Below are 49,913 nucleotides of genomic sequence, written 5' to 3'. Positions count from 1 at the left end.
CCGACCTCGGGCCCGGCCACCCGCCACCACTGACGAGATCCGTTGCACTGACCCCCACACGATTCCGCAACAGCCCGGATCGCGTGGCACAACTGGCCACTCGGCCGCATGCTTACCGGCCGCGCCGACGCAGATACCGCTCGAACTCCGCCGCCAAGGCGTCACCGTCGATCTTGCCCAGCACTTCGTGCATGTCGACCTCGGCGTCGCCGCGTTCCTCCAGCGACTGCACGTACTCGGCGATCTCGTCGTCCTCGGCCGTCATCTCGGTGACCGCCTGCTCCCACTCCTCGGCGGCCGCGGGCAGGTCGGCCAGCGGCACCTCGATGTCGAGCACGTCCTCGACGCGGCGCAGCAACGCCACGGTGGCCTTGGGGTTGGGTGGCTGCGACACGTAGTGCGGCACGGCCGCCCAGAACGTCACCGCCGGGATACCGGCCTGCACACACGCGTCCTGGAACACCCCGGCAATGCCGGTCGGGCCCTCGTAGCGGGTCTCCTCCAGCCCGAAGAACTTGGCCGACTCCGACGAGTACGCGGCACCCGACACCGGCACCGGGCGGGTGTGAGGCGTATCGGCCAGCAACGCACCGAGGATCACCACGGTCTGCACGTTGAGCTTGTCGGCGATGGCCAACAGCTCGGCGCAGAAAGTGCGCCACCGCATGTTCGGCTCGACACCGTGCATGAGCACCACGTCGCGCTCGCTGCCCGGCGGACGGCAGTGCGAGATGCGCATCGACGGCCACACCAGCTCCCGCGTCACGCCGTCGATCTGCCGGATCACGGGTCGGTTCACCTGGTAGTCGTAGTAGGCCTCGTCGTCGATCTCGACGATCGGTTCGGCTTCCCAGATCGCATCGAGGTGGTCCAGCGCGTCGCTGGCCGCGTCACCGGCGTCGTTCCATCCTTCGAACGCCGCAACGACGATGGCGTTCTGCAATTCGGGCAGGTCGGACGGCCTACCTCCGCTCGGATACGACGGTGTCACACTGCCAGCGTAAGCCCTGCGTGGGGGCGATGAGCGCCTTGTCGCCACGGGTCATTTCGCGCCGCTGAGCCGGTCGCGCCAACAAGCGGGTTGCATAGACCAACTACCCTGTTGATGTGAATGCTGGTGACCGTCGCACCTACGCGAAATACGTGCGGCTGCCATCTGGTTAGGCCCGGTGACGACGACGGGTTGGGCGTCCATACGTCTGTCTGGTGACGACGTAGACTCTTCTGGTCGAGAGGCGTTGCAACGGTTCCGGGTTTCAGCCCGTATCCGCCACGCTCGGCAGAGTCAAGGACGCCTTCCGTTATGGAAGGAGAGCATGTGAACGCCTTCGAGCCGAACATCCGCCCGGACTGCACCGACGAACTGGCGGCAACTCTGCGCCGGCGGATCATGGTCATCGATGGCGCGATGGGTACTGCGATCCAGCGCGACCGTCCGGATGAGGCCGGCTACCGCGGCGAGCGGTTCAAGGACTGGCCGAGCCCGGTTCAGGGCAACAACGACCTGCTCAACCTGACGCAGCCGCAGATCATCGAGGGCATCCACCGCGAGTACCTCGAGGCGGGCGCCGACATCCTCGAGACCAACACGTTCAACGCGAACGCCGTCTCGCTCTCCGACTACGACATGCAACAGCTGAGCTACGAGCTCAACTACGCAGGCGCTGCCCTGGCCCGCAAAGCCTGCGACGAGTTCAGCACGCAGGACAAGCCCCGCTACGTCGCCGGGGCGCTGGGGCCGACGACGCGCACCGCGTCGATCTCGCCGGACGTCAATGACCCCGGAGCCCGCAACGTCTCCTACGACCAGCTGGTCGCCGCCTACCTCGAAGCCGCCAACGGCCTGGTCGACGGCGGTGCCGACATTCTCATCGTCGAGACGATCTTCGACACGCTGAACGCCAAGGCCGCGGTGTTCGCCATCGAGACGCTGTTCGAAGACCGCGGCCGTCGCTGGCCGGTGATCCTCTCGGGCACCATCACCGACGCTTCCGGGCGGACGCTGTCCGGTCAGGTCACCGAGGCGTTCTGGAATTCGATCCGGCATGCCAAGCCGCTCGCGGTGGGCCTCAACTGCGCCCTCGGCGCGCCCGAGATGAGGCCCTACATCGCCGAGATGTCGCGGATCGCCGACACCTTCGTCTCCTGCTACCCGAACGCCGGCCTGCCCAACGCCTTCGGCGAGTACGACGAGTCCCCGAAGCGTCAGGCGGGTTATGTCGCCGAATTTGCCGAGGCCGGTTTCGTCAACCTGGTCGGCGGCTGCTGCGGAACGACACCGGCGCACATCGCCGAGATCGCCAAAGTTGTCGAGGGCAAGCCGCCGCGACAGATCCCGGAGATCGAGATCGCCACCCGACTCGCGGGCCTGGAGCCACTCAACATCGATGACAACTCCCTGTTCGTGAACATCGGTGAGCGCACCAACATCACCGGTTCCGCCCGGTTCCGCAACCTCATCAAGGCCGAGGACTACGACACCGCATTGTCGGTGGCCCTGCAGCAGGTCGAGGTCGGTGCGCAGGTCATCGACATCAACATGGACGAGGGCATGATCGACGGCGTCGCCGCGATGGACCGCTTCACCAAGCTGATCGCGGCCGAGCCCGACATCAGCCGCGTGCCGGTGATGATCGACTCCTCCAAGTTCGAGGTCATCGAGGCGGGCCTGAAGAACGTGCAGGGCAAGCCGATCGTCAACTCGATCTCCATGAAGGAGGGCGAGGAGAAGTTCATCCGCGAGGCCCGGCTGTGCCGCAAGTACGGCGCCGCCGTCGTCGTGATGGCCTTCGACGAGCAGGGGCAGGCCGACAACCTGCAGCGCCGCAAAGACATCTGCGGCCGCGCCTACCGGATCCTGACCGAGGAGGTCGGCTTCCCGGCCGAGGACATCATCTTCGATCCCAACTGCTTCGCGCTGGCGACCGGCATCGAGGAGCACGCGACCTACGGGATCGACTTCATCGAGGCCTGCGCCTGGATCAAGGAGAACCTGCCCGGGGTGCACATCTCCGGCGGCATCTCCAACGTGTCGTTCTCGTTCCGCGGCAACAACCCGGTTCGCGAGGCGATCCACTCGGTGTTCCTCTTCCACGCCATCAAGGCCGGCCTGGACATGGGCATCGTCAACGCAGGCGCGCTGGTGCCCTACGACTCGATCGACCCCGAGCTGCGGGACCGCATCGAGGACGTCGTGTTGAACCGTCGCGAAGATGCGGCCGAGCGGCTGCTGGAGATCGCCGAACGGTTCAACAGCAAAGGGAAGTCCGAGGATCCGCAGGCGGCCGAGTGGCGCGGTCTGCCGGTCCGCGAGCGGATCACGCATGCCCTGGTCAAGGGCATCGATGCGCACGTCGACGAGGACACCGAGGAATTGCGGGCCGAGATCGCCGCAGCGGGCGGGCGGCCGATCGAGGTGATCGAGGGTCCGCTGATGGACGGCATGAACGTCGTCGGCGATCTGTTCGGCTCGGGCAAGATGTTCCTGCCGCAGGTGGTGAAGTCGGCCCGCGTGATGAAGAAGGCCGTCGCCTACCTGTTGCCCTACATCGAGGCCGAGAAGCAGCCCGGCGATGCCGAGAACACCAACGGCACCATCGTGATGGCGACCGTGAAGGGCGACGTCCACGACATCGGCAAGAACATCGTCGGAGTCGTGCTGCAGTGCAACAACTACACCGTGATCGACCTCGGTGTGATGGTGCCCGCGCAGAAGATCCTGGACACGGCCAAGGAGCACAATGCCGACATCATCGGGCTGTCCGGACTGATCACCCCGTCCCTGGACGAAATGGTGAACTTCGCCGTCGAGATGGAACGCGAGGGGATGGAGATCCCGCTGCTGATCGGGGGCGCGACCACCTCACGCGCGCACACCGCCGTGAAGATCGCGCCGCGCCGCAGCGGTCCGGTGGTCTGGGTCAAGGACGCCTCACGCTCGGTGCCCGTTGCGGCTGCGCTTCTCGACGACAAGCAACGACCGGCCCTGCTGGAGGCCACCGAGGCCGACTACGCGTCGCTGCGCGAACGGCACGCCCAGAAGCACGAGCGGCCGATGCTGACGCTGGAAAAGGCCCGCGCCAACCGGACGCCCATCGAGTGGGACGGCTACACGCCGCCGGTCCCGGCACAGGGTCTCGGCGTGCGCGACTTCCACGACTACGACCTCGCGGAGCTGCGCGAGTACATCGACTGGCAGCCGTTCTTCAATGCCTGGGAGATGAAGGGTCGCTTCCCCGACATTCTCAACAACCCGGCGACGGGCGAGACTGCCCGCAAACTGTTCGACGACGCCCAGGAGATGCTCGACACCCTGATCAAGGAGAAGTGGCTCACCGCCAACGGGGTGATCGGGTTCTTCCCGGCGAACGCCGTCGGGGACGACATCGAGGTGTACACCGACGAGACCCGTTCCGAGGTGCTCACGACGCTGCGCAACCTGCGCCAGCAGGGCGAGCATCGCGACGGCATCCCGAACCGGTCGCTGGGTGATTTCATCGCCCCCAAAGACACGGGTCTGCGGGACTACGTCGGCGCCTTCGCCGTCACCGCCGGGCTCGGCAGCCAGGACAAGATCATGGAGTTCAAGGCGGCCCTCGACGACTACAGCGCGATCCTGCTGGAGTCGCTCGCCGACCGCCTGGCCGAGGCTTTCGCCGAGCGGATGCACGAACGCGTCCGCAAGGAGTTCTGGGGATACCAGCCCGACGAGCAGCTGGACAACGACGCACTCATCGGCGAGAAGTACGTGGGAATCCGCCCCGCTCCCGGCTACCCGGCCTGCCCCGAGCACACCGAGAAGGAAACCCTCTGGAAGCTGATGGACGTCCGTGAGCGCACCGGCATCGAGCTGACCGAGTCGATGGCGATGTGGCCCGGTGCGGCCGTCAGTGGCTGGTACTTCTCGCACCCGCAGTCGCAGTACTTCGTCGTCGGCCGGCTGGCGCAGGATCAGGTCGCCGACTACGCCAAGCGCAAGGGCTGGACTTTGCCGGAGGCCGAGCGCTGGCTCTCCTCCAACCTCGGCTACAACCCGGAGGACTGAGCCCTACCTCGGCCGGCGGCCGGCTGCCAGTGGAACGTCAACGGCTGTAAGGGTTTCCGCGAGGCCGTGCTCGTATCCACCGAAACTCCGGTGGTGCGAGCCGGTTTGGCGGCCGGTCGCGCGATGTGACTGGCAGGTGGCTGCTGTGCGAGAATCGCCGGGTGAAAGCGGTGCTGTGGGACATGGACGGCACCCTGGTCGACTCCGAAAAACTCTGGGACGTCTCGATGCACGCGCTCTATGCGCGGATGGGTGCCGTGCTCACTCCCGAGGTGAGGGAGTCGACGCTGGGTGGCTCGGCAGAGACGGTGATGCAGATCGTCTACGACGACATGGGACTCGACCCTGATCCGGCCGCGATGGCGGAGTCGGCGGACTGGCTGCACGACTACACAGGTGATCTGTTCGAGCAGGGCCTGCCGTGGCGCCCCGGTGCGCAGGAACTGCTCGATGCCCTGCTCACCGCGGGTGTCCCGATGGCGCTGGTGACCAACACCCGGCGCGACCTCGCCGAGCGGGCTCTGAAAAGCATTGGCCACCATTATTTTTCGGTGACGGTTTGCGGTGACGAGGTGCCGAGCGGCAAGCCGGCTCCCGACCCGTATCTGCGTGCGGCCGAACTGCTCGGGTTGCCCGCGAGCCGTTGTTTGGCCATCGAGGATTCGGTCACCGGCACCGCGTCCGCCGAGGCCGCAGGCTGCCCCGTACTGGTGGTGCCCAACGACATGGCGGTTCCCGAGGGGCCGCGTCGCAAGCACGTCGAATCGCTGAGCCGGCTGGACGTGGCCGATCTTCAGACGATCCACGCCGAGCTGGACAGCGAGCGCGGTCAGCGCAGCGCCTGACGCGTCAATCACCGGCACGGATTTCGCCCCTATCGGCAGGTCGACTGTGCGATTGTGATGTGGCACAGATCACGCGACGCTGCGGGAGGACCTGTCATGACGCACGGGCCGGTAGGCGATTCCACGTCGGGCCTCGACTACGAGGAATCCGAACACAGCGGCAGGGTGGTCCGCATCGCGTCGGTGGCCGCCCTCGGTGGCCTGCTGTTCGGCTATGACAGTGCCGTGATCAACGGCGCGGTCTCGGCGGTTGAAGAACAGTTCGAGATCAGCAAGCTCGTCACCGGTATCGCCGTCGCGGCGGCACTGATCGGTGCTGCGGCCGGCGCGCTCGTCGCAGGACGGCTGGCCGACAAGATCGGCAGGCTCTCGGTGATGAAGATCGCCGCGGTGCTGTTCCTCATCAGCGCCTTCGGCACCGGCCTGGCCGCCAACGTCTGGATGTTCGGGGCATTCCGCGTCATCGGTGGCATCGGCGTCGGCGTGGCATCGGTGATCGCGCCCGCTTACATCGCCGAGACGTCGCCGCCGCGGATCCGCGGGCGGCTGGGCTCATTGCAACAGTTGGCGATCGTTAGCGGCATCTTCGTATCGCTGGCCATCGACGCGCTGTTGGCTCATCTCGCCGGCGGTTCTGACAAGGAACTGTGGCTGGGGATGGAGGCCTGGCGATGGATGTTCGTCATGATGGCCGTGCCCGCCGTCCTTTACGGCGTGCTCGCCTACACGATCCCCGAGTCGCCACGCTATCTCGTTGCGACGTACCGGATTCCAGAAGCCCGCAAAGTGCTCACGATGCTGCTGGGGGAGAAGAACCTCGAGCTGACGATCACCCGCATCCAGGAGTCGATCAAGTCCGAGAAGCCACCGTCATGGGCGGATATGCGCAAGCCGACCGGTGGCCTCTACGGCATCGTCTGGGTGGGCGTGGGCCTGTCGGTCTTCCAGCAGTTCGTCGGCATCAACGTGATCTTCTACTACTCGAACATTCTGTGGCAGGCGGCAGGATTGGACGAGAGCCAGGCATTCAAGATCACGGTGATCACGTCGGTCACCAACATCGCGACCACGCTCGTCGCGATCGCACTGATCGACAGGATCGGACGCAAGCCGCTGCTGTTGGTCGGATCGGCCGGTATGGCGGTCACCCTCGGCACGATGGCGGTGATCTTCGGCACCGCTCCGGTGGTCGATGGTGCGCCTCATCCGACCGGAGCCCCGCTGTGGATCGCACTCGTGGCGGCGAACCTGTTCGTGGTGGCGTTCGGCATGTCGTGGGGACCGGTGGTCTGGGTGCTGCTCGGCGAGATGTTCCCGAACCGCATCCGCGCCGCGGCCCTCGGGCTGGCCGCTGCCGCGCAGTGGATCGCCAACTGCCTGATCACGGCGTCGTTCCCCGCGCTCGGCGCCTTCTCGCTCGGTGTCGCATACGGCTTCTACGCGGTATGCGCGGTGCTTTCGTTCGTGTTCGTGTCGCGCTGGGTGCAGGAGACCAAGGGCAAACATCTTGAGGACATGCAGAGCGAAATCCCGCATCACGAGCACAACCCCGCGGTGAACTCCTAACGCGTGTCGTCGACGAAGTCCGTCCACCCGACGCTGATCGCGACGTCCATCGCGGGCTCCACCAGGGTGGCCGGGTCCATGCCGGTGTGACTCATACGGACCTCGCAACCGGTCGCCACGACCCACACGGCCGCCGGGTCTTTCTGGACCAACGCGTAGGTACCGGGGTCCCGGCAGGGCACCTCGTAGGCGATGTCGCCCGCCGTGGACCGCAACAGCGCGACCTCTTCGGCAAAGTCGTCGACGGGATGGACAGAGATCGTCACCGTCGCCGCTGCGGAGGTGTCCGGGCCCCAAGCCGCCATCAAGGACGGGTACGGCGCGAGCGGGTTGGCCACCGGGTTCTTCCGCACCAGGCCGTCGAGCGGCAGGTGCTTCGCCAGGATCGCGCTGATCGCTGCCACCCGTGCGGTGTACGTCGGCAGAGGACGGTCGGCTGGATCGCTCACCCCTCTATTGCACCCCAGGTTCGGCGTCCTACCGTGCACAAAAGTGGTCTGTTTTCGATGCCCGGCCGTGCACCATTCGGGTGACCAGGGCCAACGCAGGATTACCGGCGGGCCATGAAACAATCCATGCCCGTGAAGACTTTCGACGGCCTGTTCGCTGAGCTCAGCGAGAAGGCCCGCACCCGGCCCGCAGGCAGTGGCACCGTCGCGGCATTGGACACCGGGGTGCACGGGCTCGGCAAGAAGATCTTGGAGGAAGCCGGCGAGGTGTGGCTGGCCGCCGAGCATGAGAGCGACGAGGCGCTGGCCGAGGAGGTCAGCCAGTTGCTGTACTGGACGCAGGTGCTGATGCTCGCCCGCGGCCTGACCCTCGACGACGTCTACCGGAAGCTGTGAGCATGCTGCGCGTCGCTGTTCCCAACAAAGGTGCCCTGAGCGAGTCGGCCGCCGAGATCCTGTCCGAGGCTGGTTACCGTCGACGGCGCGATCCCAAGGACCTGACGGTCGTCGACCCCAACAACAACGTCGAGTTCTTCTTCCTGCGACCGAAGGACATCGCCGTCTATGTCGGGTCCGGTCAGCTCGATCTCGGCATCACCGGGCGTGACCTGGCCGCGGATTCCGATGCCCCGGTGCGTGAGCGGTTGTCGCTCGGTTTCGGCAATTCCACCTTTCGCTACGCCGCGCCTGCGGGCCGGGAGTGGACGACGGCGGACCTGGCGGGCAAGCGCATCGCCACGTCGTTTCCCAACCTGGTGCGCAAAGACCTGACGGCACAGGGAATCGATGCCACCGTGATCCGGCTCGACGGCGCGGTCGAGATCTCGATCCAGCTCGGCGTCGCCGACGTCATCGCCGACGTGGTGGGCTCGGGCCGCACCCTGGGGCTGCACGATCTGGTGGCCTTCGGTGCGCCGCTGTGTGATTCGGAGGCGGTGCTGATCGAACGCGACGGTGCCTCGGCCGAGAACGCGGCCGCGCGGGATCAGCTGACTGCCCGAGTGCAGGGCGTGGTCTTCGGCCAGCAGTATCTGATGCTCGACTACGACTGCCCGCGTGCGGTTTTGGACGACGCCATGGCGGTCACCCCTGGTCTGGAATCGCCGACCATTGCGCCGCTGGCCGATCCGGAATGGGCGGCCGTGCGAGCCCTGGTCCCGCGCCGCGACGTCAACGCCATCATGGACGAGCTCGCGGCTATCGGCGCCAAGGCGATTCTCGCGTCTGACATAAGGTTCTGCCGCTTCTGATCACCCGGTGCCCGGACGCTGTGCGTGTTAGCGTCCGGGCATGACCCATTACCTCGTTCTGCTGCTGGCGCTGCTCATCGGGGTGGTGGCCGGATTGCGGGCGTTGACCCCGCCCGCTGTGCTGGCGTGGGCGGCCTTCCTGCGCTGGATCAATCTGGACGGGACCTGGGCGCAGTGGCTGGCGCATCCGATCACAGTCACGGTATTGACCATTCTCCTTGTGGTCGAGCTCATTACCGATCAGCTCCCCAAGACGCCGAGTCGTAAGACCCCGGTCCAGTTCCTCGCGAGGCTGATCGTCGGAGCGTTCGCCGGCGCGGTGATCGGTACGGCCTGGGGGCACACGTTCGGTGGGCTCGGGGCGGGCATGATCGGTGCGGTGCTGGGAACGCTGGGCGGCTACGAGGCCCGCACCCGCCTGGTCGCCGCTACCGGCGGTCGCGATCTGCCGGTCGCCCTCGTGGAGGATGTCGTCGCGGTGGCGGGTGGCTTCGCAGTCGCGGCGCTCACCGCGGTGGTATAGCCATGGCCGAGCCAGAGCGGTTCGACGCCATCATCGTTGGTGCCGGGCAGGCCGGCCCGTCGCTGGCCGGGCGACTCACCGCCGCAGGCAGCACCGTCGCCGTGATCGAGCGCAAGCTCGTGGGCGGTACGTGTGTGAACACGGGTTGTATCCCCACCAAGACCTTGGTGGCCAGTGCCCATGCCGCGCACATCGCCCGCCGGGGCGCCGAATATGGTGTCAGCACAGGCGAAGTGGCCGTCGACATGGTCAAGGTGAAGGCCCGCAAGGACGGCATCATCGAGGACGACCGGCACGGCGTGGAGGCCTGGTTGCAGGACATGGACGGGGCGTCGCTCATCCGGGGCCACGCGCGGTTCGTCGATCAACACACCATGGAGGTCGAAGGCCGGCTGCTGCGTGCGGATCGGATCTTCCTCAATGTGGGCGGCCGCGCCGTGGCTCCCGACTTTCCGGGCCTGGCCGGCATCGACTATCTGACCAATGTCGGGATCCTGGAACTGGATTCGGTGCCCGAGCACCTCGTCATCATCGGCGGCAGCTACATCGCTCTCGAGTTCGCCCAGATGTACCGGCGCTTCGGGGCCAGGGTTACCATCGTCGAGCGCGGGCCGCGGCTGACTTCCCGTGAGGACGAGGATGTCTCGGCCGCGATCAAGGACATCCTCCACGCCGAGGGCATCGACATCGTGCTCAATGCCACCGGCATCCGGTTTACCAAGCGGGACAACGGCTTCGAGGTGGTACCGGCCGACGGAGCCGCGGCGATTGCGGGAACGCACCTACTGGTGGCAGTCGGCCGGGTGCCCAACACCGACGATCTCGGCCTGGAGAACGCCGGTGTGCAGACCGACAAGCGCGGCTACATCGTGGTGGACGACCAGCTGCGCACCAGCGCCGAGCACATCTGGGCGATGGGGGATTGCAACGGCAAGGGGGCCTTCACCCATACCTCGTACAACGACTACGAGATCGTGGCGGCCAATCTGCTCGACCACGATCCGCGCCGGGTCAGCGATCGCGTCCCCACCTATGCGCTGTTCATCGATCCGCCGCTGGGCCGGGCCGGCCTGACCGTCGACCAGGTGCGGGCATCGGGACGAAAAGCGTTGGTGGCCAAACGCCCGATGACCCGGGTGGGTCGCGCGGTGGAAAAAGGGGAGACGCAGGGCTTCATGAAAGTGGTGGTCGACGCCGAGACCGAGGAGATCCTCGGTGCCGCCATCCTCGGGGTCGGCGGCGATGAGGTCATCCACAGCATCCTCGACATCATGACCGCCAAACTGCCCTACACCGCCATATCGCGCACCATGCACATCCACCCGACGGTCAGTGAGCTGGTGCCGACGCTCCTGCAGGACTTGCAGCCGCTGGACTGAGGCTGCGGCCGATGTTCAATTGACGGGTCACCTGTGCGACGCGCGCGCCGAGATGACGGCAGGTCTGCGCATCGGAGGGATGCACCTGGTCGGAGTTGGCGTCCACGTTGGTCTGAGCGCCTGCGCCCAAGAAGAAGCCGAGCCGATTGAGATCGGCTTCGCTGCTGAACGAGGTATTCCAGCCGGGGCCCAAACCCAGGTTCACCCAATGCATGTGGTGCTGGGCGGCGAAGACCGCCAGGGAACTGAGTGTGTTCAGCTTGTCGCCGCTCTTGCCTCCGGAGTTGGTGAACCCGGCCGCGACCTTGTCGCGCCAGGCGCCGTCGACGCACCGCCGTCCGGTCTTCTCGGCGAACGCCTGGAACCCGGCCGACACGTTGCCCATGTAGGTGGGGGTACCGAAGATCATGGCGTCGACATTGTCGAGGAGGTCCCACTGGGCCTCGGTGATGGTGCCGACCGCGACGAGGCTGACGTCGCCTCCGGCTTCGGCCGCACCGGCCGCCACCGCGCGGGCGAGGGTTTCGGTGTGCCCGAAACCCGAGTGGTATACGACCGCCACTGTGGGCGCCGCGACATCGGAACCGTTGTGAGACATGACTATTTCCCTTCCCATTTGTGCCCTAGCGTGGCTGCCACTTCCTGATACCGCCGCCCCCAGTCGGGGAGTTCGTTGCCTGCCAGGTGAGCTTCCAGCCGATCCAAATAGGCGTGGGTACCGGGATGGAAACCGTGGCCGTCGCGGACGGTGAGCCCACGGTGGCTGAACCGCAGCAGTGTGCCGTCGCCGTCCGGGCTGAGTTCGTACCGCACGACGCCGGCTTCGGGGGCCGACAGCACGGCCTGATTCCACTCGTGCTCGAAAATCCTTGGCGGATCCCACACCCGGATCCGGCCGGTCATCTTCTTCTGCTGCGGCGGGATCGGTGGCGAGTGCGGGATCATCTCGATCGTGCCGCCTTCCCTGGCGTCGATCGTCGTTTCTCCCATCCATTGGTTGCGCTGCTCCGGTTCGGTGATCGCGGCCCACACTGTCTCGACCGGATAGGGCAGGCGCCGTTCGAAGTTCAGCGCGGCCCGGTCGCCCTCGATCGTGAGTTTTCCTTCACGGGCGGTCATTTGGTCTCCTTGTGGGTCTTTTTGAGGTGGGCTTCGAGGGAATCGAGATGGTTGGTCCAGTAGCGGCGGTACCGCTCGATCCACGCGTCGATCTGCACCAGGCCGTCGGCGCGCAACGCGTAGATACGCCGCTGCGCATCGGGCCGGACCTCGACCAGGCCGACCTCACGCAGCACCCTGAGGTGTCGCGACACGGTCGGCTGGGTCAGCCCGGGCAGTGTGGCGACCAGCTCACCGGCAGTGCGCTCACCGTCGGTGAGCGCGTCGAGTAGGGCGCGCCTGCTGGGTTCGGCGACGGCCTCGAAGACGTCCATGCGTCGAGTATTGCACTGCATCTATATAGATGCAAGGGAATATAGTGGGTACAGGGTGGTCCCAATGGCAGTGCGGGCGCCTGCAACCGAGATAGCTGACGTTTCGTGGGTGCCGACGACGCTAGGGCTGCGGAGTCTGAGCTGTGGGCTGGTCGTTCCAGCCGTTGTGGGCCGCGACGTCGAAGAACGACGGGACGGGTCCGTTGAGCAGCTCGGCGACGTGGCCGGGAAAGGTGAAGGGCGGCCCCTTGCTCGGAGTGGTGGCGATGTCGGCGGCGATCAGGTCGGCCATCGCGTAGGGCAGGTCGTGGCGTGGCCAGGCGGCGTGCACCCGGTCGGCGAAACCGTCTGCCAGGAAGTCTTTTTCGCGGCCGTCGACATCGACGGAGATGCCCCAGTGGGTGATGGCTTGGTCGGCCCCGAACCGGTGAGCCAGCCCGAGGCTGGTGTGCAAGGCGATCGATTGCCACACGGTGGTGATGTCCGACTCGGGCAGGGCGTGGTCGCGCAGGAACCGCGCGGCGGCGTCGGCGCCGTCGACTTCGAAGCGCTGGGTGCCTTTGCCGTAGTCGGTGACGCCGAGGTCGTGCAGGATGCAGGCCAGAAAGACCAGTTCGTCGTCATAGTCGGCGCCGGCGCGCAGGCCTTTAGCCGCGGCCAGTTCTCGGGCGAAGACGTAGCTGCGTTGGTTGTGGTTGGCGATGAACTCCGGAGAGATCTGCAGCATGAGTGTCAGTGCGGCGGTGCTGATCTCGGAGTCAGGGAAGCTCCATGTTGCCGCTGAGGGTGCGTCGTCGGTCATCGAGTCGGGTTCCTGCGTGTCATGGGATCACCCTGCACAACGGCGGGTCGGTGACGCTAGAGCGCAGATGGCCACGGTGTGTCAACATCTGGTCGCCGGAGTTTTCAGGGCTGCGGGGCGCCGAGGAGGAACTGGTCTGCGGTGCTGCCACGGTTGGCGTCGGCGCTGGCGGCGGCCTGGTCATGCGGTGCGCCCAGGTGCGGGGCGCTGACCGCCGAGAGGTGCGCGAACTGGGCGTCGTCGAGGGTGACGTGCAGGCCGCCGAGGTAGTCGTCGAGCTGAGCGGGGGTGCGCGGGCCGATGATGGGCACGACGGCGGTGGCGGCTCGGCGGGCATGTTCGAGTTCCCAGGCCATGGCCACCTGGGCCGGTGAGCACCCGAGGTCGGTGGCCAGGGCAACGACGGCATCGACCACCGCGCTCTTCTGGTCGCTGTCTTCGCGCTGGATCACCGAGCCCAGCGTGCTCAAGCGTCCTTCGCTGCTGTGGCGGTATTTGCCGGTGAGGAGTCCTCCACCCAACGGTGAGTAGAGAGCAACCCCCAGGTGCAGAGCGTCGGCCATGGGCAGCAGTTCGCGGTCGGCGCTGCGTTCGGCGAGGCTGTACTCGGTTTGGATGGCGATGATGTCGGCGCTGCGGGCACTGAGGGCGACCGCGTGGGCGACGCGCCAGGCGGGGAAGTTGCAGAATCCCGCGTGCAGGATCTTGCCGGTCGTGATGAGCAGACTGAGGGTCTCGATGATCTCGTCGATCGGGGTCACGAAGTCGGGCCAGTGCACCCAGTAGAGGTCCAGGCGATCGGTGCGCAGTCGGCGCAGGGAGGCTTCCACGGCGCTGATGATGGTCTTGCGGCTGTTGCCGGTGCGCAGCACTCCAGGATTGGGGCGGTCTCCCTGGGTGAATTTGCTTGCCAGCACGAAGTTGTCGCGTTCGTCGCCGAGTAGGTCGGCGAGGTAGGTTTCGGCCTGCCCGAACTGGTAGACATCGGCGGTGTCGATGAAGATGCCGCCGGCTTCGGCATAGATGGTGAAAATGGTCTTGGCGTCCGCAAAGCTGGCCCCGGTGGGCCACGAGGTGCCGAAATTGGCGGTCCCGAGCGCGAGTTCAGAGACGCGTAGACCGGTACGCGCGCCGAAGGTGGTGTATCGCATGAGTGCACTTTCCGTTGACTGTCGAGGTGATGACGGCGGCGAACATTGCTGGGCCGCAACCGATCCGACGCTCAGTGCCATGCACCGGAGTCGCGTGCACCAGTCTCCAGGTGGACGCGCCGCGCTAACGTCTGGCCGTTTTCACCAGACCGTGTGGGCGGGGACGGCTTGTCGCCATGGCGATAGTGGTGTGGAGCGACCCCGACGATGCGGGTGAAGTGGTAGCGCATCGAGGCGTATGAGCCGAACCCGCATTGCTCGGCGATGCGGTCCACCGGGAGGCTGGTTGTTTCCAGGAGGGTCTTGGCGTGGTCGACGCGCATCTGCGCCAGCACCGCCAGTGGTGTGGTGTTCAGGTGCTGTCGGAACTGACGGTTGAGGGTGCGGCGACTCACCGCGGCGTGTTTGGCGATGGCCTGCAGGTCCAGTGGGTCTGCGGCGTGTTGGCGCATCCAGTCGAGGGTGGGCTGCAGCGGGTACGCGGTGGGTGCAGGATCGCCGCCGGTGGGCGTGTGCGGTGAGGGACGCTGATCGGTTTCCGGGGATGACTGGACGGAGGCGGGCGTGCTGGTCGGTCTCGTGCTCGGCGCCGTGGCGATTGGGGTACCGGCGCGCAGGCGCAACGCTCGTGCGGCGTGCCGGTCACGCCATTCGGTGGGGGACTGGCCGAACGCGTCGCGAAACGCGCGACTGAAGCTCGACATGTTGGTGAAACCGTGCCGGGCTGCGATCGCGGCGATGCTGTGGGTGTGCATGGTCAGGTCGCGCCGGCAAGCTTCCAGGCGATGGGTGCGGATCCAGTCGTTGAGGCTGACATTCGCCTCGGCGAGCACCTTGTAGAGCTGGCGGCGGGAGATGAAGTGGGCAGCCGCGATCTGATCGGCGGAGAGGTCGGGGTCACTGTGGTGGGCGCCGGCGTAGTCGAGCACGCGCAGCGCCAGGGTCGTGACCAGAGGGCCCGCGGCCAGCTGGTCGGCGCGGTGGTGGGTGGCGATGACCGCGCGGACGAGCTCGATGCTGGGATGGGCGATGAGATCGGCGTTGGGGGCGCTGAACAGTGCCGGGTCGGCAGCCACCCGGCGCAGGTAATCGTAGGTGAGCGTGGTCAGAGGATCGCCGGGACTCAACGACACCGCGCAGGATTGTCGAATCATATTGTGCGGCAGAGCGAGTGCCGTATGAGGAATGCGGAAGAACTCGCCGGTCATACCCGTTTCGTTGAGCAGTGTGTAGGGAGCGGTCGAGTCATAGATCGCCAGGGCGCCTGGCTCGAGCACGACTTCCCTGCCGTCTTGGACCACCATGCTGGTCCCGCTGATCTGAACGTTGACGAAGATGCTGGGTTCCATATCGTCGCGCGCCAGCGCGGTGGTCCGCTCGACCCGGAACGCCGTGGTGTTGCCGCAGCACACGGTCAGATCACCCAGATCGGTGATGATGCCGTGTGCGCTGGCTTCGGCGGGCTCGTTGATCCAGTGCAGTTCGATGGGGACCATCGTCGCGCCCAGCGCCTCATGGACGAACTCGGCACGATCACCTTTGTCGACCTGCTGGGTGTCGAGGATGAAAGACATCACCGTGGCCTTTGCCCGTCGCGCGCTGCCCGTGCACAGCGCCTATGGCGGCAATCATAGAACTGATCAGTCAAGAATGTACGCCGACTCGGGGACTGCCGAGGCTCCCGCGTCGTGGCAGATCGGCGGGCGTGGCCGGCGCGACGCTGGGCGGCGATCCCGGTGCAACTCTGCACTGCGCGCACACAACCGTGCACTGATCGCACATTCGACCCTGCGTGGTTGGGTCACGATGCATAACCGGAAACGGTTGGCGCTCAACAACCTCAACCGAACGTGATCTGTCCCACTGTCACCTTGGTTTTGGAATGACTGGTACTGAACCGGTGCTGCCCTGTCTTGACGGGGCCGTGCGAAGGCATCTCGCACGTCGCCGCGGTGTTGGCCCGAGAGAAAGAGCAATCCATGTCCAGTGACGATTTGATCCTCATCACCGGCGCCACCGGCAACACCGGCGCCCCCGCGGTCAAGCTCCTACGGGAGGCAGGCCGGCGGGTCCGCGCATTGGTGCACAGCCGTGACGGACGATCAGACGCGCTCGAAGCCCTCGGCGCCGAGATCGTGGAAGGTGACCTGCTGGATTTCCAATCGGTCGGCTCGGCACTGTCGGGGGTGGGTGCGGCATACTTCTGCTACCCGGTGTTCCCCGGCACCCTGCTGCCGGCGACGGTCATCTTCGGCCAGGCCGCCAGCGAGGCCGGCGTCAAATCCGTCGTCAACATGTCTCAGATCTCGGCGCGACGCGAAGCGACAAGCCATGCCGCTCAGCAGCATTGGCTGGCTGAGAGGCTACTGGACCGGCACGCCTTCACCACCACGCACCTGCGTCCCACCTTTTTCGCCGAATGGATGAAGTGGACCTGGCTGCGCAATCCCGACAACGGTGTCCTGCAGCTGCCGTTCGGTACCGGTCGCCACGCCCCGATCGCGGGGTCTGATCAGGCTGCTGTCATCGCCGCGATCCTGCAGAACCCGCGGCCGCACGATGGACAGATCTACCCGCTCTACGGCGCCGAGGAACTCGATCACTACGGCATCGCCGAGCAGATCTCAGCCGAACTGGACATCCCGGTGCGCTACGAAGAAATCGACATCGACGCCTACGACGCAGCCCAGCTCGCCAAGGGCCGCACCGAGTTCTTCGTCCAGCACGTCAGCAACGTCGCCCGTGACTATCAGAACGGCATCTTCGCCGGCGAGAACAACCTGGTCGAGGTGATCAGCGGCCACAAACCGCTCACCGTCCGGCAGTACGTGGCGGCCAACCGTGCCGACTTCGAGCACGATGGCCCGTTCGCCCTGCGCAACGAGCTCCCGCAGAAGTCGTGAGCACCAGCACTTCCCAGCACAGCACCCCCGAGCCGGCCGGCCAGCCGGGGCCTGGCCTTGAGCGGTACGCCGCCGGCAACCTGTCATATCTGGGGTGCGGGCCCACCGACGGCCCGCTGGTCGTGCTGGTGCACGGGTGGCCGGCCACGGCCGCGACCTGGGAACCGCAACTGCGGGCCCTGGCGAGTGCGGGCTACCGGGTCATTGCCCCGGACATGCGCGGCTACGGCCGGTCCTGGGCGCCCCACGATACGCAGGCCTACGCGCTGCGCCACCTCGTCGCCGACCTGACCGCCTTGCTGGAGTCTCTGAATCGCGCCTCGGCAGTGTGGGTCGGCCACGACTGGGGCGCAGCGGTGGTGTGGGCGTTGGCCGCCCATCATCCCGATCGCTGCGACGCGGTGGCCGCGCTGGTGGTTCCGTACCGAACCCTGGACCGGGGTCTGGACACCATGCTGCGCTACGTCAACCGCGATGTATACCCCGAAGATCGTTACCCGTACGCACAATTCGACTACATGGCCTTCTACAAGGAGGCCTTCGACGCGGTCACGGCCCAGTTCGATGCCGCCCCTGACCGCGTGGTCCGGGCCCTGTACCGGCCGGGAAACCCGGCCATCCTCACCGAGCGATCACCCCGGTCCACGGTTACCCATGACCGCGGCTGGTTCGGCGGGGGACCGGTACCCGACGTCGACCGCGACACCAGCATCCTCACCGACGCCATCTATGCCGACTTGGTGTCGACGCTGTGGGCCAACGGTTTCTTCGGGCCGAACAGTTACTACTTGCACCACACCGCCAACCTGCGCTACAGCGAGGACGCGGTCAACGGCGGCTTCTTGGCGATGCCGGTGCTGTTCGTGGAATCCCGATACGACCCGACCGCGGACACCATCCGCTCAGCGCTGGCCGAACCGATGCGCCAGTACTGCCGCGAGCTCACCGAGGTCAGTTTGCCGGCCGGGCACTGGGTCGGGCTGGAGAAGGCCGCCGAAACCAATGCTGCACTTACCGATTGGTTACGTGCGATTGGCAGGGCGCCATGATGATTATCCGCAACCCATGAGACAGTGAAGGATTCACCGATGGTTGAGATTGCAGGCAAGAACATCGTCGTGACCGGCGGCGCCCGCGGCCTGGGCGCCGCGCTGGTGCAGGAGATCATCGACCGCGGCGCCAACACCGTCTACTCGACCGCGCGCACCGCGTTTTCCGATGGCCGCCCTGCGGTGGTTCCGCGCGAACTCGACGTGCGCTCAACAGAGTCGGTCAACGCCCTGGCGGCGTCGGCCTCTGATACCCAGATCGTATTCAACAACGCCGGCGTCTTCGTCTTCGAACCACTGCTGGGCGGATCTCTGGACACCACCATCGACACCTTCGATACCAATGTCGTGGGCCCGCTGCGCGTGGCGCGGGCCTTCGCGCCGGTCCTGGCGGCCAACGGCGGCGGCGCGATCGTCAACATGCTCTCTGTGGTGTCCTGGCTGGCAGGCGCGGGCGCGTACGGTGCCTCCAAAGCCGCGGCGTGGTCGCTGACCAACTCCCTGCGCATCGAACTAGCCGCGCAGCACACCCACGTGCTCGGCGTACACGCCGGATTCATCGACACCGATATGGCCGCGGCACTTCCGGTGCCCAAACTCAGCCCCGCCGAGGTCGCGCGCCGCATCGTGGACGCCCTGGAAGCCGGAGCCGATGAACTGCTCGTGGACGAGTTGAGCACCCAGGCCAAGGCGGCGCTGTCGGGCCCGGTCGAAGGACTGACCCTGTCGGTCGGATAGCACCGCACTCCACACTCCCATCGCCGGGGCTTGCAGGCCCGACGTCAGGCGGCCCGGGTGGTGATGGGAAGCACGGCCACGAGCTGGTCGGCCGCGGCCGACAGGGTCGCCGGAGCGGCGCCAAGTTTGCGCATCGCCTCCAACCCCCTCAGCGTGGCCAGGATCAGGGCGGCGAGAGCGTCGGGGTCGGCGGTCTCGGCCAGGTCCCCGTCACGTTGCGCGGTGATAATCGCGGCGGTCACTTCGCGCCGGTAAGCGTCGAAGGTCTTTTTCACCAGTTTGGCGACATCGGTGTCCTGCGGCGCTTTCTCGGCCGCGCTCTTGGCCATGAAGCAGCCGCGCCTGCGGGTGTCCGCGACCCCGCGCCGGCTATCGTTGCGGATGTGGTTGACCAAGCCGTCCAACGCCGATGCGACACCGTCGCCGCGCAGCTCGGTGATCACCCGTGCCAACGCTCCCTGGCAGTAGGACTCCAGCGCCCGCACGAACAACGTGTGCTTGTCCTCGAAGGTGGCATATAAACTGCCCCGGCCCATCCCGGTCGCGCGGGTCAGATCATCCAGTGAGGTACCGGCGTAGCCATCGCGCCAGAACTGATCGCGCGCGGCCGCGAGGGCGTCGTTTTCGTTGAACTCCCGCGGTCTGGCCATAGCACCATGCTAGACACTGGTACCGATTCTGGACTGAATGATCAGAAATGCGCACCGTATCGCGCGCAGGCCCAGCCGATCTGACGCACGGTAGTGCGGATTCTCCAGTGCCAGGGCCACACCGTGCTCCGAGCCGATGCGCACACTCCACCATGCCATCGCGGGCCGATTCACGGTCGGCGTCGAAACATGCCCGCTGTCAACGAACCTCGCGTGGGCGCTGTCCGTGCCGCCACTCAGATCAGGTTCACGGAGCCCAGGAAGTCGGTGGCCACCGTGGTGTCCCCGGTGACCGTGGTGACTGGTGACCAGGGCACTCGCTTGGTGGACCAGGCCAGAAAGTTCTCCGTGGGGGATGTGATGGTCGCCGCCACGTCGCTCAGGTCCTGCGGGTCGTGCTTGACCACCAACCCCGAGGTACTGCCCTGCAGCACCAGGGTGCGGGCCGCCGGACCGGTCAACTGCAACGCGATCGGCGCCCGCACATGTGCAGCCAGTCCTGGCTGCATCTGTGCCAGCCCGCCGATCAGCCAGGACACCGCCGGTGTCAGGCGCACCTCGTCCAGCGGGCCCAGGTGCGAGGGGATCGGTCCGCGCGGGGCCAGGACGTCCCACCGCAAGTGCGTGATCATGTCGAAGGTGAACATGTCGGCGATGGTGTGCAGGGGATAGCTACCCAGATCAAGCATCGGCGCCGGCGTGGAGGCCAGCGGTTCCTGCTGCAGCGCAGTGAAGGCCGGAACCGCCGAATTCAATTGGGCTGCAAGGAAGTCCATGGTCTGCTTCGTTGTCCAGCCGCGGTGGGCTGCGACCACCGCATCGTTGAGCGCTTCGACACCGACCGGCGGAGCCTCGGCTCCGGCGACCGCGGCCTGCAACAGCTCCAGCAGTGTCCCGACATGGATGAACACGTCCTTGACCGACCACCCGGCGGCAGCCGTGTCGGTGTCCCACTGCGCCGGTGTCAGCGTGGCCGCTACCGCGACGAGGTCAGCGGCGGCAGCGCACATGCCCTCAATTCCTGCCAGGCTCATGGAATCTCCTCATGCAAGGCCGGAACCCGATGATCGCGGGCACGGCCCAGATGGTGGACGTGCCGGTACCGAACAGTCTGCCCGACAGTGTGATTCGCCGTCTACGCCTGGCGGTGGTCGCACTGTGCGACCCGTGCCTGGTTTGTGTGCCCACAGTGCACATCCGATTGCACTCGTCGCAGCCTTGGGGCAGATTCGGGCAGCGTGTGTCAGGGCTTGCCTGTAAGCACATCCTGGCCGATCTTGAAGAATGCGCGGTGAAGGTCCTGACTGCGGCGATGTTCGAGAACAGCGAGGCAGGTTTCGAAGGGGTCGGCGTCGACCACCGGGATCGACGTTAGCCCGGGCCGCTCGACCAGCTTGGCCGCCGTCAACGGCAGCAGAGCGATGCAATCACCGGCGATGATCCACTCGGCCTTTTCTTCGGTGATGCACTCGTTTCGATTGTCGGAGTTGAGAATCCTCTCACCGTCGACGTCGGTTGTGCGCAGCTTCCGTCGGCGCGCGAGGCGGTGATCATTCGGCAGCACGGCCGCCAAGGGCTCAGAGGAGATGGGGACGACATGCAGACCTTCGTCGTCGAAGGGCCGGCGCAGGTATCCGATGTCAGCGCGGCCGTCGCGCAATGGTGTCGACTGGTCCCACCAGTTGACCTGGAAAAGGTCGATCACCACGTCGGGGTATTTCTTGGCAAAGGCACGCACGGCAATCGATACCCGAAGTCCAGGTGCGAACGCGAAGGCAAGTCGACCGATTCCGCGGTCTGCTGCACGGACTCGGTGCAACGCAGCGTCGAAGGATGCCAGGAGCGCAGGAGCGTCGGCGAGCAGTTGCCGGCCGGCGTCGGTCAGTTGTACGCGGCGCGTGCTGCGTTCCAGCAGGAAGCAGCCCAAAGCTCTCTCCAGCGACTGGATCTGGCGACTGAGTACTGGCTGGGTGACGAATAGCGATTGAGCGGCACGTCCGAAGTGCTCGGTTTGGGCAACTGCGACGAAGTAGCGAAGCTTGCGCAGGTCGACATCCATGTCCAAACCGTATCAATGCGCGCGGATAGGTATTGGACGTCGCGACTCCCTCGGCAACACCATGGGCTCATGGACATCACCAACTCCGTCATGCTGATCACGGGTGCGTCGTCGGGTATCGGCGCGGCCACCGCACGCGCAGCGGCCGAAGCCGGCGCACGTGTGGTTGTCGTCGCTCGCCGCGAGGACAGGTTGCGCACCGTTGCCGAGCAGTCCGGTGGTGCGTTGGCGATACCGTGTGACGTGACCGATGCTGCCGCCGTGGCCCGGGCGGCTGGTCGCACCGTCGATGAGTTCGGTCGCATCGATATCGTGGTCAACTGCGCGGGCCAGGGCTTGCAGGCCGGTATCGAGGAGCTCGACATCGCCGATCTTCGAGCTGTTTTCGAACTCAACGTCATCGCGCCGCTCGTTGTGATGCAGGCCGTCCTACCGACGATGCGGGCGCAGAGATCCGGGGCCATTGTCAACGTCAGTTCCGGTATCGTCTGGTCGGATCTGCCAGGGTCGGCAGGCTACAGTGCGTCCAAGGCGGCGCTGGAGAAGCTCACCCGCATCGCGCGTGTAGAACTCGCAGACGCCGGTATCGCCGTATCCGTGATGTTCCCGTCGATCACCGAAACGGAGTTCGTGAGTTCGGTCCGCGGTGACGTCGCCGCCGCCCTCGCGCTGGAAGCCGGCAGCGGTCTGAAGCCTGACACTGCAGATCACGTCGCCGCGGCCATCCTCGACCTCGTTCGCAGTGGTGCCGAGCAAGCCGACCTCGTCCCTATCGAGGTGGGTGGATCGCTGAGGTCATGAGGTGGACGCCTGCGCAGCCTCGTTACCAGGCCCGACCTCAGCGCCGCAAAACCAGCAGCGTTTGTGCCGACGTGCCGATAAACCCTTGCCGGTCAAAGATTTCCGCGGTGGTCACGCCGACACCGTCGGGTCCGATAGAGCCGCGTGCGCGTAGTGCGAAGTCAGATCCGATCGGCAGCCGGTGCAGGTGCACCGCGGTGTCGGTGTTCATGAAGACGAACTTGTCGGGGTCCAGGGCGGCGCCTGCACCGTTCGCGGAATCCACCACGAGAGCCAACCGCTGAACCGCCGTCGTCTCTTCGTCGTCGACGACCGGGGTCAGCGCACGCAACCAGACCACCGAAGCCCCGGCGTCGGTACCGCGCTGGCGTCGCCAACTCACGGTCTCCAGGTAGCCGGCCGCGCCCTCCCAGCCATGTGCCACATCGGTCTGCTCACCTTCGACCAGTGGGGCGAAGCGATCCGTGGCCACATCGCTGGTGTCACCGGTGGCCAGCAGCCACGCGCTCACCCGGGCCACCGCGCGCCACTGGCCGTCGGGCCGCTGCGCCGACATCTCGGCGATGGCCAGCGATATCCGCGCGCCCGGCCGGTCGACCCAGGCCCGGACCCGAAGCGGCGCAACAGGTATGGCGCCGAGGATGTCCAGTGTCAACCGCCCGATGCGCAGACCCGTCGGGGCCATCAACTCCTCGATGGCCTTGGTCAGTAAGGCCAGCGGAGGCGAGCCGTGCTGGATGGCCGGGTCCCAGTTGCTGCGGGTGTCGGCGGTGGACTCGAACAGCTGGTACTCACCGTCGGCAGGGAGCCGACGGTAGTGGTAGCCGATCATGCCGCAGGCTCTGTCGGGGCCGGTAGCTGCTCGGGCCAGCCCGGGTATGGCGGCGGTGTGCCGCCGAACGCGGGGCACAGGGCCTGATGCGCACACCACGAGCACAGTCGCGACGGGTTCGGCCGGAAATCGCCTGTGGCGCCTGCGGTTTGGATAGCACGCCAGATCGCCATCAGGGTGCGCTCAAACCGGAGCAATTCGTCGGCGTCGGGCGAATAGTCGAGTACCTGACCGTCGGCGAGGTACACCAGGCGCAGCCGGGCCGGCATGACGTTGCGCGACCGCAACAGCGCGACCGCGTAGAACTTCATCTGGAACATCGCCTTGAACTCGGCCATGGTGCGCGCCGCGGGTGGCGCCTTGCCGGTCTTGTAGTCCACCACGCGCAGCTCACCGGTGGGTGCGACGTCGATGCGGTCGACGAACCCGCGCAGTAACGTGCCGTCGGTCAGCTCGACGTCGATCCGCAGCTCGCAGCTGTCCGGATCGAACCGCGTCGGGTCTTCCAACCGGTAGTAGCCCGACAGAAGCGCCCGCGCCTCATCGAAGATGGCGGGGGATACGGTCTCCGCCAGCTCGGGCTCAGCGGCCACCACCTGGGCCCAGGCGGGCTCGACGAGTGCCAGCGCGGTGTCGTGTACCCGCTCGGCCGCCGGGAGGCCGTACAGCTGCTCCAGGGCCGCGTGCACCAGCGATCCACGCAGCTGCGCCGGTGACCGCGGCTCGGGCAGCCGGTCGATGGCCCGGAAGCGATACAGCAGCGGGCACTGCTTGAAATCGCTGGCCCGCGACGGCGAGAGTGCCGGCCTGCGCGCCGGCCCAGCCGGCTCGGCAAGCGTGGTTGCCGCCGTCACCTCACTCATACCGGCAGCCTATGACCGGCCGCCGACAAATTTGCGGCAACCCGCGCACCCGGCGCGGCGGGGCTACTGGCAGGCTGGTTGACCGTGCCAAGGACCGGACCGTTCGCCGTGGGTGACCGCGTGCAGCTCACCGACGCCAAGGGCAGGCACTACACGATGGTGCTGACGCCGGGCGGGGAATTCCACACTCACCGCGGGATCATCTCCCTCGACGGCGTGATCGGCCTGCCGGAGGGCAGCGTCGTCAAGTCCACGAACGGTGACCAGTTCCTGGTGCTGCGCCCGTTGCTGGTCGACTACGTGATGTCGATGCCGCGCGGTGCGCAGGTGATCTACCCCAAGGACGCCGCCCAGATCGTGCACGAGGGCGACATCTTTCCCGGCGCGCGCGTTTTGGAGGCCGGCGCCGGATCAGGTGCGCTGACGTGTTCGCTGCTGCGGGCCGTCGGGCCGGGCGGCACCGTGATCTCCTACGAGCTCCGCGACGACCACGCCGTACATGCCGAACGCAACGTCGTCACCTTCTTCGGTGAGCGGCCGGAGAACTGGGACCTCGTCATCGCCGACCTCTCGGACTACAGCGGTCCTGAGGTGGACCGGGTGGTGCTCGACATGCTGGCGCCGTGGGAGGTGCTGCCCACGGTCGCGCAGGCGCTCGTTGCCGGCGGTGTGCTGATGGTCTACGTCGCGACCGTCACCCAGCTGTCGCGCGTGGTGGAGGCGCTGCGCGAGCAGCAGTGCTGGACCGAGCCGCGGGCGTGGGAGAGCATGCAGCGAGGCTGGCACGTGGTGGGGCTTGCGGTGCGTCCGCAGCACACCATGCGCGGGCACACCGCCTTTCTGGTCAGCGTGCGCAAATTGGCCCCGGGCGCCGTGGCGCCGATGCCCCTGCGGCGCAAGCGTCAGCTCGGCGGCAGCGTCTAGGCGAGCACATCAGTCGTCGCTGCGACTCAGGCCGCGCCGGGTGGACAGCAGGTCCACCTCCGGGCGGGCCGCCACGAGCCGCTCGGCGGCGTCGAGGACGTCGACGACGTGCGCGTGGTCGCCTGCGACGACCGCGATACCGATGGCGGCGCGACGGTGCAGTTCATGGGCACCGGTCTCTGCGGCCGACACCGAGAACCTGCGATGCAATTCGGCGATGATCGGCCGGATCATCGACCGCTTCTGCTTGAGCGACCGGACATCGCCGAGCAGGAGATCGAATTCCAGCCAGCCGATCCACATCGGAGGACTCAGGGGGTCGGCGTCGGCGGAACCGGGGCGGGGGCCGGCGCAGGACTGGCGGTGCGGCCCAGTTCCAGCAGCATGTCGGCGGTATGCCGGGTCAGCTGCCAGTCGGTGCCGTGCGGCGTGAACTCCATCGGGAAACTGAACTGCTTGCCCGGACCGTTGGAGGCCGGCGTGGTGACCGTGATGGTGGCGACCACGTTGCCCGTGCTCGATTGCGACCAGGCCAGGTCCTTGGCCTCGAAGTCCAGCGGGGTGAAGCCGTAGTCGGCCAGCGCCCGGCCGAACTTGTCGAGTGCAGCGGCATCGTCGGAGGTCGAGTGCTCCACGAGGCCGACCTTGTTGGCGCCAGGGACGTTGACATCGGCCAGCCGGTACAGCACGCCGGTCAGGGCGTCCGGCGCGGGCAGCGGCGCCGCCGGTGGGGGTGCCGGCGTGATGGGCGAGCTGATGACCGGGGTGGCCGGCGCGGCCGCCGGCTGTTCATCGTGACTGCACCCTGACAGCCCAAGTGCCGCCACACATGTGGCGGCACTCAGGACTGCGATGCGGATCAATTAACCGTCAGTTGACCGACGACAGCAGGTTCATGGCCGAGGCCTTGGAGATCTGCCAGCCGGTGGGGCTGGGGCCTGCCACGAACTGGATGTTCTGGGTGGCGGTTCCGCCGAGGTTCGACGTCGCGGTGACGTCGGCGGTGGCAACGCCGCCTTCGTTGTCGATGTTGGCAACGCTGAACGTCAGCGGGAACTTGCCTTCGGCTGCGGCGCGGCTGTAAGCGCGGTCCGCGGCGATGCTCTCGATCCGGCCGATGCCGCCCTGGATGTAGGCGGCCTTGCCGCTGAACGAACCACCGGTGGCCAGCGCCTGCAGGGTCTGGGTCAGGGCAGTCTGCAGCTCGGGCGCGGGGGCCTGCGGCAGCGGCGCGTCGAACACGACGGGCTGCACAGCCGGAGCGGACGAGAGAGTGCTGGATGCAATGGACGTCACACCTGCCGCGGCACCGCCCACGACAGCGGCCGCTCCTGCGGCTGCGACAAAGCCGGTAACGAGGGATTTCAGGGTCACGACATTCCTTTCGATCGGACCAACTCAGACAAGAGGCTAACAGTGGCGCTGGTGTGTCGAGTTCCTACACCACACACAAAGGCTGAATCGCCGGTAGCGTTGAAGTTGTTACTGCACCAACTTCCGGTGCGGGAGGGAGCGCAAGATGAGCGAGTCAGAGCGTTCGGACGGTTTCGCCGAGGGTTTCCCGGGTAGTCACTCGGCGCCGGGACCCAGCGAAGAAGCCGCCGAGCTGGAATCGTTGCGCCGCGAGGCCGCAATCCTGCGCGAGCAACTGGAAAACGCAGTAGGTCCGCAGAGCGGTTTGCGCAGTGCTCGCGACGTGCATCAGCTTGAGGCACGGATCGATTCGCTGGCCGCGCGCAACGCCAAGCTGATGGACACCCTCAAGGAGGCCCGTCAGCAGCTGCTTGCCCTGCGCGAGGAGGTCGACCGGCTGGGCCAGCCGCCGAGCGGTTACGGCGTGCTGCTCTCGACGCACGACGACGACACGGTCGACGTGTTCACCTCTGGCCGCAAGATGCGGTTGACGTGCTCACCGAACATTGAGACAGCCACCCTCAAGCAAGGTCAGACGGTGCGGCTCAACGAGGCCCTCACCGTCGTCGAGGCGGGCAGCTTCGAGGCGGTCGGTGAGATCAGCACGCTGCGCGAGATCCTGGACGACGGACACCGCGCCCTGGTGGTCGGTCACGCCGACGAGGAGCGCATCGTGTGGCTGGCCGAGCCCTTGGTGGCCGCCAGCGAGCTGCCCGACGATTCGGGTCTGCTGCCCGATGACGGCCGGCCGCGCAAGCTGCGTCCGGGCGACTCGCTGCTGGTCGACACCAAGGCCGGCTACGCGTTCGAACGGATCCCCAAGGCCGAGGTCGAGGACCTGGTGCTGGAGGAGGTGCCCGACGTCAGCTACCTCGACATCGGTGGCCTGAGCCGGCAGATCGAGCAGATCCGCGACGCGGTCGAGCTGCCGTTCCTGCACAAGGAGCTCTACCGCGAGTACTCGCTGCGTCCGCCCAAGGGTGTGCTCCTGTACGGCCCTCCCGGCTGCGGTAAGACTCTGATCGCCAAGGCCGTGGCCAACTCGCTGGCCAAGAAGATGGCGGAGGTGCGTGGCGACGACGCGCGCGACGCGAAAAGCTACTTCCTCAACATCAAAGGCCCTGAGCTGCTCAACAAGTTCGTCGGTGAGACCGAGCGGCACATCCGGCTGATCTTCCAGCGGGCCCGGGAGAAGGCCTCCGAGGGCACCCCGGTGATCGTGTTCTTCGACGAGATGGACTCGATCTTCCGCACCCGCGGCACGGGCGTCAGCTCAGATGTCGAGACCACCGTTGTGCCTCAGTTACTTTCGGAGATCGACGGTGTCGAGGGCCTGGAGAACGTCATCGTCATCGGTGCATCCAACCGTGAAGACATGATCGATCCGGCGATCCTGCGGCCCGGCCGTCTGGACGTCAAGATCAAGATCGAGCGGCCGGACGCCGAGTCGGCGCAGGACATCTTCAGCAAGTACCTCACCGAGGACCTGCCGGTCCATGCCGACGACCTGACCGAGTTCGGTGGCGACCGTGCTGCCTGCATCAAGGCGATGATCGAGAAGGTCGTCGACCGGATGTACGCCGAGATCGACGACAACCGGTTCCTTGAGGTCACCTACGCCAACGGTGACAAGGAAGTCATGTACTTCAAGGACTTCAACTCCGGCGCGATGATCCAGAACGTGGTGGACCGGGCGAAGAAGAACGCGATCAAGGCCGTGCTCGAGACCGGTCAGCCGGGTCTGCGGATCCAGCATCTGCTCGACTCGATCGTCGACGAGTTCGCCGAGAACGAGGACCTGCCCAACACCACCAATCCCGATGACTGGGCCCGGATCTCGGGCAAGAAGGGCGAGCGGATCGTGTACATCCGCACGCTGGTCACCGGGAAGAGTTCGAGTGCGTCTCGGGCGATCGATACCGAGTCGAACCTGGGTCAGTACCTGTAACGGATGTCGCCCCGCCCGCCAGGGCCCGGTAGCTGGTGTTCCACAGCCACTCCACCGGGCCCCGGCGGAACCGGCGCAACCACAGGTGCGCAAACGTCACGATCACCACCACCACCGTGAGATAGATCGCGATGGTGGCGGGCACCCGGTGCTGCGGCGCAGTGGCCGCGGCAAGGCCCAGCCCCCAGCCGTAGCACAGTGTCGAGGCGACGAGGTTCTGTAACACGTAGCTGGACAACGCCATTCGGCCGACCTCCGCCAGCCGCCTGCCTATCCACCCGGGTGTGGGTCTGCCGATGTAGAACTCGGCCACCGCGGACAAGATCGCCAGGGAGACGAACGGTGCGACGCCGTAGCGTGCGAGCAGCAGACCAACGCCACCCGCGCCGACCTCCAGTGCGACGTCGACGGGCGCGGCGACCGCGAAACCCAGCCACATCAACCGGCGGCGCAGTACCGCACCCCGTGCATCGAGGATGCCGGCGTGAAACAGCCTGGCGCCCAGCACGAACAGTGCGATCGACATCGGGAAGATCAGCACCGTCTCGAGCCGGAACAGCACGACGTGATCGAGCCGGAACGCCACCAGGTCCCAGAACGAACCGTCGGCGTACGGGTTGGGATCCAGCCGCCGTGGCGGTCCGTCGGTGTGCGGCAGGCTCAGCAGCCCGACGGTGAGCGTGATCAGCAAGGCGACGTGCACGGTGGCCGCGGCCGCGATGATGCGGCGTTGCGTGCGTGGCGATGTCACCAGCAGGTAGGACACGATCCACCCGGTGATGGCGTAGCCGGTGAGCACGTCGAACTCTGTCAGCAGGACGAAGTGCACGGCGCCGTCGAGCAGCAGCAGCGCCGCACGCCACGGATAACTCCCCGGCCAGCGCAGTCCGGCGCGCAGTGCCGAACCTTGCTGCAGGGCAAGCCCGATGCCGAACATGACAGTCAGCAGGCCGAGGAACTTGCCCTGCGCGAGGAGCTGCAGCACCACTTCGAGGTGATGCCACGGACCTGGCGTGCCACCGCCCAGATAGCCGACCATGCCCTCGGGGTTGGTGAAGATCCAGATGTTGGTGCCCAGCGTGCCCAGGATCGCGATACCGCGCAGAACATCGAGGGACTGCAGACGTGACGGGGACATGTGTGCGGACGCTACCATACGAACGTATGGGTTCGGTTATCATCGCCGTGTGAGCGAGCCGTATGAGCGGATGACCGAAGCGGTGCTGGCGGTTCTGGTCGCCGACGGCTTCGAGGGCGTGTCGGTGCGGAAAGTGGCTGCGCGGGCCGATGTTTCGATCGGCGCGGTACAACACCATTTCCCCACCAAGGACGCGATGCTGGCGGCGGCGATGGATCGGGCCGGTGAACGCTTCGTGGCGCGGCTCGATGAGCAGATGCGGCCTGACATGGCCGCTGCCGAGCGCTTGGAGGCGCTGGCCGTTGCCCTGGTGTGCCCGGATCCGCGGGACCGGGACATCAGCGTGGCGTGGGTGCTACGGCTGGCCCGGGCGGCCGTGCACGAACCGACCGCGGCACGGCACCGTGCGGACTGGGCCCGGGTGGCGGAGTGGTTGCGGGCGCTGATCGCCGAGGCGGCCCCTGCGGTCGACGCCGCGACGGCTGCCGTCGAATTGCTCGCGCTGCTCGACGGTTTGGCGTGTTCGGTGGCGGTCGAGCCGGAGCGGGTCGCCCCCGACCTGGCCGAGCGGATCGCGCGCGGTCACGTCAGGCGGCTGTTGAGCTGATCGTTGCTGCGACGGCGCAGAGTTCCTCGAGCACCGCAGCGACCGCGGGCCGCGCAGCGGCGCCGGAGCGGGTGATGGCCTCGATGCGGCGAGCGACCGTGATGTCGCTGACCGGCAACCGGACGAGCGGCCGGGTCAGCAGGACATACCGCGGCATCAGCGCGACGCCGAGCCCGGCGTGAACGAGTTCCTCTGCGACCCGGAAGTCGTTGACCCGCTGGGTGATCCGTGGCCGCACTCCGGTCAGCAGCGCGATCGAGTTGAGGACGTCGTCGACCATGAGACCGCCCTCGACGCCGATCCACTGTTCGTCTGCCAACTCGGCCAGCCGGACGTGATTGTGGCGAGCCAGCCGGTGATCGGCCGACATCACCACATCGAGTGGTTCACGCAACAGCTCGGTCGCGGTGAAACGTCGCTCCCAGTCCGAGGCGTCGCGACCGTCGCGGTGGACCACGACGATGTCGAACTCGCCGAGCTGTTGCGGAGCCCGGGAGGCCGGGACGTCGACGTCGCGGCCGAGCACCTCGACACCACGGTCGCGGGCGCGGATGATCAACGGGGCCAACAGCATTGCCGCGCCTGACGGAAAGAACGACACACTGACCGTACCCCGGGGCGACGTCCGGTAGGCGTCCATCTCGGCGCGGGCGCGCTGGAGTGCGGCTAGCACGGCGTCCGCATGGCCCACCAGCACCCGCCCTGCATCGGTCAGCCGCACCCTGCGGCCGGCGGGTTCGATCAGTGCCACGCCCGCTTCCCGCTGGAGGATCTTGAGCTGTTGGGACACCGCCGACGGCGTCATCGACAGCACGTCGGCCACGGCCGCGACGGTGCCGTGATCGGCGAGTTCGCGCAGCATGCGCAGACGACCGGCATCCATGAAGGAATTCTACATGTTATGCGAAGAATCATTAGCTTGACTGAAGATTGAGTGGTCCAACAGGCTGTACCCATGCCCACCAGGACCGCCGACCTCGCGCTGCTCGGCGTCGCAGTCGTGTGGGGCTCCAGCTACCTGGCGACCAAAGAGCTGGCCACGGGCGACACCGTATTCGGTGTGCTGGCAATGCGGTTCGTCTTGGCCGCGGCGGCACTCGCCGTGCTGATCGGGCCCCGGTTGCGACGTGTCACCGCACCCGAACTGACGTCCGGGATGCTGTGCGGCACCGTGCTGTGGGCCGTGTACGCGTGCGAGACCTACGGTGTCACCCGAACGTCGGCGTGCAACGCGGGTCTGTTGATGGCGTTGACGATCGTCGTCACCCCACTGCTGCACGGCGCACGCGGCGTCCCGGCCCGGTTCTATGCCGCCGGTTCGACGGCGGTGGCCGGGTGTGTATTGCTCACGCAGGCACAGGGTTTCGGGCCGCCGGGCATCGGTGACGCGGTGATCGGGGCAGCGGCAGTGCTGCGGGCCGGCCATGTGACCCTGCTGGGCCGGGTGACGGCGGGCCGGGAGCTCGACATCACCCGGATGGCCCTGGTGCAGCTGGCGACAGTCGCGATCCTCTCGGTCGGCTTGGCCACGGTCACCGGCGAATCGGTGAACGCCCTCGCGGGCGGCATGAGTCCCGGCGACTGGCTCCTGTTGCTGTATCTGGCGCTGGCGTGCACGGTCTTCGCGTTCGTCGTGCAGGTGCGTGCGGTGCAGCGAAGCACGCCGGCGCGGGTGAGTCTGCTGCTGGGGACCGAACCGCTGTGGGCCGCCGTGCTCGGTGCCGCCCTGGCGTCCGACCCGGTCACCGCGGCGGGTGTCTGCGGGGCGGCGTTGGTGGTCTGCGGCACGGTATGGGGTCAGAGGCTGCTTGCGCCGGACGGTCGGGCCGACATTCGGTGCCAGGGCGGAGTCCGGAAAAGCCGTCGAAATCCGGCGGGTGGAATTGGCCGAAATGTGAATTATTGACGCGTCATAAAAGTGGTCTATTTCGCTGCGGAAATGGTGCTGATAGGCCGGTTCTCTTCCGAATTTTCCGGGTCGACCGGTGCCCGTGCGCGGGGCTCCGCGACGGCCTCCGAGCGATTATAACGATTTGATAACGGTGCTGAAGTTCACCCGATGGTCACTCGCTGCGGGATAACCGCTGTTCAGCGTCGGTGTAGGGAAGGCTCCCAGAGGTGCCCGGGCGGGTCGGTCGGCTTGATCAACCACCCCCGGTGTGCTTACGGTCGGGGCACCGATGACTTGAACTGATGACTATTGATGACTGTTCGGTGGTGACTTCTAACTCGATATGCCCGTTTACAACAACGCCCCGCCGCGCCTGCGCGCAGAGCCGGGACGAGATGCGTCGGGTCCAGATGCCCGCAGCGAATTACTGCGTAGACCATGTGCTGACGACGCGATGGCAATCCGCGACCTGGCCGCGCAAACTCAGGTGCTCGACTTGAACTCGACTTACGCCTACCTGCTGCTGGCGACCGATTTCGCGGCCACCTCGATCGTGGCCGAACGTGATGGCGATCTGCGGGGGTTCATCACCGGCTACCACCCGCCGCCACGCCCGGACGTGCTGTTCGTCTGGCAGGTCGCCGTGGCTCCCTCGGAGCAGGGCAGCGGTTTGGCCAGCGCGATGATCGATGCGCTGGTGCACCGGGTCCGGGCTGACCGGCACGGACATCCGGTCACCGTCGAAGCGACTGTCTCACCGGACAATTCGGCATCGCGGGCATTTTTCGGAGCCTTCGCGCGCCGCAACGGCGTCGCACTGGTGGAGGAGCCGTACTTCGGCGGCGAACTGCTGTCCGCGGACCTCAGCCACGAGGACGAGCCGATCCTGCGGATCGGCCCGATCGCCGCCCCGCTGTCCAACTGATTTTTCACCGGGCAGCCGTGGCCGCCGAATCTGTACGGCCAAGGTGCCCAACCGAATTCCCATTTGAATCATTGAACCGATCGGAAGGATTTTCCCTTGCTGCTCGCCGAAACCGCGCCCCTGACCGAGGATCGTCTGCCCGATGTGTTCTCCTCGGTGGAGTCCGAGGTTCGCAGCTATTGGCGTGGCTGGCCGACCGTCATGCAGAGCGCCAGCGACTCCTGGGTGACCGACACCGAAGGGCGCCGCTACATCGATTTCTTCGCAGGCGCAGGCGCGCTGAACTACGGCCACAACAACCCGTTGCTCAAGGCTCCGTTGCTGGACTACCTGGCCTCTGACGGGATCGTGCACTCGCTCGACATCGCGACCGAAGCCAAACAGCGCTTCCTGGAGACCTTTGCGCGGGTGATCCTGGAGCCGCGCGGCCTGGACTTCAAAGTGCAGTTCCCCGGACCGACGGGAGCCAATTCCGTCGAATCGGCTCTCAAACTGGCCCGCAAGGTCACGGGCCGTGAGTCAATTGTCAGCTTCACCAACGCCTTTCACGGCATGACCCTCGGTGCCCTTTCGGTGACCGGCAACTCGATGAAGCGTGCAGGCGCAGGCATTCCGCTGGTCCACGCCACCCCCATGCCGTACGACAACTACTTCGGTGGGGTCACCGAGGACTTCCACTGGTTCGAGCGGGTTCTCGACGATTCGGGCAGCGGTCTCAACCGTCCCGCGGCGGTGATCGTGGAAACCGTGCAAGGAGAAGGCGGTTTGAACGTCGCCCGCATCGAGTGGCTGCAGGCACTGGCGGACCTGTGCCGCACCCGGGACATCCTGCTCATCGTCGACGACGTCCAGATGGGCTGCGGCCGTACCGGTCCGTTCTTCAGCTTCGAAGCCGCGGGCATCGTCCCCGACATCGTCACCCTGTCGAAGTCCATCAGCGGCTACGGCCTGCCGATGGCGCTGACCCTGTTCCGCAGGGATCTGGATGTCTGGGCGCCGGGGGAGCACAACGGCACCTTCCGCGGTCACAACCCGGCGTTCATCACCGCCACCAAGGCTCTCGAAACCTATTGGCAAACACCGGATTTCTCGCAGGAGACCATCCGCAAGGGCGAGCTGGTGCGGGCCCGTCTCGATGAGATCGAGCAGCGCCACAGCGGCGTCACCGCTCGGGGACGAGGCATGGCGCAGGGGCTGAAGTTCGACGATGCCGACCAAGCCGCGAAAGTGTGCCGTACCGCGTTCGACCTCGGCGTGCTGATGGAGACCAGCGGTCCGTCCGACGAAGTCGTCAAGCTGCTGCCACCACTGACCACGTCGGAACCCGACCTGCAAAAGGGTCTGGACATTCTCGACGAATCCGTTTCCGCAATCCTGAACTGAGGAGCAAGACACCCAAATGATCGTGCGTACCACCGCCGAGATCACCGGCACCGACCGCGACGTCGCCGATGCCAACTGGCGGTCCAAGAGGATCATCCTGGCCGGCGACGGCGTCGGATTCTCGTTCCACGAGACGACCATCAATGCGTCGTCGGTCAGCGAATTCCACTACCAGCACCATGTCGAGGCGGTGTGGGTGGTCGAGGGCACCGGAACGTTGACCAACCTGGAGACCGGCGAGAACCATCCGCTCGGGCCGGGCACCATGTATCTGCTCAACGGCCATGAGCGCCACCGGGTTAGCTGTGACACGCAGATGCGCATGCTGTGCGTGTTCAACCCGCCGGTGACCGGGCAGGAAGTGCACGACGAGACCGGCGCGTACCCGGCGCCGCAGTCGGTCGCATGACCGATCCGTATCCCACCCGGCTCGATCACGCCATCGCGCCGATCCCGCGTCACGAGCCTGCGGTGTGGGGCACCGAATCCGACGGGCCGCTCGTCCAACAGCAGTTGGACTGGTTCGCAGCGCAGGGCTATCTGGTGCGGCCGGACACCGTCTCCGACGACCGGCTGCCGGCCCTGCGTCACGAATTGGACCGCATCGCAGCCGATCTGGACGCCGACGACCCGCGGGTGATCAGGGAGCCAGGTGGAACCATCCGGTCGATCTTCGAGCCGCATCTGCTCAGTGATCTTGTCGCGCAGGTGGTTCGACTCGACACCGTGCTGCCGGTGGCGCGTCAGCTGCTGGGCAGCGACGTCTACATCCACCAGGCCAGGATCAACCTGATGCCCGGCTTCAAAGGCACCGGTTTCTACTGGCATTCCGATTTCGAGACCTGGCACGCCGAGGACGGCATGCCCTCGATCCGGGCGGTCTCGTGTTCGATCGCACTGACGCACAACTATCCGTTCAACGGATCGCTGATGGTCGTGCCCGGATCGCACCACACGTTCTATCCGTGTGTGGGTGCGACGCCGGACAACAATCACGACACGTCACTGGTCGCCCAGAACGTCGGCGTCCCCGACGAGACGACGCTCACCAAGGCCGTCGACCACGACGGGATCGACCAGTTCACCGGTCCGCCGGGGACGGCACTGTGGTTCGACGCGAACCTGCTGCACGGGTCGGGTTCGAACATCACACCGTTGCCGCGGTCGAACATCTTCCTGGTGTTCAACTCGGTGGAGAACCAATTGGGGGAGCCGTTCGCCGCGCCCCGGCGAAGGCCGGAATACCTGGCGGCCCGGCGCGCAGACCGCGTCACCTAGGCTGGGCATATGCAACGGATTATCGGAACTGAGGTCGAGTACGGCATATCCTCGCCCTCCGATCCGACCGCCAATCCGATCTTGACGTCGACGCAGGCGGTTCTGGCGTACGCGGCAGCCGCCGGTATCCAGCGGGCCAAGCGCACGCGGTGGGACTACGAGGTCGAATCACCGCTGCGCGACGCCCGCGGGTTCGACCTATCCCGCGCGTCGGGGCCGCCGCCGATCGTCGACGCCGACGAGGTCGGCGCGGCCAACATGATTCTCACCAACGGCGCCCGGCTCTACGTCGACCACGCACACCCGGAGTACTCCGCGCCGGAGTGCACCGATCCGATGGACGCGGTGATCTGGGACAAGGCCGGCGAACGGGTCATGGAGGCCGCGGCCCGCCACGTCGCCAGTGTCCCCGGCGCCATCAAGCTGCAGCTCTACAAAAACAACGTCGACGGCAAGGGCGCGTCGTACGGCTCGCACGAGAACTACCTGATGAGCCGGCAGACGCCGTTCACCTCCGTGATCGCAGGATTCACGCCGTTCCTGGTGTCGCGGCAGGTGGTGACCGGTTCCGGCCGGGTGGGGATCGGGCCGTCGGGCGACGATCCGGGGTTCCAGCTGTCGCAGCGGGCCGACTACATCGAGGTCGAGGTCGGCCTGGAGACCACGCTCAAACGCGGCATCATCAACACGCGCGACGAGCCGCACGCCGACGCCGACAAATACCGGCGGCTGCACGTCATCATCGGCGACGCCAACCTGGCCGAGACCTCCACCTACCTCAAGCTCGGCACCAGTTCGCTGGTGCTGGACCTGATCGAGGAGGGCATCGACCTCTCCGACCTGGCGCTGGCCCGGCCGGTCCATGCAGTGCATGTGATCAGCCGCGATCCGTCGCTGCGGGCCACCGTGGCGCTGGCCGACGGCCGCGAGGTGACCGCGCTGGCGCTACAGCGCATGTACCTGGACCGGGTGGCCAAGCTGGTGGACACCCGCGATCCCGATCCACGGGCCAGCCACGTCGTCGAGACCTGGGCCGAGGTGCTCGACCTGCTCGAGCGCGACCCCATGGAATGTGCCGAGATCCTCGACTGGCCTGCCAAGCTGCGCCTGCTGGAAGGTTTCCGGCGGCGCGAGAACCTGGCGTGGTCGGCACCGCGGCTGCACCTCGTGGACCTGCAGTATTCCGACGTCCGGCTGGACAAAGGCCTGTACAACCGGCTGGTGGCGCGCGGTTCGATGAAGCGGCTTGTCACCGAGCAGCAGGTCCTCGACGCGGTCGACAACCCGCCGACCGACACCCGCGCGTACTTCCGCGGTGAGTGCCTGCGTCGGTTCGGCGCCGACATCGCGGCGGCGAGCTGGGATTCGGTGATATTCGATCTGGGCGGCGATTCGCTCGTGCGGATTCCAACCCTGGAACCGCTGCGGGGCAGCAAAGCGCACGTGGGAGCGTTGCTGGACTCGGTGGACAGCGCCGTCGAGTTGGTCGAACAGCTCACAACCTGACGGGTTGTGATCCCGGGCAATTCGGGTAATGACCGGTACTGTGGAAGGACCGGCATGGCGCCCGCGCCAGCCGATGACTAGCAGGAGGCAGCGATGGCTCAAGAGCAGACCAAGCGTGGTGGCGGCGGCGGTGACGACGACGACGTCCCCGGCGCATCGGCCGCAGGCCAGGAGCGTCGCGAAAAGCTGACCGAGGAAACCGACGACCTGCTGGACGAGATCGACGACGTGCTTGAGGAGAACGCCGAAGACTTCGTGCGCGCGTACGTCCAAAAGGGCGGCCAGTGACCTGGCACGAAAACCTGTCCTCATCTCTCTCCGGAACACCAGCGATAACTGCAGATTTGTCGTCTTTCTCGGACCTGCTCCGTCGTCAGGCCCCTGATCTGCTGCCGGTCCACCGGGTGGCCGACGGCGCGGCGCCGCACGGCGCCTCGCCCGAATTCGCGCCGCACGGAACGACAATCGTGGCGATCAAGTATCCCGGCGGTGTCGTCATCGCCGGTGACCGGCGGGCCACGCAGGGCAATATGATCGCCAGCCGCGATGTGGAGAAGGTGCACATCGCCGACGATTACACCGCCACCGGCATCGCCGGTACCGCCGCCATCGCGGTCGAGTTCGCGCGGCTCTACGCCGTGGAACTCGAGCACTACGAAAAGGTCGAGGGCGTGCCGCTGACCTTTCGCGGCAAGGTGAACCGGTTGGCGACCATGGTGCGCGGCAATCTCGGCGCGGCTCTTCAGGGTTTCGTGGCGCTGCCGCTGCTGGTGGGCTATGACCTCAACGACGCCGACCCGGCCAACGCGGGCCGCATCGTCTCGTTCGACGCCGCAGGCGGCTGGAACATCGAGGAAGAGGGCTACCAGTCGGTGGGCTCGGGTTCGTTGTTCGCCCGGTCGTCGATCAAGAAGCTGTATCCGACGGTCACCGACGCCGAATCAGCGCTCAAGGTGGCCATCGAGGCGCTCTACGACGCCGCCGACGATGATTCCGCCACGGGCGGGCCGGATCTGGTGCGTGGCATCTACCCGACCGCGGTGACCATCGGGGCCGAGGGCGCCGAGGAGATCACCGAGGCGCGGATCGCCGAGCTGGCCCGTGAGGTGATCGCAAGCCGCACCGCGACGAAAGGTGACGGCTGATGAGCTTCCCGTACTTCATCTCGCCTGAGCAGGCGATGCGTGAGCGGTCCGAGCTGGCCCGCAAGGGCATTGCCCGGGGCCGCAGCGTGGTGGTGCTGGCCTACGACAGCGGTGTGTTGTTCGTGGCCGAGAATCCGTCCCGATCGCTGCAGAAGGTCAGTGAGCTCTACGACCGGGTCGGTTTCGCCGCGGTGGGCAGGTTCAGCGAGTTCGACAAGTTGCGGGTCGGCGGCATTCAGTACGCCGACACCCGCGGCTACGCGTACGACCGTCGTGATGTCACCGGTCGCCAGCTGGCCAACGTGTACGCGCAGACGCTGGGCACCATCTTCACCGAACAACCGAAGCCTTTCGAGGTCGAGCTGTGTGTGGCCGAGGTTGCGCACTACGGCGAGACGAAAGCCCCTGAGCTCTACCGGATCACCTACGACGGATCGATCGCCGACGAACCGCACTACGTGGTGATGGGCGGAACGACCGAACCCATCGTCGCCAAGCTGGGCGAGTCGTACACCGAGAACGCCGATCTGGGCGCTGCCGTGAAGATCGCCGTCGAGGCGCTCAGCGCTGGTGCCGAAGGTTCCGAGCCACGCAAACTCGGCCCCTCGACGCTCGAGGTTGCCGTTCTCGATGCCAAGCGGCCGCGGCGTTGTTTCCGACGGATCACCGGATCCGCTCTGGAAACGCTGCTGCCCGAACCGGATCCGGACAAGGCACCGGCCGAGTAGCCGACGTGGACGACGGGGGAGCTCCGCCGGTCGCGCCGCGCGGCTACCGGCCGAGCCGGGCGCAGTGGTCGCTGGCGGGGCTCATCCTCGCGTTCGTCGTCGGAGTCGTGCTGTTCAAGGTCATCAAGGGCTTCGGCCTCGGACAGAGCGCCGCGTTCTACATCGGGATCCCCACCGTGCTCGCGTTGATCCTCACGCTCACCGCAAACCCGGATCGGCTGATCTCCATGACGCTCAAGGCGATCACCATCTTGCTGCTGCTCGCAATTCCGGTGGCGGGCGAGGGTTTCGTGTGCGTGATCATCTCCGCGCCGTTGTTCTACGCGGTCGGCATCATCGTGGCGCTGATCGTGGGGGCGGTGCGCAAGTCCGATCGCCCGCCCGGCGCTCGCATCGTGGTGCTGCCCGCCGTGGCGCTGGTGCTCTCGCTCGAAGGTGTCGTGCCCGCCCTCACCCTGCCGGGCGACAGCACCGTCACGGCGACGCGCACGGTCGCAGCCACCCCCGCGCAGGTTGCGGCTGCGCTGGCCCGTCCGCTGCGGTTCGGCGACGTGAAGCCGGCCGGTGTTCTCGCGCTCGGCTTTCCGCAGCCACTGATGGACCACGGCAGCGGTTTGACGGTGGGGGACCGCAGAGTGGTGATGTTCGCCGGCGCCCACCACCGGCCGGGGTTCATCGCGCAGCACCATTGGGGTGAGGCGCAGTCCGCGCTGGAACTCCAGATCGCCGCGAGGACAGAGGATTCGGTGCGTCTGCTGCCGATCGCGGACAACACCCCGCTGGCAACGTGGTTGACCTGGCGTTCGTCGGACGTGAGCTGGCGTGCCGTAGATGCCGGCCACACCGAGATCACCTGGTCGCTGAGCTACACGCGGCGGTTGGCCCCGGCATGGTATTTCGGGCCCATCGAGCACGTGGTCACCCAGCGCGCCGCGGGCTATCTGCTGGACGCCATCGACCTCCGGCCGTGACCACCGGGCTGGACGTCGCGACGCTGCGCAACGGCGCCGTGCTGGTTCCGGCGGTGCTGGCAGGGGCACTGTGGGTGGCCGCACCCGGAGAACGGGTCGGCGCGGCGCTCGCGACATTGTGGAACGTGGTGTGGCTCGCAGCGCTCAACGCCGTCGCGGTCGCGGCGGGCTGGTGGAGCTTCGGCACCGCCGGGCTGATGTGGTCGGGTGTGCCTCTCGACGTGATGCTCGGCTGGGCGCTGCTGTGGGGCGCGGTGCCGGTGCTGCTGATGCGGTGGGTGAATCCCCTTGTCACGGTTGCCGTTCTGGTGGCCGCGGACATCGTGGCGATGGGCAGTTTGGCACCGCTGGTGTGGTTGCGGGCCGGCTGGTGGGCCGGCGAGCTGATCGGCGTGCTGCTCTGCCTGCTGCCCGCGGTGCTGCTGGGCTGGGCGACTGCCACCGGGCGCTCAGTGTGGCTGCGGGCCGGCCTGCAGGTGGTGCTGTTCGGTGCGCTGCTGCTGTTCGTCATACCCGCGGCGACGTTCGCTCTGACCGACACGTCCTGGGCGCAGGCGTGGCACCGGATCGGCGGCCCCGTGGATTGGGCGCTGCTGCAGATCGCGGCGGTGCTGGTGCTGATCGCGTTGCGCGCGGTGGCCGACTTCGCTCGCCACGGCGGCACGCCGTTTCCCTGGGATCCACCACCTGCCCTGGTGACCTGCGGGCCATACGCCTACCTCGCCAACCCCATGCAGGTCTGCGCGGCGCTGCTGCTGGTGATCGAGGCGGCCGTACTCGGCGCTCCGGGGCTGGTGCTGGCCGCCGGCGTCGGCGTGGTGTTCAGCGCAGGCATTGCCGGCTGGCACGAACGCGATCAGCTGGCCGCGCGCTTCGGCGCGCCCTGGCTGGAGTATCGCCGTGCGGTGCACGACTGGGTGCCACGCCTGCGGCCCTATCCGCACCGCTCGCCGGCCCGGTTGTACGCAGCGGTGACGTGTGATCCGTGCAGCGAGGTCGCGGGCTGGCTACAGCGTCGGCATCCCGTCGCGCTGACGCTCGAACCCGCTGAAGACCACCCGGAGGATCTGCGCCGGGTCCGCTACGAGTCCGATTCGGTTGTGCTGCAGGGCACCCGAGCCATCGGTGCGGCGCTCGAGCACATCAGCGTCGGGTGGGCGGTGGTGGGCTGGGTGATGCGGGCACCTCTGCTCGGGTGGTTGGTGCAACTGCTCGCCGACGCGGTCGGTGCGGGGCCGCGCTCGGTCAGCCGATGACGTCGCGGATCAGCCCGGCGAACTCCTCGGGGCATTCCAGTGGGGTGAAATGTCCTGCGCCGTCGGCGGTGTGCAACCGGACGTCGACGAAGTAATCGTCCAGGCGGTCGGCCCACGCGGTCGGGAACAGCGGGTCGTGCTGGGGCCACAGCACATCGGTGCGGGCGTTGATCTTGACGGCCCGGTCGGGTGGCAGCTCGGTCAGCGACTGCGCGACGGTGCCTGCTCCCGCGCGGTACCAGGCCAGCGAGGCGGCGAACGCCCCGGGCAGCGCATAGTCGGAGACGAGCCGGTCCAGGTCGTCCTCGGTGACGGTGAAGGCCGGCCCCGACCAGTGATTCCAGAAGTGCCGCAGATACTCCCGCACGATTTCGGGGTTCCCGTCGATCAGCCGGTCGGCGATCGGCAGTTGGTGAAACGCCTGATACCAGAACTCGTGCTGGGCATGCGGGCTGAGCACGCGGTCGCCGGCGCCCGGCAGCGGCGGCGAGAGCACGAGCGCCTTCGCCAGATGGGGGTGCATGCGGGCCACGCTCTGCGCCACCCGGCTGCCGACGTCGTACCCGGCCAGGACCACCTCGTGCACACCCAGTTCGTGGATCAGTCCCACGATGCTGGCCGCCTGTGCCGTCGCACTGTAGAAATGCTGCACAGCGACCGCGTGCTTGTCGGAGCCGCCGAATCCGCGCAGGTCGGGCACGATCACGTCGGCCACGTCGGTGAGCAGCGGAACCACCTTGCGGTAGTCCCGCCGGGTGCCCGGCCAGCCGTGCAACAGCACGACAGGCGGCCCGCCCGCGATGCCGAGCCGATCGAAGGCCAATCGGAATCCGTCCACCGGAGCGCTGCGCGAGGACATCGGTCAATTCTCATCCGCCGCCACGGCCTTGTGGGCCAGGTTGGGAAAGGTCGGCGGGATCAGGACGTGGCGGTTTCGCGACGCCAGCCGACGTAGGTCAACCACAGGCCCATCGCCGTGAGCATGAGGAAGAAAATCCGCGCCGCGAGCACCAGGCCGGGGCTGCCCAGCGTGGTGTCGGCACCGGTCCGGATCGCCGACGGAAACGCCATCATCGCCACGCCACGCAACGCCACGAACCACCCGAACAGCGAGATCAGCACGGCCGTCACGCTGTACCAGTACTGGTGAAACGCGATCACGATCAAGCCCATCATCAACATCGCCGCCCCCAGGATCCAAGGCAGCGTGCCGCTGGTGAACAGGTCGGCCAGCAGATCGCCGAGCTGTGACAACCGGATCGCGATGATGAGCGTGGCAACGGCGACGAAGGGTCCGAGGACCCTGGCGAAAACACGTGTGCGGTGCCTTGCTTCGACGGTGGGCGTGGGCATCTGACCTCCTGCAGTTCATAAACCGACTGACGGTCTATTAATAAGCTAGGCTCGAGGCACCACGACGTCAACGGAGGCCCATGGCACGCCAGGTGAAACCCGAGGAACACGCCGCGCGGCGCGGCGAGATCCTCGACGCCGCCCTGCACCTCATGCACGACAAGGGCTACGCGGCGATGACCATCGAGGATCTGTTGAGCACCCTGCAGATCTCCAAAGGTGCGCTGTACCACTACTTTCGGTCCAAACAAGCGCTGCTGGACGGCATCGTCGAGCAGATGGGCGAAAGCGCCACCGCCGGTCTTCACCGCATCGTCGACGCTCCCGACACGTCGGCGCTGGACAAGCTGCATGCGTACTTCGCAGCGTCGTACGCGTGGAAGTCGGAGAACGCAACCGCGGTCGCCACCCTGATCCGGCTGTGGCATGACGAGAACAACGCGCTGTTGCGGCAGAAGATGACACAGGGCTCGATGCGCACCACGGCGCCCTTCCTGGAGTCGATCATCAGGCAGGGCTGCGAGGAAGGCGTCTTCCACACCGACTTCCCGCACGAGGCGGCCGGCATCATCACCGCGATGGGACTGCATCTGGCCGACGCGTTCATCGAGGCCATCAAGGCCGACGGTGCGGTCGGTATCGACATCTCCGGGCCGCACGCCCGCAAGGCCGTCGCGGCCTACCAACAAGCGTTCGAACGCATCCTCGGACTGCCCGACGGCTCGCTCGCCGGCAAACTCTGAATCGCCCACCGGCGGTCACCCCGACGACTACGCCTGCCGACGCGACCGCTCGATGCCAACCGATAGTGAGTGCGACCCCGTAAGCTCGATAGTGTGCAGCGACGAATCATGGGCATCGAGACAGAATTCGGTGTGACCTGCACGTTCCATGGCCATCGCCGGCTCAGTCCCGACGAGGTTGCCCGCTATCTGTTCCGGCGGGTCGTGTCGTGGGGCCGCAGCTCAAACGTCTTCCTCCGCAACGGCGCCCGTTTGTATCTGGATGTGGGTAGTCACCCCGAGTACGCCACAGCCGAATGCGACAACCTCGTGCAGTTGGTCACCCACGACCGGGCCGGCGAGCGCGTACTGGAGGACCTCCTGATCGACGCCGAGCAGCGGCTCGCCGACGAGGGCATCGGCGGTGACATCTATCTGTTCAAGAACAACACCGACTCGGCGGGCAACTCCTACGGCTGCCATGAGAACTACCTGATCGTGCGGGCCGGTGAGTTCTCGCGGATCTCTGACGTGCTGTTGCCGTTCCTGGTGACCCGGCAGCTGATCTGCGGTGCGGGCAAAGTCTTGCAAACCCCGAAGGCCGCGACGTTCTGCCTCTCGCAGCGAGCCGAGCACATCTGGGAGGGCGTCTCGAGCGCCACCACGCGGTCGCGGCCGATCATCAACACGCGCGACGAGCCGCACGCCGACGCGGAGAAATACCGGCGGCTGCACGTCATCGTCGGCGACTCCAACATGTGCGAGGCCACCACCATGCTGAAGGTGGGCACGGCCTCGCTGGTGCTGGAGATGATCGAGGCCGGCGTACCGTTCCGCGACTTCTCGCTCGACAACCCCATCCGGGCCATCCGGGAGGTCAGTCACGACCTCACCGGCCGACGTCCGGTGCGACTGGCAGGAGGCAGGCAGGCCAGCGCGCTGGACATCCAGCGTGAGTACTACAGCCGTGCGGTCGAGTACCTGCAGACCCGCGAAACCAACACCCAGATCGAACAGGTGGTGGATCTGTGGGGCCGCCAGCTCGACGCGGTCGAAAGTCAGGACTTCGCCAAGGTCGACACCGAGATCGACTGGGTGATCAAGCGCAAGCTGTTCCAGCGCTACCAGGATCGCTACAACCTGGAGCTGTCCGATCCGAAGATCAGCCAGCTCGACCTGGCCTACCACGACATCAAGCGCGGCCGTGGCGTGTTCGACCTGCTGCAGCGCAAGGGGCTGGCCGCGCGGATCGCCACCGACGAGGAGATCGACGCCGCGGTCAACACGCCGCCGCAGACCACGCGGGCCAAGCTGCGCGGTGAATTCATCACTGCCGCGCAGGAAGCCGGCCGCGACTTCACCGTCGACTGGGTACACCTCAAGCTCAACGATCAGGCGCAGCGCACCGTGCTGTGCAAGGACCCGTTCCGGTCGGTCGACGAGCGGGTCAAGCGGCTCATCGCCAGCATGTGAGCGACGCGGGGCGTCGGTGCCGACGCCCCGCTCGACCGCTGCCCGGATCCCGCCGGGTTGCCCCCTAAACTCCTTGCTGTGGCGACATCCAAAGTGGAGCGGTTGATGAACCTCGTCATCGCGCTGCTGTCCACGCGAACGTTCCTGCCCGCGGAGAAGATTCGCGCGAGCGTGGCCGGATACGCCGACAGCCCCAGCGACGAGGCGTTCTCGCGGATGTTCGAGCGCGACAAGAACGAGCTGCGTGATCTCGGCATCCCGTTGGAGACGGGCCGGGTGTCGAAATTCGATCCGACCGAGGGCTACCGGATCAACCGCGACGCGTATGCACTTCCGCCCGTGCAGTTGACCGGGGACGAGGCCACTGCCGTCGCAGTGGCGACCCAGCTGTGGCAGTCGCCGGAACTGGTCACCGCAACCCAGGGCGCCCTGCTCAAACTGCGGGCGGCCGGGGTGGAGGTCGAGGCCGATGCCGCGGGTGCCGCGATCACCTCGACCGCGGTGCTGCCCGGTCTGCGCGGGTCCGAGGAAGTTCTGCGAATCCTGTTGTCCGCCATCGATTCGGGTCACGCTGTGCAATTCGACCACCGGCCGTCGCGCACCGCCGGCTACACCACCCGCACGGTCGAGCCGTGGGGTGTGGTCACCCACCGCGGCCGCTGGTATCTCGTCGGGCACGACCGCGACCGCGACGACACCCGCACATTTCGGCTGTCCCGCATCGGATCCGGCGTCACGCTCATCGGCGAGGCCGGTGCGGTGCGCAAGCCCGATGGCGTCAACGTGCGCGAGATCGTGCGACGCGTCGTCGCCGACGTGCCGACCGGGGAACGGGCCCGGGTGTGGGTGGCCGGTGGCCGGGCCACGGCGCTGCGCAGGCAGGCCGTCACGACTACGCCGCGCAGCCTGGGTGGGCGCGCGGGGGAGGAGATCACCGTCGAACTCGGTATGTACGACCGGCTGGCGCGCGAGATCGCGAGCTACGGTGCCGACGCGGTGGCCCTGGAACCACAGGCGTTGCGCGACGATGTGTTGGACAGGTTGCGGGCGCAGGCGGAGCTGTCGTGAGTCAGGTCTCGGCCCGGCTGGTCCGGTTGCTCAACATGGTCCCGTACTTCCAGGCCAATCCGAAGGTCACCCGTGCGGAGGCCGCCGACGCCCTCGGCGTCAGCCGCAAACAGCTCGACGCGGACCTCGAGCAGCTATGGATGTGCGGGTTGCCCGGCTACAGCCCAGGTGACCTCATCGACTTCGACTTCACCGACGACACCATCGAGGTGACGTTCTCGGCAGGTGTGGACCAGCCGCTGCGGCTGACCTCGACCGAGGCCACGGTGATCCTGGTGGCGCTACGGGCGCTGGTCGACGTGCCGGGCATGGTCGATCCGGAGGCCGCGCGCAGCGCGATCGCCAAGATCGAGTCGGCTGCCGGCGCACAGCTGGCCGCCGTCGACGATCCGGCGCCGAGCGAGAGCGAGGCCGCCGCGACAGTGCGCGCGGCCGTGCGCGACGGCCGCGCGGTGACGCTGGAGTACTACTCGGCGTCGCGGGATTCGTTGACCACCCGCATCGTCGACCCGATCCGGGTGGCCCTTGTCGGGGACAACAGCTATCTGGAGGCGTGGTGCCGCAGCGCCGAGGCGGTGCGGCTGTTCCGGCTCGATCGCATAGTCGAGGCGCAGCTGCTCGAGGAGGCTTCGGCCCCGCCGCCGCCTGCCGTGCAGGCAGGCCCTGACACTTCGCTGTTCGACGCCGATCCCGCGCTGCCGGCGGCCACTCTGCTCATCGCGCCCTCGGCGTCGTGGATGTTCGACTACTACCCGTTGCGGGTGCTGACCGAACTCCCTGACGGTTCGGTCGAGGCGGCCATGACGTTTGCCTCCGAGGACTGGATGGCCCGGTTTGTGCTGGGCTTCGGCTCGGCGGTGCGGGTGCTGGAGCCGGCGTCGTTGGCGCAGCAGGTGCGGGCCGCGGCGACGGCGGCACTGCACGCCTACGGCGCGGTCGAGGTTGACGGGTAGACTCGGCGAAGACGTCTGGAGGTAACCAAATTGGGCGGACTACAACCCTGGCACTGGATCATCGTCATCGCGGTGTTCGTGCTGCTGTTCGGTGCGAAGAAGCTTCCCGACGCGGCGCGGTCGCTGGGTAAGTCGATGCGGATCTTCAAGTCGGAGATCAAGGAGATGCAGTCCGAGTCCAGGTCGGAGGAGACTCCGCCGGCGAAGCCGATTGCATCCGAACGCGCCGACGTGGCGGCTCCCCGGCCCGACGTCGCGGCTCCGGCACCCGAACAGTCCCCGGACCGGCACACGGCCTGACGCGGCCCGACCCTGACCGCGGTTTCCGGCCGCGTCGGTAGGTTGCGTCTTCAACCCCTCACTTCACATACGTGCAGACCTCCGGCATCTTCAGAAAACTCGATCCCCGTCGGCGCCGTTCACGGGTCAATCCCGACGGCACCATGTCGCTGGTCGACCACCTCACCGAGCTTCGGTCGCGGCTGCTGATCGCGGTTGCAGCGGTCATCGTCGCGATGATCTTCGGGTTCTTCTGGTACACCCATGGCATTTTCGGGCTGCACAGCCTGGGCGAATGGCTGCGCGGTCCGTACTGTGCCCTGCCCGCCTCGTCGCGTGCGGCCATCGCGCCCGACGGCGAGTGCCGGCTGCTGGCCACCGCGCCCTTCGACCAGTTCATGCTGCGGCTGAAGGTCGCGCTCGCTGCCGGTGTGGTGATGGCGTGCCCGGTGTGGCTCTATCAGATGTGGGCGTTCATCACGCCGGGGCTGTACAAGAAGGAACGCCGATTCGCGATGGCCTTCGTCGGCTTCGGCGCGCTGCTGTTCGTGACCGGCGCGGTGCTGGCGTATGTGGTGCTGGCGAAGGCGTTGGGCTTCCTGCTGACCGTCGGCAGCGACGTTCAGGTCACCGCGCTGTCCGGCGAGCAGTACTTCGGCTTCCTGATCAACCTGCTGCTGGTGTTCGGCATCAGCTTCGAGTTCCCGCTGCTGATCATCATGCTCAACCTTGTCGGCGTGCTCAGCTACCAGAAGCTCAAGGCGTGGCGGCGTGGGTTGATCTTCGGCCTGTTCGTGTTCGCGGCCTTCGCCACACCGGGCTCCGACCCGTTCACGATGCTGGCGTTGTCATGCGCGCTGTCGCTGTTGCTGGAGTTCGCGATCCAGTTCGCCCGGGTGCACGACCGGCGCAAGGCACGCTTGGCTGAGGCCCAGGTGGACGACGACGAGGCCGCGCCAATCGGCACCGTCGAACCGATCGAGGCGCCTGCCCCGGTGTCGACGCCGACTGCTGCGGCCCCCGATACGCCACCGGCGTCGCGACCCACCAGATTCAGCATCGATGACGACGCCACCTGAGCCGGGCGGCGAGACTCCCGGCGAGCTGGCCGTATTCACCGCACAGCTGCCGTTCACCCTCGACGACTTCCAGGTCCGCGCCTGCCGTGCGCTCGAACGCGGCCACGGCGTCCTGGTCTGCGCGCCGACCGGCGCAGGCAAGACAGTGGTCGGCGAATTCGCCGTGCACCTGGCACTGGCGTCCGGCGGCAAGTGCTTCTACACCACCCCGATCAAGGCGCTGAGCAACCAGAAACACAACGACTTGGTGGCCCGCTACGGTGCCGAGAAGATCGGGCTGCTCACCGGTGACCAGTCCATCAACGGCGACGCCGACGTGGTAGTGATGACCACCGAAGTGCTGCGCAACATGCTGTACGCGAATTCGTCTGCGCTGCATGGGCTTTCGTATGTGGTGATGGACGAGGTGCACTTCCTGGCCGACCGCATGCGCGGCGCGGTGTGGGAGGAGGTGATCCTGCACCTGCCGGAGGAGGTGCGGCTGGTCAGCCTCTCGGCCACGGTGAGCAACGCCGAGGAGTTCGGCGGCTGGATCCAGACGGTCCGCGGCGACACCACCGTCGTCGTCGACGAGCACCGGCCTGTGCCGCTGTCGCAGCACATGATGGTGGGCAAGCGGCTGTTCGACCTGTTCGACGGCTCCGACCGGACCCTGGTGGACCCGGATCTGGTGCGGCACATCGCCCACCGCCGCGAGGCCGACCGGCTCGCGGACTGGCAGCCCCGGGGACGCGGGCGCGGCCGGCCGCCGCAGTTGTACCGGCCGCCGAGCCGGCCCGACGTGATCGACGTCCTCGACTCCGCGGGCCTGTTGCCCGCGATCACCTTCGTGTTTTCCCGCGCCGGGTGCGATGCGGCGGTCAAGCAGTGTCTGCGGTCGCGGCTGCGGCTCACCACCGACGAGGAACGTGCCCGCATCGCGGAGGTGATCGACCGGCGCTGCGCCGATCTGGCCGAGTCCGATCTGATCGTGCTGGACTACCACGAATGGCGCGAAGGCCTGTTGCGCGGCCTGGCCGCCCACCACGCAGGCATGTTGCCGACGTTCCGCCACACCGTCGAAGAGCTGTTCACCGCCGGTCTGGTGAAGGCCGTGTTCGCCACGGAGACACTCGCTTTGGGGATCAACATGCCGGCCCGCACGGTGGTGCTGGAGCGGCTGGTGAAATACAACGGCGAGCAGCATCTGCCCTTGACGCCGGGGGAGTACACCCAGCTGACCGGGCGGGCGGGCCGGCGCGGCATCGACGTCGAGGGCCACGCCGTGGTGCTGTGGCGGCCCGACGACAGCACCGCCGATCCCGCCGAGGTCGCAGGCCTGGCGTCCACCCGAACCTTCCCGTTGCGCAGTTCCTTTGCGCCGTCGTACAACATGACCATCAACCTGGTCCAGCACATGGGGCCGGAGCAGGCGCACAAGCTGCTGGAGCGGTCCTTCGCGCAGTACCAGGCCGACCGCTCGGTGGTCGGCCTGGTCCGCGGCGTCGCGCGCGGCGAACGGATGCTCAAAGAGCTGGCCGCCGAACTGGACGGACA

General features: G+C 66.9%; 52 protein-coding genes (1 of these 52 only partly in view). 32 read left to right on the top strand and 20 right to left on the bottom strand.

The window, feature by feature from the left end; genetic code table 11:
* Window positions 1-112: 112 nt before the first annotated feature.
* Window positions 113-991: a PAC2 family protein gene (locus BST13_RS14140; protein ID WP_029372971.1), complete on the bottom strand. Its 879-nt coding sequence runs from the start codon at window positions 989-991 to the stop codon at window positions 113-115.
* Window positions 992-1,303: 312 nt separating this feature from the next.
* Between BST13_RS14140 and metH the strand changes: the two genes are divergently transcribed.
* The 3 genes from metH to BST13_RS14125 all read left to right on the top strand — a co-directional run bounded on the left by metH (window position 1,304) and on the right by BST13_RS14125 (window position 7,455).
* Window positions 1,304-5,044 (top strand): methionine synthase, encoded by a 3,741-nt coding sequence (gene metH / locus BST13_RS14135; RefSeq protein WP_083164647.1) that lies wholly within the window; start codon window positions 1,304-1,306, stop codon window positions 5,042-5,044.
* A 161-nt stretch (window positions 5,045-5,205) separates the two neighbouring features.
* A complete protein-coding gene (locus BST13_RS14130) occupies window positions 5,206-5,889 on the top strand; it encodes an HAD family hydrolase (RefSeq protein WP_083164664.1) in 684 nt (227 codons plus the stop codon).
* Window positions 5,890-5,985: 96 nt separating this feature from the next.
* Window positions 5,986-7,455 carry a sugar porter family MFS transporter gene (locus BST13_RS14125; RefSeq protein WP_083164646.1) on the top strand — a complete coding sequence of 490 codons (1,470 nt, stop codon included), beginning with the start codon at window positions 5,986-5,988 and terminating at the stop codon, window positions 7,453-7,455.
* Here the strand turns inward: BST13_RS14125 and BST13_RS14120 are convergent.
* Window positions 7,452-7,904, bottom strand: a complete 453-nt coding sequence (locus BST13_RS14120; protein WP_083164645.1) for a hypothetical protein — start codon at window positions 7,902-7,904, stop codon at window positions 7,452-7,454. The two genes, BST13_RS14125 and BST13_RS14120, sit on opposite strands and share 4 nt — an antisense overlap.
* Window positions 7,905-8,018: 114 nt before the next feature.
* Between BST13_RS14120 and BST13_RS14115 the strand changes: the two genes are divergently transcribed.
* Genes BST13_RS14115 through BST13_RS14100 form a run of 4 tightly spaced genes read left to right on the top strand, consistent with a single transcriptional unit; the run spans window position 8,019 to window position 11,056 of the window.
* The gene (locus tag BST13_RS14115) at window positions 8,019-8,300 is read left to right on the top strand and encodes a phosphoribosyl-ATP diphosphatase (protein ID WP_029372976.1); all 282 of its coding nucleotides are present in this window, start codon (window positions 8,019-8,021) and stop codon (window positions 8,298-8,300) included.
* Between the two features lie 2 nt (window positions 8,301-8,302).
* Window positions 8,303-9,154 carry an ATP phosphoribosyltransferase gene (gene hisG / locus BST13_RS14110; protein ID WP_083164644.1) on the top strand — a complete coding sequence of 284 codons (852 nt, stop codon included), beginning with the start codon at window positions 8,303-8,305 and terminating at the stop codon, window positions 9,152-9,154.
* Between the two features lie 40 nt (window positions 9,155-9,194).
* Window positions 9,195-9,677: a DUF4126 family protein gene (locus BST13_RS14105; protein ID WP_083164643.1), complete on the top strand. Its 483-nt coding sequence runs from the start codon at window positions 9,195-9,197 to the stop codon at window positions 9,675-9,677.
* Window positions 9,678-9,679: 2 nt separating this feature from the next.
* Complete coding sequence (locus BST13_RS14100; protein WP_083164642.1) at window positions 9,680-11,056, top strand: FAD-containing oxidoreductase; 1,377 nt, start codon at window positions 9,680-9,682, stop codon at window positions 11,054-11,056.
* Here BST13_RS14100 and BST13_RS14095 read toward each other — a convergent pair.
* The 6 genes from BST13_RS14095 to BST13_RS14070 all read right to left on the bottom strand — a co-directional run bounded on the left by BST13_RS14095 (window position 11,007) and on the right by BST13_RS14070 (window position 16,016).
* Complete coding sequence (locus BST13_RS14095) at window positions 11,007-11,654, bottom strand: flavodoxin family protein (protein ID WP_083164641.1); 648 nt, start codon at window positions 11,652-11,654, stop codon at window positions 11,007-11,009. The genes BST13_RS14100 and BST13_RS14095 overlap by 50 nt on opposite strands.
* A 2-nt stretch (window positions 11,655-11,656) precedes the next feature.
* Window positions 11,657-12,175, bottom strand: a complete 519-nt coding sequence (locus tag BST13_RS14090) for an SRPBCC family protein (protein ID WP_083164640.1) — start codon at window positions 12,173-12,175, stop codon at window positions 11,657-11,659.
* On the bottom strand, window positions 12,172-12,489 hold the full coding sequence (locus tag BST13_RS14085; protein ID WP_083164639.1) for an ArsR/SmtB family transcription factor: 318 nt from the start codon (window positions 12,487-12,489) through the stop codon (window positions 12,172-12,174). The genes BST13_RS14090 and BST13_RS14085 overlap by 4 nt, the downstream gene beginning before the upstream one ends.
* Window positions 12,490-12,610: 121 nt before the next feature.
* On the bottom strand, window positions 12,611-13,291 hold the full coding sequence (locus BST13_RS14080; protein WP_083164638.1) for an HD domain-containing protein: 681 nt from the start codon (window positions 13,289-13,291) through the stop codon (window positions 12,611-12,613).
* Window positions 13,292-13,395: 104 nt separating this feature from the next.
* Window positions 13,396-14,442, bottom strand: a complete 1,047-nt coding sequence (locus BST13_RS14075) for an aldo/keto reductase (RefSeq protein ID WP_083164637.1) — start codon at window positions 14,440-14,442, stop codon at window positions 13,396-13,398.
* A gap of 71 nt (window positions 14,443-14,513) precedes the next feature.
* Window positions 14,514-16,016, bottom strand: a complete 1,503-nt coding sequence (locus tag BST13_RS14070; RefSeq protein WP_083164636.1) for a helix-turn-helix domain-containing protein — start codon at window positions 16,014-16,016, stop codon at window positions 14,514-14,516.
* 405 nt (window positions 16,017-16,421) lie between these two features.
* Between BST13_RS14070 and BST13_RS14060 the strand changes: the two genes are divergently transcribed.
* From BST13_RS14060 to BST13_RS14050, 3 genes are read left to right on the top strand one after another with little or no spacing between them, the layout of a single operon-like run.
* On the top strand, window positions 16,422-17,345 hold the full coding sequence (locus tag BST13_RS14060; RefSeq protein ID WP_083164634.1) for an NmrA family NAD(P)-binding protein: 924 nt from the start codon (window positions 16,422-16,424) through the stop codon (window positions 17,343-17,345).
* A complete protein-coding gene (locus BST13_RS14055) occupies window positions 17,342-18,394 on the top strand; it encodes an alpha/beta hydrolase (protein WP_083164633.1) in 1,053 nt (350 codons plus the stop codon). Before BST13_RS14060 ends, BST13_RS14055 begins: the two co-directional genes overlap by 4 nt.
* Window positions 18,395-18,433: 39 nt before the next feature.
* The gene (locus BST13_RS14050) at window positions 18,434-19,132 is read left to right on the top strand and encodes an SDR family oxidoreductase (RefSeq protein WP_083164663.1); all 699 of its coding nucleotides are present in this window, start codon (window positions 18,434-18,436) and stop codon (window positions 19,130-19,132) included.
* A gap of 44 nt (window positions 19,133-19,176) precedes the next feature.
* On the opposite strand, the gene BST13_RS14045 is transcribed toward BST13_RS14050, so the two are convergent.
* The 3 genes from BST13_RS14045 to BST13_RS14035 all read right to left on the bottom strand — a co-directional run bounded on the left by BST13_RS14045 (window position 19,177) and on the right by BST13_RS14035 (window position 21,841).
* Window positions 19,177-19,782 (bottom strand): TetR/AcrR family transcriptional regulator, encoded by a 606-nt coding sequence (locus tag BST13_RS14045; protein ID WP_083164632.1) that lies wholly within the window; start codon window positions 19,780-19,782, stop codon window positions 19,177-19,179.
* Between the two features lie 236 nt (window positions 19,783-20,018).
* Window positions 20,019-20,816, bottom strand: a complete 798-nt coding sequence (locus BST13_RS14040; RefSeq protein ID WP_083164631.1) for a maleylpyruvate isomerase N-terminal domain-containing protein — start codon at window positions 20,814-20,816, stop codon at window positions 20,019-20,021.
* 209 nt (window positions 20,817-21,025) lie between these two features.
* Complete coding sequence (locus tag BST13_RS14035) at window positions 21,026-21,841, bottom strand: LysR family transcriptional regulator (protein ID WP_083164630.1); 816 nt, start codon at window positions 21,839-21,841, stop codon at window positions 21,026-21,028.
* A 69-nt stretch (window positions 21,842-21,910) separates the two neighbouring features.
* Between BST13_RS14035 and BST13_RS14030 the strand changes: the two genes are divergently transcribed.
* Entirely contained in the window at window positions 21,911-22,642 is a 732-nt protein-coding gene (locus BST13_RS14030) for an SDR family oxidoreductase (protein ID WP_083164629.1), read from the top strand.
* A 37-nt stretch (window positions 22,643-22,679) separates the two neighbouring features.
* Here the strand turns inward: BST13_RS14030 and BST13_RS14025 are convergent, their stop codons facing one another.
* Both BST13_RS14025 and BST13_RS14020 read right to left on the bottom strand, forming a co-directional pair.
* Window positions 22,680-23,474 (bottom strand): thioesterase family protein, encoded by a 795-nt coding sequence (locus BST13_RS14025; protein WP_083164628.1) that lies wholly within the window; start codon window positions 23,472-23,474, stop codon window positions 22,680-22,682.
* Complete coding sequence (locus tag BST13_RS14020) at window positions 23,471-24,337, bottom strand: RecB family exonuclease (protein ID WP_083164627.1); 867 nt, start codon at window positions 24,335-24,337, stop codon at window positions 23,471-23,473. Before BST13_RS14020 ends, BST13_RS14025 begins: the two co-directional genes overlap by 4 nt.
* Window positions 24,338-24,421: 84 nt before the next feature.
* Here BST13_RS14020 and BST13_RS14015 point away from each other — a divergent pair, with 84 nt between their 5' ends.
* Entirely contained in the window at window positions 24,422-25,261 is an 840-nt protein-coding gene (locus tag BST13_RS14015) for a tRNA (adenine-N1)-methyltransferase (RefSeq protein WP_170064288.1), read from the top strand.
* A gap of 9 nt (window positions 25,262-25,270) precedes the next feature.
* On the opposite strand, the gene BST13_RS14010 is transcribed toward BST13_RS14015, so the two are convergent.
* From BST13_RS14010 to BST13_RS14000, 3 genes are read right to left on the bottom strand one after another with little or no spacing between them, the layout of a single operon-like run.
* Window positions 25,271-25,564, bottom strand: a complete 294-nt coding sequence (locus BST13_RS14010) for a DUF503 domain-containing protein (protein ID WP_083164625.1) — start codon at window positions 25,562-25,564, stop codon at window positions 25,271-25,273.
* 8 nt (window positions 25,565-25,572) lie between these two features.
* A complete protein-coding gene (gene lppK, locus BST13_RS14005; protein ID WP_083164624.1) occupies window positions 25,573-26,124 on the bottom strand; it encodes a lipoprotein LppK in 552 nt (183 codons plus the stop codon).
* 7 nt (window positions 26,125-26,131) lie between these two features.
* On the bottom strand, window positions 26,132-26,635 hold the full coding sequence (locus BST13_RS14000; RefSeq protein ID WP_083164623.1) for an MTB12 family secreted protein: 504 nt from the start codon (window positions 26,633-26,635) through the stop codon (window positions 26,132-26,134).
* A 145-nt stretch (window positions 26,636-26,780) separates the two neighbouring features.
* On the opposite strand from BST13_RS14000, the gene arc reads away from it, so the two are divergent.
* Entirely contained in the window at window positions 26,781-28,622 is a 1,842-nt protein-coding gene (gene arc / locus BST13_RS13995) for a proteasome ATPase (protein WP_083164622.1), read from the top strand.
* Here the strand turns inward: arc and BST13_RS13990 are convergent.
* On the bottom strand, window positions 28,555-29,778 hold the full coding sequence (locus BST13_RS13990) for a DUF418 domain-containing protein (RefSeq protein WP_083164621.1): 1,224 nt from the start codon (window positions 29,776-29,778) through the stop codon (window positions 28,555-28,557). The genes arc and BST13_RS13990 overlap by 68 nt on opposite strands.
* Before the next feature lie 31 nt (window positions 29,779-29,809).
* On the opposite strand from BST13_RS13990, the gene BST13_RS13985 reads away from it, so the two are divergent.
* Entirely contained in the window at window positions 29,810-30,367 is a 558-nt protein-coding gene (locus BST13_RS13985) for a TetR/AcrR family transcriptional regulator (protein ID WP_245839597.1), read from the top strand.
* Here the strand turns inward: BST13_RS13985 and BST13_RS13980 are convergent.
* Window positions 30,348-31,250, bottom strand: a complete 903-nt coding sequence (locus tag BST13_RS13980; protein ID WP_083164619.1) for a LysR family transcriptional regulator — start codon at window positions 31,248-31,250, stop codon at window positions 30,348-30,350. The genes BST13_RS13985 and BST13_RS13980 overlap by 20 nt on opposite strands.
* 72 nt (window positions 31,251-31,322) lie before the next feature.
* On the opposite strand from BST13_RS13980, the gene BST13_RS13975 reads away from it, so the two are divergent.
* The 11 genes from BST13_RS13975 (at window position 31,323) to BST13_RS13930 (ending at window position 41,450) form a co-directional block, all read left to right on the top strand.
* Window positions 31,323-32,273, top strand: coding sequence for a DMT family transporter (locus BST13_RS13975; RefSeq protein WP_083164618.1), 951 nt, complete (start codon window positions 31,323-31,325; stop codon window positions 32,271-32,273).
* Between the two features lie 328 nt (window positions 32,274-32,601).
* Complete coding sequence (gene ectA, locus BST13_RS13970; RefSeq protein ID WP_083164617.1) at window positions 32,602-33,183, top strand: diaminobutyrate acetyltransferase; 582 nt, start codon at window positions 32,602-32,604, stop codon at window positions 33,181-33,183.
* Window positions 33,184-33,279: 96 nt separating this feature from the next.
* Window positions 33,280-34,566: a diaminobutyrate--2-oxoglutarate transaminase gene (gene ectB, locus BST13_RS13965; protein WP_083164616.1), complete on the top strand. Its 1,287-nt coding sequence runs from the start codon at window positions 33,280-33,282 to the stop codon at window positions 34,564-34,566.
* Window positions 34,567-34,582: 16 nt separating this feature from the next.
* Complete coding sequence (locus BST13_RS13960) at window positions 34,583-34,975, top strand: ectoine synthase (RefSeq protein ID WP_083164615.1); 393 nt, start codon at window positions 34,583-34,585, stop codon at window positions 34,973-34,975.
* On the top strand, window positions 34,972-35,844 hold the full coding sequence (gene thpD / locus BST13_RS38280; protein ID WP_095533543.1) for an ectoine hydroxylase: 873 nt from the start codon (window positions 34,972-34,974) through the stop codon (window positions 35,842-35,844). Before BST13_RS13960 ends, thpD begins: the two co-directional genes overlap by 4 nt.
* 9 nt (window positions 35,845-35,853) lie before the next feature.
* The gene (gene dop / locus BST13_RS38275) at window positions 35,854-37,350 is read left to right on the top strand and encodes a depupylase/deamidase Dop (RefSeq protein WP_095533542.1); all 1,497 of its coding nucleotides are present in this window, start codon (window positions 35,854-35,856) and stop codon (window positions 37,348-37,350) included.
* A 93-nt stretch (window positions 37,351-37,443) separates the two neighbouring features.
* The gene (locus BST13_RS13950) at window positions 37,444-37,638 is read left to right on the top strand and encodes a ubiquitin-like protein Pup (RefSeq protein WP_083164614.1); all 195 of its coding nucleotides are present in this window, start codon (window positions 37,444-37,446) and stop codon (window positions 37,636-37,638) included.
* Window positions 37,635-38,495: a proteasome subunit beta gene (gene prcB, locus BST13_RS13945; protein ID WP_211296086.1), complete on the top strand. Its 861-nt coding sequence runs from the start codon at window positions 37,635-37,637 to the stop codon at window positions 38,493-38,495. The genes BST13_RS13950 and prcB overlap by 4 nt, the downstream gene beginning before the upstream one ends.
* Entirely contained in the window at window positions 38,495-39,223 is a 729-nt protein-coding gene (gene prcA, locus BST13_RS13940; protein WP_083164613.1) for a proteasome subunit alpha, read from the top strand. The genes prcB and prcA overlap by 1 nt, the downstream gene beginning before the upstream one ends.
* 5 nt (window positions 39,224-39,228) lie before the next feature.
* Window positions 39,229-40,194 (top strand): hypothetical protein, encoded by a 966-nt coding sequence (locus tag BST13_RS13935; protein ID WP_245839595.1) that lies wholly within the window; start codon window positions 39,229-39,231, stop codon window positions 40,192-40,194.
* Window positions 40,191-41,450, top strand: a complete 1,260-nt coding sequence (locus BST13_RS13930; RefSeq protein WP_083164612.1) for a methyltransferase family protein — start codon at window positions 40,191-40,193, stop codon at window positions 41,448-41,450. The genes BST13_RS13935 and BST13_RS13930 overlap by 4 nt, the downstream gene beginning before the upstream one ends.
* Here the strand turns inward: BST13_RS13930 and BST13_RS13925 are convergent.
* Both BST13_RS13925 and BST13_RS13920 read right to left on the bottom strand, forming a co-directional pair.
* Window positions 41,440-42,309 (bottom strand): alpha/beta fold hydrolase, encoded by an 870-nt coding sequence (locus BST13_RS13925; RefSeq protein WP_083164611.1) that lies wholly within the window; start codon window positions 42,307-42,309, stop codon window positions 41,440-41,442. The genes BST13_RS13930 and BST13_RS13925 overlap by 11 nt on opposite strands.
* A gap of 59 nt (window positions 42,310-42,368) precedes the next feature.
* Window positions 42,369-42,803 carry a hypothetical protein gene (locus BST13_RS13920; protein WP_083164610.1) on the bottom strand — a complete coding sequence of 145 codons (435 nt, stop codon included), beginning with the start codon at window positions 42,801-42,803 and terminating at the stop codon, window positions 42,369-42,371.
* Between the two features lie 80 nt (window positions 42,804-42,883).
* Here BST13_RS13920 and BST13_RS13915 point away from each other — a divergent pair, with 80 nt between their 5' ends.
* The 7 genes from BST13_RS13915 to BST13_RS13885 form a co-directional block, all read left to right on the top strand.
* Window positions 42,884-43,546, top strand: a complete 663-nt coding sequence (locus BST13_RS13915; RefSeq protein WP_083164609.1) for a TetR/AcrR family transcriptional regulator — start codon at window positions 42,884-42,886, stop codon at window positions 43,544-43,546.
* Between the two features lie 93 nt (window positions 43,547-43,639).
* Window positions 43,640-44,998 carry a Pup--protein ligase gene (gene pafA / locus BST13_RS13910; RefSeq protein WP_095533541.1) on the top strand — a complete coding sequence of 453 codons (1,359 nt, stop codon included), beginning with the start codon at window positions 43,640-43,642 and terminating at the stop codon, window positions 44,996-44,998.
* A 78-nt stretch (window positions 44,999-45,076) separates the two neighbouring features.
* The gene (locus BST13_RS13905) at window positions 45,077-46,066 is read left to right on the top strand and encodes a helix-turn-helix transcriptional regulator (RefSeq protein WP_083164607.1); all 990 of its coding nucleotides are present in this window, start codon (window positions 45,077-45,079) and stop codon (window positions 46,064-46,066) included.
* Window positions 46,063-47,019: a helix-turn-helix transcriptional regulator gene (locus BST13_RS13900; protein ID WP_083164606.1), complete on the top strand. Its 957-nt coding sequence runs from the start codon at window positions 46,063-46,065 to the stop codon at window positions 47,017-47,019. Before BST13_RS13905 ends, BST13_RS13900 begins: the two co-directional genes overlap by 4 nt.
* A gap of 30 nt (window positions 47,020-47,049) precedes the next feature.
* On the top strand, window positions 47,050-47,319 hold the full coding sequence (tatA, locus tag BST13_RS13895; protein WP_083164605.1) for a Sec-independent protein translocase subunit TatA: 270 nt from the start codon (window positions 47,050-47,052) through the stop codon (window positions 47,317-47,319).
* Window positions 47,320-47,390: 71 nt separating this feature from the next.
* Window positions 47,391-48,377 carry a twin-arginine translocase subunit TatC gene (gene tatC / locus BST13_RS13890; protein WP_083164604.1) on the top strand — a complete coding sequence of 329 codons (987 nt, stop codon included), beginning with the start codon at window positions 47,391-47,393 and terminating at the stop codon, window positions 48,375-48,377.
* Window positions 48,361-49,913: the 5' portion of a DEAD/DEAH box helicase gene (locus BST13_RS13885; RefSeq protein ID WP_083164603.1), read on the top strand. 1,198 nt of this gene lie beyond the right edge of the window; the window shows 1,553 of its 2,751 coding nt (coding positions 1-1,553); the start codon lies at window positions 48,361-48,363; its stop codon lies off the right edge, out of view. The genes tatC and BST13_RS13885 overlap by 17 nt, the downstream gene beginning before the upstream one ends.

The sequence above is a fragment of the Mycobacterium aquaticum genome, from assembly GCF_002086485.1.
In the GTDB taxonomy this organism is placed as follows: domain Bacteria; phylum Actinomycetota; class Actinomycetes; order Mycobacteriales; family Mycobacteriaceae; genus Mycobacterium; species Mycobacterium aquaticum.
The sequence above is the reverse complement of the archived record's forward strand: the minus strand, read 5'-3'. Positions and strand labels throughout refer to the sequence as shown.

Excerpts from the sequence above, each read along its gene's own strand:
- BST13_RS14030 (WP_083164629.1), top strand. The coding sequence starts at position 21,911 with ATGGACATCACCAACTCCGTCATGCTGATCACGGGTGCGTCGTCGGGT.
- BST13_RS14070 (WP_083164636.1), bottom strand. The coding sequence starts at position 16,016 with ATGTCTTTCATCCTCGACACCCAGCAGGTCGACAAAGGTGATCGTGCC.
- BST13_RS14025 (WP_083164628.1), bottom strand. The coding sequence starts at position 23,474 with ATGATCGGCTACCACTACCGTCGGCTCCCTGCCGACGGTGAGTACCAG.
- BST13_RS14060 (WP_083164634.1), top strand. The coding sequence starts at position 16,422 with ATGTCCAGTGACGATTTGATCCTCATCACCGGCGCCACCGGCAACACC.
- BST13_RS13920 (WP_083164610.1), bottom strand. The coding sequence starts at position 42,803 with ATGCCCACGCCCACCGTCGAAGCAAGGCACCGCACACGTGTTTTCGCC.
- metH (WP_083164647.1), top strand. The coding sequence starts at position 1,304 with ATGGAAGGAGAGCATGTGAACGCCTTCGAGCCGAACATCCGCCCGGAC.
- BST13_RS14115 (WP_029372976.1), top strand. The coding sequence starts at position 8,019 with ATGAAACAATCCATGCCCGTGAAGACTTTCGACGGCCTGTTCGCTGAG.
- BST13_RS14105 (WP_083164643.1), top strand. The coding sequence starts at position 9,195 with ATGACCCATTACCTCGTTCTGCTGCTGGCGCTGCTCATCGGGGTGGTG.
- BST13_RS14095 (WP_083164641.1), bottom strand. The coding sequence starts at position 11,654 with ATGTCTCACAACGGTTCCGATGTCGCGGCGCCCACAGTGGCGGTCGTA.
- prcA (WP_083164613.1), top strand. The coding sequence starts at position 38,495 with ATGAGCTTCCCGTACTTCATCTCGCCTGAGCAGGCGATGCGTGAGCGG.
- dop (WP_095533542.1), top strand. The coding sequence starts at position 35,854 with ATGCAACGGATTATCGGAACTGAGGTCGAGTACGGCATATCCTCGCCC.
- ectA (WP_083164617.1), top strand. The coding sequence starts at position 32,602 with ATGCCCGTTTACAACAACGCCCCGCCGCGCCTGCGCGCAGAGCCGGGA.
- BST13_RS14050 (WP_083164663.1), top strand. The coding sequence starts at position 18,434 with ATGGTTGAGATTGCAGGCAAGAACATCGTCGTGACCGGCGGCGCCCGC.
- BST13_RS14045 (WP_083164632.1), bottom strand. The coding sequence starts at position 19,782 with ATGGCCAGACCGCGGGAGTTCAACGAAAACGACGCCCTCGCGGCCGCG.
- BST13_RS13950 (WP_083164614.1), top strand. The coding sequence starts at position 37,444 with ATGGCTCAAGAGCAGACCAAGCGTGGTGGCGGCGGCGGTGACGACGAC.
- BST13_RS14035 (WP_083164630.1), bottom strand. The coding sequence starts at position 21,841 with ATGGATGTCGACCTGCGCAAGCTTCGCTACTTCGTCGCAGTTGCCCAA.
- BST13_RS13990 (WP_083164621.1), bottom strand. The coding sequence starts at position 29,778 with ATGGTAGCGTCCGCACACATGTCCCCGTCACGTCTGCAGTCCCTCGAT.
- arc (WP_083164622.1), top strand. The coding sequence starts at position 26,781 with ATGAGCGAGTCAGAGCGTTCGGACGGTTTCGCCGAGGGTTTCCCGGGT.
- BST13_RS13960 (WP_083164615.1), top strand. The coding sequence starts at position 34,583 with ATGATCGTGCGTACCACCGCCGAGATCACCGGCACCGACCGCGACGTC.
- BST13_RS13925 (WP_083164611.1), bottom strand. The coding sequence starts at position 42,309 with ATGTCCTCGCGCAGCGCTCCGGTGGACGGATTCCGATTGGCCTTCGAT.
- BST13_RS14080 (WP_083164638.1), bottom strand. The coding sequence starts at position 13,291 with ATGACCGACGACGCACCCTCAGCGGCAACATGGAGCTTCCCTGACTCC.
- BST13_RS14040 (WP_083164631.1), bottom strand. The coding sequence starts at position 20,816 with ATGAGCCTGGCAGGAATTGAGGGCATGTGCGCTGCCGCCGCTGACCTC.
- BST13_RS13975 (WP_083164618.1), top strand. The coding sequence starts at position 31,323 with ATGCCCACCAGGACCGCCGACCTCGCGCTGCTCGGCGTCGCAGTCGTG.
- BST13_RS14100 (WP_083164642.1), top strand. The coding sequence starts at position 9,680 with ATGGCCGAGCCAGAGCGGTTCGACGCCATCATCGTTGGTGCCGGGCAG.
- BST13_RS14010 (WP_083164625.1), bottom strand. The coding sequence starts at position 25,564 with ATGTGGATCGGCTGGCTGGAATTCGATCTCCTGCTCGGCGATGTCCGG.
- hisG (WP_083164644.1), top strand. The coding sequence starts at position 8,303 with ATGCTGCGCGTCGCTGTTCCCAACAAAGGTGCCCTGAGCGAGTCGGCC.
- BST13_RS13980 (WP_083164619.1), bottom strand. The coding sequence starts at position 31,250 with ATGGATGCCGGTCGTCTGCGCATGCTGCGCGAACTCGCCGATCACGGC.
- thpD (WP_095533543.1), top strand. The coding sequence starts at position 34,972 with ATGACCGATCCGTATCCCACCCGGCTCGATCACGCCATCGCGCCGATC.
- BST13_RS13915 (WP_083164609.1), top strand. The coding sequence starts at position 42,884 with ATGGCACGCCAGGTGAAACCCGAGGAACACGCCGCGCGGCGCGGCGAG.
- BST13_RS14075 (WP_083164637.1), bottom strand. The coding sequence starts at position 14,442 with ATGCGATACACCACCTTCGGCGCGCGTACCGGTCTACGCGTCTCTGAA.
- BST13_RS14085 (WP_083164639.1), bottom strand. The coding sequence starts at position 12,489 with ATGGACGTCTTCGAGGCCGTCGCCGAACCCAGCAGGCGCGCCCTACTC.
- BST13_RS14125 (WP_083164646.1), top strand. The coding sequence starts at position 5,986 with ATGACGCACGGGCCGGTAGGCGATTCCACGTCGGGCCTCGACTACGAG.
- BST13_RS14090 (WP_083164640.1), bottom strand. The coding sequence starts at position 12,175 with ATGACCGCCCGTGAAGGAAAACTCACGATCGAGGGCGACCGGGCCGCG.
- BST13_RS14020 (WP_083164627.1), bottom strand. The coding sequence starts at position 24,337 with ATGAGTGAGGTGACGGCGGCAACCACGCTTGCCGAGCCGGCTGGGCCG.